General features: G+C 72.1%; 49 protein-coding genes, 7 tRNA genes and 2 pseudogenes (1 of these 58 running past the window's edge). 44 read left to right on the plus strand and 14 right to left on the minus strand.

What is annotated here, in order from left to right; all coding sequences use genetic code 11:
• Positions 1-38: 38 nt before the first annotated feature.
• Together rox and OG403_RS31045 are read left to right on the plus strand one after the other, a co-directional pair.
• Positions 39-1,466 carry a rifampin monooxygenase gene (gene rox / locus OG403_RS31040; protein WP_329570257.1) on the plus strand — a complete coding sequence of 476 codons (1,428 nt, stop codon included), beginning with the start codon at positions 39-41 and terminating at the stop codon, positions 1,464-1,466.
• A gap of 220 nt (positions 1,467-1,686) precedes the next feature.
• Positions 1,687-2,382 carry a DUF4232 domain-containing protein gene (locus OG403_RS31045; RefSeq protein ID WP_329570258.1) on the plus strand — a complete coding sequence of 232 codons (696 nt, stop codon included), beginning with the start codon at positions 1,687-1,689 and terminating at the stop codon, positions 2,380-2,382.
• Between the two features lie 19 nt (positions 2,383-2,401).
• Here OG403_RS31045 and OG403_RS31050 read toward each other — a convergent pair whose 3' ends face one another.
• Positions 2,402-2,701, minus strand: a complete 300-nt coding sequence (locus OG403_RS31050) for a hypothetical protein (RefSeq protein WP_329570259.1) — start codon at positions 2,699-2,701, stop codon at positions 2,402-2,404.
• Between the two features lie 376 nt (positions 2,702-3,077).
• Between OG403_RS31050 and OG403_RS31055 the strand changes: the two genes are divergently transcribed.
• The gene (locus OG403_RS31055; protein ID WP_329570261.1) at positions 3,078-3,797 is read left to right on the plus strand and encodes a G1 family glutamic endopeptidase; all 720 of its coding nucleotides are present in this window, start codon (positions 3,078-3,080) and stop codon (positions 3,795-3,797) included.
• 1,003 nt (positions 3,798-4,800) lie between these two features.
• Here the strand turns inward: OG403_RS31055 and OG403_RS31060 are convergent.
• Complete coding sequence (locus OG403_RS31060; RefSeq protein WP_329570263.1) at positions 4,801-5,373, minus strand: TetR/AcrR family transcriptional regulator; 573 nt, start codon at positions 5,371-5,373, stop codon at positions 4,801-4,803.
• A gap of 120 nt (positions 5,374-5,493) precedes the next feature.
• Between OG403_RS31060 and OG403_RS31065 the strand changes: the two genes are divergently transcribed.
• The 20 genes from OG403_RS31065 (at position 5,494) to OG403_RS31160 (ending at position 29,940) form a co-directional block, all read left to right on the plus strand.
• Entirely contained in the window at positions 5,494-5,934 is a 441-nt protein-coding gene (locus OG403_RS31065; protein WP_329570265.1) for a nuclear transport factor 2 family protein, read from the plus strand.
• A gap of 458 nt (positions 5,935-6,392) precedes the next feature.
• Complete coding sequence (locus OG403_RS31070; RefSeq protein ID WP_329570267.1) at positions 6,393-7,493, plus strand: hypothetical protein; 1,101 nt, start codon at positions 6,393-6,395, stop codon at positions 7,491-7,493.
• 234 nt (positions 7,494-7,727) lie between these two features.
• Complete coding sequence (gene argC / locus OG403_RS31075; RefSeq protein WP_329570270.1) at positions 7,728-8,756, plus strand: N-acetyl-gamma-glutamyl-phosphate reductase; 1,029 nt, start codon at positions 7,728-7,730, stop codon at positions 8,754-8,756.
• Positions 8,753-9,934 carry a bifunctional glutamate N-acetyltransferase/amino-acid acetyltransferase ArgJ gene (argJ, locus tag OG403_RS31080; RefSeq protein ID WP_329570272.1) on the plus strand — a complete coding sequence of 394 codons (1,182 nt, stop codon included), beginning with the start codon at positions 8,753-8,755 and terminating at the stop codon, positions 9,932-9,934. Before argC ends, argJ begins: the two co-directional genes overlap by 4 nt.
• A gap of 116 nt (positions 9,935-10,050) precedes the next feature.
• Positions 10,051-10,926 (plus strand): acetylglutamate kinase, encoded by an 876-nt coding sequence (gene argB, locus OG403_RS31085; RefSeq protein WP_329572659.1) that lies wholly within the window; start codon positions 10,051-10,053, stop codon positions 10,924-10,926.
• On the plus strand, positions 10,923-12,227 hold the full coding sequence (locus tag OG403_RS31090) for an acetylornithine transaminase (RefSeq protein WP_329570273.1): 1,305 nt from the start codon (positions 10,923-10,925) through the stop codon (positions 12,225-12,227). Before argB ends, OG403_RS31090 begins: the two co-directional genes overlap by 4 nt.
• A gap of 18 nt (positions 12,228-12,245) precedes the next feature.
• The gene (locus OG403_RS31095; protein ID WP_329570275.1) at positions 12,246-12,872 is read left to right on the plus strand and encodes an arginine repressor; all 627 of its coding nucleotides are present in this window, start codon (positions 12,246-12,248) and stop codon (positions 12,870-12,872) included.
• Between the two features lie 219 nt (positions 12,873-13,091).
• Positions 13,092-13,310, plus strand: coding sequence for a ferredoxin (locus OG403_RS31100; RefSeq protein ID WP_329570276.1), 219 nt, complete (start codon positions 13,092-13,094; stop codon positions 13,308-13,310).
• Complete coding sequence (locus OG403_RS31105) at positions 13,307-14,485, plus strand: cytochrome P450 (protein ID WP_329570277.1); 1,179 nt, start codon at positions 13,307-13,309, stop codon at positions 14,483-14,485. The genes OG403_RS31100 and OG403_RS31105 overlap by 4 nt, the downstream gene beginning before the upstream one ends.
• A gap of 182 nt (positions 14,486-14,667) precedes the next feature.
• Positions 14,668-15,861 (plus strand): argininosuccinate synthase, encoded by a 1,194-nt coding sequence (locus OG403_RS31110; protein WP_329570279.1) that lies wholly within the window; start codon positions 14,668-14,670, stop codon positions 15,859-15,861.
• A 143-nt stretch (positions 15,862-16,004) separates the two neighbouring features.
• Positions 16,005-17,429 (plus strand): argininosuccinate lyase, encoded by a 1,425-nt coding sequence (argH, locus tag OG403_RS31115; protein WP_329570281.1) that lies wholly within the window; start codon positions 16,005-16,007, stop codon positions 17,427-17,429.
• 425 nt (positions 17,430-17,854) lie between these two features.
• Positions 17,855-18,358, plus strand: coding sequence for a GNAT family N-acetyltransferase (locus OG403_RS31120; protein WP_329570283.1), 504 nt, complete (start codon positions 17,855-17,857; stop codon positions 18,356-18,358).
• A 512-nt stretch (positions 18,359-18,870) separates the two neighbouring features.
• On the plus strand, positions 18,871-19,908 hold the full coding sequence (locus OG403_RS31125; RefSeq protein ID WP_329570286.1) for a methionine ABC transporter ATP-binding protein: 1,038 nt from the start codon (positions 18,871-18,873) through the stop codon (positions 19,906-19,908).
• Entirely contained in the window at positions 19,905-20,558 is a 654-nt protein-coding gene (locus tag OG403_RS31130) for a methionine ABC transporter permease (RefSeq protein WP_329570288.1), read from the plus strand. The genes OG403_RS31125 and OG403_RS31130 overlap by 4 nt, the downstream gene beginning before the upstream one ends.
• Before the next feature lie 90 nt (positions 20,559-20,648).
• Positions 20,649-21,476, plus strand: coding sequence for a MetQ/NlpA family ABC transporter substrate-binding protein (locus OG403_RS31135; protein WP_329570290.1), 828 nt, complete (start codon positions 20,649-20,651; stop codon positions 21,474-21,476).
• A 173-nt stretch (positions 21,477-21,649) separates the two neighbouring features.
• Entirely contained in the window at positions 21,650-22,276 is a 627-nt protein-coding gene (locus OG403_RS31140; RefSeq protein WP_329570291.1) for a GNAT family N-acetyltransferase, read from the plus strand.
• Between the two features lie 186 nt (positions 22,277-22,462).
• Positions 22,463-23,683, plus strand: coding sequence for a precorrin-6y C5,15-methyltransferase (decarboxylating) subunit CbiE (gene cbiE / locus OG403_RS31145; RefSeq protein WP_329570293.1), 1,221 nt, complete (start codon positions 22,463-22,465; stop codon positions 23,681-23,683).
• A 507-nt stretch (positions 23,684-24,190) separates the two neighbouring features.
• Positions 24,191-27,760 (plus strand): nicotinate-nucleotide--dimethylbenzimidazole phosphoribosyltransferase, encoded by a 3,570-nt coding sequence (cobT, locus tag OG403_RS31150; RefSeq protein WP_329570295.1) that lies wholly within the window; start codon positions 24,191-24,193, stop codon positions 27,758-27,760.
• Positions 27,761-27,850: 90 nt separating this feature from the next.
• Positions 27,851-29,095 (plus strand): uroporphyrinogen-III C-methyltransferase, encoded by a 1,245-nt coding sequence (gene cobA, locus OG403_RS31155; RefSeq protein WP_329570297.1) that lies wholly within the window; start codon positions 27,851-27,853, stop codon positions 29,093-29,095.
• A 29-nt stretch (positions 29,096-29,124) separates the two neighbouring features.
• Positions 29,125-29,940, plus strand: a complete 816-nt coding sequence (locus tag OG403_RS31160) for a TrmH family RNA methyltransferase (RefSeq protein WP_329570299.1) — start codon at positions 29,125-29,127, stop codon at positions 29,938-29,940.
• A 24-nt stretch (positions 29,941-29,964) separates the two neighbouring features.
• On the opposite strand, the gene OG403_RS31165 is transcribed toward OG403_RS31160, so the two are convergent.
• Entirely contained in the window at positions 29,965-30,936 is a 972-nt protein-coding gene (locus OG403_RS31165; protein WP_329570301.1) for a hypothetical protein, read from the minus strand.
• Between the two features lie 869 nt (positions 30,937-31,805).
• A pseudogene (locus OG403_RS31170) lies at positions 31,806-33,062 on the minus strand (serine/threonine-protein kinase); the annotation flags it as partial.
• Between the two features lie 445 nt (positions 33,063-33,507).
• Here OG403_RS31170 and OG403_RS31175 point away from each other — a divergent pair.
• A complete protein-coding gene (locus tag OG403_RS31175; protein ID WP_329570303.1) occupies positions 33,508-33,726 on the plus strand; it encodes a hypothetical protein in 219 nt (72 codons plus the stop codon).
• Positions 33,727-33,968: 242 nt separating this feature from the next.
• Here OG403_RS31175 and OG403_RS31180 read toward each other — a convergent pair.
• From OG403_RS31180 to OG403_RS31200, 5 genes are all read right to left on the minus strand, one after another.
• A tRNA-Val gene (locus tag OG403_RS31180) sits at positions 33,969-34,040 on the minus strand.
• Positions 34,041-34,103: 63 nt separating this feature from the next.
• A tRNA-Val gene (locus tag OG403_RS31185) sits at positions 34,104-34,175 on the minus strand.
• Positions 34,176-34,235: 60 nt separating this feature from the next.
• A tRNA-Val gene (locus OG403_RS31190) sits at positions 34,236-34,310 on the minus strand.
• A 28-nt stretch (positions 34,311-34,338) separates the two neighbouring features.
• Positions 34,339-34,412: transfer RNA gene (locus OG403_RS31195), tRNA-Cys, on the minus strand.
• 53 nt (positions 34,413-34,465) lie between these two features.
• Positions 34,466-34,538 (minus strand) — tRNA-Gly (locus OG403_RS31200).
• A 285-nt stretch (positions 34,539-34,823) separates the two neighbouring features.
• On the opposite strand from OG403_RS31200, the gene OG403_RS31205 reads away from it, so the two are divergent.
• The 3 genes from OG403_RS31205 to OG403_RS31215 all read left to right on the plus strand — a co-directional run bounded on the left by OG403_RS31205 (position 34,824) and on the right by OG403_RS31215 (position 37,668).
• A complete protein-coding gene (locus tag OG403_RS31205; protein WP_329570305.1) occupies positions 34,824-35,891 on the plus strand; it encodes a chorismate-binding protein in 1,068 nt (355 codons plus the stop codon).
• 47 nt (positions 35,892-35,938) lie between these two features.
• Complete coding sequence (locus OG403_RS31210) at positions 35,939-36,754, plus strand: aminotransferase class IV (RefSeq protein WP_329570307.1); 816 nt, start codon at positions 35,939-35,941, stop codon at positions 36,752-36,754.
• A gap of 77 nt (positions 36,755-36,831) precedes the next feature.
• The gene (locus OG403_RS31215) at positions 36,832-37,668 is read left to right on the plus strand and encodes a GNAT family N-acetyltransferase (protein WP_329570309.1); all 837 of its coding nucleotides are present in this window, start codon (positions 36,832-36,834) and stop codon (positions 37,666-37,668) included.
• A gap of 47 nt (positions 37,669-37,715) precedes the next feature.
• Here OG403_RS31215 and OG403_RS31220 read toward each other — a convergent pair whose 3' ends face one another.
• Positions 37,716-38,204: a DsbA family protein gene (locus tag OG403_RS31220; protein WP_329570311.1), complete on the minus strand. Its 489-nt coding sequence runs from the start codon at positions 38,202-38,204 to the stop codon at positions 37,716-37,718.
• Between the two features lie 60 nt (positions 38,205-38,264).
• Between OG403_RS31220 and OG403_RS31225 the strand changes: the two genes are divergently transcribed.
• On the plus strand, positions 38,265-38,759 hold the full coding sequence (locus OG403_RS31225) for a hypothetical protein (RefSeq protein WP_329570313.1): 495 nt from the start codon (positions 38,265-38,267) through the stop codon (positions 38,757-38,759).
• A gap of 62 nt (positions 38,760-38,821) precedes the next feature.
• Here OG403_RS31225 and OG403_RS31230 read toward each other — a convergent pair whose 3' ends face one another.
• A complete protein-coding gene (locus OG403_RS31230) occupies positions 38,822-39,406 on the minus strand; it encodes a CGNR zinc finger domain-containing protein (protein ID WP_329570315.1) in 585 nt (194 codons plus the stop codon).
• A gap of 339 nt (positions 39,407-39,745) precedes the next feature.
• On the minus strand, positions 39,746-40,159 hold the full coding sequence (locus OG403_RS31235) for an SsgA family sporulation/cell division regulator (protein ID WP_030056266.1): 414 nt from the start codon (positions 40,157-40,159) through the stop codon (positions 39,746-39,748).
• 331 nt (positions 40,160-40,490) lie between these two features.
• Here OG403_RS31235 and OG403_RS31240 point away from each other — a divergent pair.
• Positions 40,491-40,562 (plus strand) — tRNA-Val (locus OG403_RS31240).
• Positions 40,563-40,809: 247 nt separating this feature from the next.
• Positions 40,810-40,881 (plus strand) — tRNA-Val (locus OG403_RS31245).
• Positions 40,882-40,962: 81 nt separating this feature from the next.
• Here the strand turns inward: OG403_RS31245 and OG403_RS31250 are convergent.
• Entirely contained in the window at positions 40,963-41,736 is a 774-nt protein-coding gene (locus OG403_RS31250) for an exonuclease domain-containing protein (protein WP_329572661.1), read from the minus strand.
• Between the two features lie 290 nt (positions 41,737-42,026).
• On the opposite strand from OG403_RS31250, the gene thrS reads away from it, so the two are divergent.
• Both thrS and OG403_RS31260 read left to right on the plus strand, forming a co-directional pair.
• A complete protein-coding gene (gene thrS, locus OG403_RS31255) occupies positions 42,027-44,006 on the plus strand; it encodes a threonine--tRNA ligase (protein WP_329570317.1) in 1,980 nt (659 codons plus the stop codon).
• 76 nt (positions 44,007-44,082) lie between these two features.
• On the plus strand, positions 44,083-44,643 hold the full coding sequence (locus tag OG403_RS31260; protein WP_329570319.1) for an HIT family protein: 561 nt from the start codon (positions 44,083-44,085) through the stop codon (positions 44,641-44,643).
• A 60-nt stretch (positions 44,644-44,703) separates the two neighbouring features.
• On the opposite strand, the gene OG403_RS31265 is transcribed toward OG403_RS31260, so the two are convergent.
• Positions 44,704-46,353: a hypothetical protein gene (locus OG403_RS31265; RefSeq protein ID WP_329570322.1), complete on the minus strand. Its 1,650-nt coding sequence runs from the start codon at positions 46,351-46,353 to the stop codon at positions 44,704-44,706.
• 171 nt (positions 46,354-46,524) lie between these two features.
• On the opposite strand from OG403_RS31265, the gene OG403_RS31270 reads away from it, so the two are divergent.
• The 12 genes and pseudogenes from OG403_RS31270 to yajC all read left to right on the plus strand — a co-directional run.
• Positions 46,525-46,941, plus strand: a complete 417-nt coding sequence (locus OG403_RS31270; RefSeq protein ID WP_329570323.1) for a thiol-disulfide oxidoreductase DCC family protein — start codon at positions 46,525-46,527, stop codon at positions 46,939-46,941.
• Positions 46,942-47,095: 154 nt separating this feature from the next.
• Entirely contained in the window at positions 47,096-47,764 is a 669-nt protein-coding gene (pgsA, locus tag OG403_RS31275; protein ID WP_329570325.1) for a phosphatidylinositol phosphate synthase, read from the plus strand.
• A 9-nt stretch (positions 47,765-47,773) separates the two neighbouring features.
• Positions 47,774-48,739 (plus strand): phosphatidylinositol mannoside acyltransferase, encoded by a 966-nt coding sequence (locus OG403_RS31280; protein ID WP_329570327.1) that lies wholly within the window; start codon positions 47,774-47,776, stop codon positions 48,737-48,739.
• Entirely contained in the window at positions 48,736-49,908 is a 1,173-nt protein-coding gene (locus OG403_RS31285; RefSeq protein ID WP_329570329.1) for a glycosyltransferase family 4 protein, read from the plus strand. The genes OG403_RS31280 and OG403_RS31285 overlap by 4 nt, the downstream gene beginning before the upstream one ends.
• A gap of 11 nt (positions 49,909-49,919) precedes the next feature.
• On the plus strand, positions 49,920-50,465 hold the full coding sequence (locus OG403_RS31290) for a hypothetical protein (protein WP_329570331.1): 546 nt from the start codon (positions 49,920-49,922) through the stop codon (positions 50,463-50,465).
• A 211-nt stretch (positions 50,466-50,676) separates the two neighbouring features.
• Positions 50,677-51,591: a pyridoxal 5'-phosphate synthase lyase subunit PdxS gene (gene pdxS, locus OG403_RS31295; RefSeq protein WP_329570333.1), complete on the plus strand. Its 915-nt coding sequence runs from the start codon at positions 50,677-50,679 to the stop codon at positions 51,589-51,591.
• 131 nt (positions 51,592-51,722) lie between these two features.
• Entirely contained in the window at positions 51,723-52,367 is a 645-nt protein-coding gene (gene pdxT, locus OG403_RS31300; RefSeq protein WP_329570335.1) for a pyridoxal 5'-phosphate synthase glutaminase subunit PdxT, read from the plus strand.
• Between the two features lie 79 nt (positions 52,368-52,446).
• On the plus strand, positions 52,447-53,211 hold the full coding sequence (locus OG403_RS31305; protein ID WP_329570336.1) for a YebC/PmpR family DNA-binding transcriptional regulator: 765 nt from the start codon (positions 52,447-52,449) through the stop codon (positions 53,209-53,211).
• 121 nt (positions 53,212-53,332) lie between these two features.
• Positions 53,333-53,908, plus strand: coding sequence for a crossover junction endodeoxyribonuclease RuvC (gene ruvC, locus OG403_RS31310; protein WP_329570338.1), 576 nt, complete (start codon positions 53,333-53,335; stop codon positions 53,906-53,908).
• Positions 53,905-54,516, plus strand: a complete 612-nt coding sequence (gene ruvA, locus OG403_RS31315) for a Holliday junction branch migration protein RuvA (RefSeq protein ID WP_329570340.1) — start codon at positions 53,905-53,907, stop codon at positions 54,514-54,516. Before ruvC ends, ruvA begins: the two co-directional genes overlap by 4 nt.
• 88 nt (positions 54,517-54,604) lie before the next feature.
• Positions 54,605-55,669 (plus strand): annotated as a pseudogene (gene ruvB / locus OG403_RS31320) (Holliday junction branch migration DNA helicase RuvB); the annotation flags it as partial.
• A gap of 351 nt (positions 55,670-56,020) precedes the next feature.
• On the plus strand, positions 56,021-56,315 hold the 5' portion of the coding sequence (gene yajC / locus OG403_RS31325) for a preprotein translocase subunit YajC (protein ID WP_442911016.1). Its footprint extends 59 nt past the window's final position; 295 of the gene's 354 nt are visible here — the first part of the coding sequence; it begins with the start codon at positions 56,021-56,023; the stop codon falls past the right edge of the window.

Genomic DNA, 56,315 nt, shown 5'->3' on the forward strand with positions numbered 1-56,315 from the left:
GGTCGGCCGAAATCCCATCTCGTGGAACGGGCGTTCTGATGATTGACGTGATCGTGGTCGGCGGCGGACCGACCGGACTGATGCTGGCCGGTGAATTGCGGCTGCACGGCGTGCACGTGGTGGTACTGGAGAAGTTGACCGAGCCGACCGAGCAGTCGCGCGGGCGCGGCCTGCACGCGCGCAGCGTCGAGCTGATGGACCAGCGCGGCCTGCTGGACCGGTTCCTCGCGGTCAGCGAGAAATTCCAGGTCGGCGGTTTCTTCGGCGGTATCCACAAGCCCTGGCCGGACCGGCTGGACACCGCTCACCCGTACGGTCTGAGCATCCCGCAGGCGCTCACCGAGCGGCTGCTCAGCGAGCGCGCTCTCGAACTCGGTGCCGAGATCCGGCGTGGCTGCGACGTGGTCGGGCTGGACCAGGACGAGGACGGGGTGACCGTCGAGCTGGCGGACGGCACCCGACTGCGCTCGCGCTTCCTCGTCGGGTGCGACGGCGGTCGCAGCACGGTGCGCAAGCGGCTCGGCGTCGGGTTTCCCGGCGAGCCCGCCAAGGTCGACACCCTGCTGGGCGACCTGGAGGTGACCGAGCCCCCGGAGACGGTTGCCGCCGTCGTCGCGGAGGTTCGCAGGACCCAACTCCGGTTCGGCGCCATCCCGCTCGGGGACGGGCTGTACCGCATCATCGTGCCCGCCGAAGGGGTCTCCGAGGATCGCGCGACCGCGCCGACCTTGGAGGAGTTCCAGCAGCAGCTACGGGCCATCGCCGGCACCGACTTCGGCGTGCACTCACCGCGCTGGCTGTCCCGGTTCGGCGACGCCACCCGGCAGGCCGAGCGCTACCGGGTGGGCCGGGCGCTGCTGGCCGGCGACGCGGCGCACATCCACCCGCCGACCGGTGGGCAGGGGCTCAACCTCGGCGTCCAGGACGCGTTCAACCTCGGCTGGAAGCTGGCCGCCGAGGTCAACGGCTGGGCGCCGGAGGGCCTGCTGGACAGCTACCACGCCGAACGGCACCCGGTGGGCGCCGCCGTGCTGGACAACACGCGCGCGCAGACCACGCTGCTGGGGACCGATCCGGGGGCGACCGCGCTGCGCGAACTGTTCTCGAAGCTGATGGACTTCGAGGAGGTGAACCGGTACATGACCGGGATCGTCACCGCCGTCGGGGTCCGCTACGACTTCGGCGAGGGGCACGACCTGCTCGGCCGGCGGCTCCGGGACGTCGTGCTGAAGCAGGGCCGCCTCTACGAGCTGATGCACGGCGGTCGCGGGCTGCTGCTCGACCAGACCGGCCGCCTGTCGGTGGCGGGTTGGGCGGACCGGGTCGACCAGGTCGTCGACGTCAGCGAGGAACTGGACGTGCCCGCCGTGCTGCTGCGGCCGGACGGCCACGTGGCGTGGGTCGGCGGGGACCAGCGGGAGTTGCTCGGCCTGCTGCCCAAGTGGTTCGGCGCTGCCGCCAGTTGAGCTCGCCGGCGCGCATGTCGAGTTCGTCGAGGTGACGTGCCGGCTGCCGGCCGGCGTGGCTCGGCACCTCGCGGCGGGGACCTCGCGCTTCAGCATTCTCTCAGGAAATTCTCAGACAGAGGCAACCGACCGGGCCTTCGTGGTGTCTTCACCTCTGCACAACGCACAGCCCGGCCGGCCAGAGGGGCCCGTCGGCTGTCCTGACGATCCGGGGGGATCCATGCGCTCGCGCTTTCTGTTGACGGTCTCCGCTACCGCGCTGCTGGCCGGGCTCGGCCTGACGGCCTGCGGTCCCAGCTCCACGGCCAACCCGTCGAAGGCCGCCGGTGCCGCGCCGGTGTCCGGTGCGCCGGCGCCCGCTGCGCCGGCGTCGGCCGCGCCGGTGCCCGCCGCGCCGATCGCGGGCCGGTCCAGTGCTCCGGTCGCCGCCTCGTCCGCCACCGGAATCCCGACGGCGCCGGGCTCCGGCAGCTCGTCGGCGCCCAAGTGCTCTGCGCAGAGCCTGAGGTGGACACTCACCCGACTCACCGATGCGGGCACCGATGCGAAGGACCCGGCGAACGCCGAACTCGTCGCCGTCAACTCCGGCTCGCAGAGCTGCACTCTGGCCGGGTACCCGAAGCTCGAGTTCCACCTGGGCAAGGGGCCGCAGGCCCTCGGGGCCGGGACGGGCAGCCCCGCGCCGCTGACGCTGGGCGCGGGCAAGAAGGCGGTGATCGCCCTGAGCTACTCCGAGTTCAACGGCAAGGGGCCGGACAGCGGCAATTGCGTGTTCGTCACCGCCGGTGCCGCCGACGTGACCGCGCCGGGTGACAGCACCGCGGTCCGGGTCCCGGTGGTGGACCACAGCGGCAAGCCGGCGGAGGTCACCATCTGCGGCGACACGGTCCGGATGAGCCCGCCCGTCGCCCGGTAGGGGCTACCCGGCGGTCAGTTCACCTCCCCGCCTCCTCCCGCCAGTAGGCGAGGCTGTGCCAGGTGGCGAGGGTGTCGGGGTGGTCCGGGCCGAGGCCGCGCTGGAACGCGGGGTCCAGGCTCACCACCGGGCCGTCCCAGCCGACCGCGAACGGGTAGCCGCAGCGGATCCCCACGTTCCCGCCGCCGGCCGCACCGTCGTCTCCCGCCGACTCTCCGCCGGTGGTGCGGGACCGGGCCCGCAGCTCCTCCACCGCGCGGTCCAAGGCCTCGGCGAAGCCGGGATCCTGCGCCGCGGCGTCCTCCAGCGCCTCCCGCACCCGCCACCGGGTGGGGCCGCTCGGTCGCCCCGCGCGTCGGCCGGGCCGGCCCCCCGCTTCGCCTCGCGGACCGCCCATCCGAACACGTACCCGACCGCGATCTCCATGCCCGCCACCGAACCCCCCAGCCCACCACCGACGTTGCAGCAGACCGTACCGGCTGCCCGTCCGGAGAAGAAGAAGCCGATCATGAGAAGGCCCGCACCTGCACGGCGCTGTACGCCTGGTGCGGCATTCAGCCAACACCCAGTAATGCCAAGGATGTTGACCGACCCATGCCAGTCGGCGATCCTGTACTGCCGCCCGTCATAGCCGCCCACACGGCTCGGGCTGGTGTATGAGCAGCTTCCTGATCGTCCCCCACATAGGAGCCAGCATGCGCCGATTCCTGATACGCGTCGCCACCCTCGCGGCAGTGGCGACCACCCTCGCCGTCCCCGCCGCGCCGACCACCGCGGCGGCCGCACAGGGACTGTCCTTCCGCCCCCTGCACTACAACACCAACGGCTACAACTGGGGTGGCTACGCCGCCACGGGTAGCGGCTTCACCTCGGTCTCGGCGTCCTGGGCCGAGGCGAGCGCGACCTGCAACTCCAGCAACGACCTCTACGCCCCCTGGGTCGGCATCGACGGTTACGGCACGTCCACCGTCGAGCAGACCGGGGTGGCGACCGACTGCTCCAGCGGCAGCCCCGTGGACCAGGCCTGGTACGAGATGTACCCGGCGAACCCGGTCTACCTGAGCCTCAGCTCGTACCCGGTGTCGGCCGGCGACGCGATCACCGCCTCGGTGACCTACGCCGGGAGCAGCAAGTACACCCTGAAGCTGACCGACTCCTCGCGAGGCTGGACCTACACCACCAGCAAGTCCCTCTCCGCGCAACGGGCCAGCGCAGAGGTCATCATCGAGTCGCCGACCGGGTCCTACCCCAACTTCGGCACCCTGAAGTTCAGCTCGGCCACCGTCAACGGCGCCTCCCTCGGCTCCACCAGCCCGGTCGCGCTCGACCCCAGCTCGAACGGCACCTACGAGGCCCGCACCGGCGCACTCGGCTCCAGCGGCACCAGCTTCACCGAAACGTTCCTGCACGAGTAACCGCACCGGCGCTGGGGCGGACGCCCGCCCCAGCGCACGGCAGGCCCAGCTCAGCCGGCGCGGTCCTCCGGGGGAGCGACAGAGGCCCTGGATAGCTTCACCGAGGTCAGAGCCGTAGGAGGCCCAGCAGATCACGGATCCCTCGGCATCAACCTGCCCCATGTACCAGTCGTCGTCATCCTCGGCTCTGAGCAAGCACAGGTCGTGGAACCCGAGGATGATCACGGGTCGAAGCGGCGCGTAGTCGACCTGGCCTGGTAGCTCTGTCACCACCAGCCGCTCCAGGGAGAGCATGGTCGCGGCTTCATCTCCCGACACGGCGCGGACGCGTTCGACGGTCCCTCCAGCAGGCAGCGTTGCAGTCACGGTTCCAGGCTCGCAGTTGCAAGTGACGGGCCGCCACCAGATTGCCGCTTGCCCTCGACGCCGCTCCGAGTTGTACTGCCACCCGCCGGGTCCCGACGGGGGACCACCACCAAGATCCTCGAAGCGATATTCGGCCTGACCCGGCTCTGAGCATCTGGCCAACTAGCGCGTCTCATTTGGCCAACAAGGCTGTCCCGTTGGCCGTCTATCGAGTCCCGGCACACTGTGCCGAGACACGCTAGTTGTCACCGGGGGAGAGTGTGGCCTGCGTGTTCGGTCGAGGTGAGACAGGATTGTTGGCACCGATTGGCCATCTCTGTTGTCACCTGCGGTGCATGGTCGGCCTTGTTGTCACCGCCCGGCTCCGTCCGGCCGCGTTGCCGAACGGAGGTTCGGGCGTGGCAGGTGTGGGGAGGTTCGCATGGCGTGCGTCGAGGCCTTCGACCACTCGCTGGAGGCCGGCTCCCGAGCTGACGACCTGTCTCCGGGAAGCGACTGAAGGTGGCGCGGGCGTCGCGGCACGGGCGGGTACTCGGGCATGGGCGCGGTGGGAACGCGACCCGCGAAGCGAGACCGACTCGTTCGGTCAGGCCAAGGTTCACCACGGCTCAGGATCCGAGGACGCAAGACGGGCCGGTCAGCGTGGCCGCAGCCCGTCGAAGACCACCGCGAAGATCCGCTCCCGGGCCGACACGTCGTTCCCGAGGTGCTCCATCGTCGTGGTCGTACCGACCAGCAGGGCGATGAGCTCTGGCAGGCCCAGCTCCGGGCGGACCGCCCCGGCCCGCTGCGCCCCGGCCAGCAACTCGGCGAGCCGCGCCCGGATCGCCGCGCTGGACTCCTGCAGGGCCGCGTGCGCGTCCACACCGGCGGCGGCGAGCGCTTGGGCGAACTCGCTCTTGCCCGCGGACTGCTCGACCACCAGGCGGAAGCAGTCGAAGAACGTCTCGCCGGGAGCGGACTCGGCGGGCAGCTGTGCCGCCCGGGCGGCGATCGTCTCCAGCCTGCGCACCATCACGGCTTCCAACAGCGCTTCCTTGGTCGGGAAGTGCCGGAAGAGCGTGCCCACCCCGACCCCGGCAGCCCGGGCGATCTCCTCGGTTGGCACGCCGACGCCGCGGGTGGCGAACACCTGCGTGGCGACGTCCAGCAGCCTGGCCCGGTTGCGGGCCGCGTCCGCCCGCAGCGGGCGTTCCTGAGCGCCGCTCATCTCTTCCACCCTTTCCTGTCGGCGGCGAAGCCGCACTGGACAAACGGAGTTGCTAGTCCGTATCGTTGAAACCGGAGTCGCTAGTCCGATTCTAGCGACAGATCACGCTGGGGGTTGATCATGTCCGAAACGCTGTCGCCTCGTGAGGTCTTCACGAAGCTGCTCGAGGGTATCGGCGCGGGGCGGTTCGCGGAGCTCGCGGACCTCTACGCCGAGGACGCCGTGGTGGAGATCGCGTTCGCGCCCGTCGGACCGCACCGGTTCGAGGGGCGGGCTGTGATCGAGGAGCGGTTCATGGAACTCGCCACGAGCGTCCCCGTGGAGCTCACCCCGGTGAACGTGGTGATCCGGGAAACCGACGACCCGGAGGTGATCGTCAACGAATGGGACTACCAGGTGCATCACCGGGCGACCGAGCGGAACTTCAGGGCCGCCAACATCCAGGTGCTGCGTGTCCGCGACGGCCTGATCGTCAGCAGCCGGGACTTCCACGACCACTTGGCCCTCGCCGTGGCCGGCGGCAACCTACCGCAGCTGGTGGAGGCGTTGGAAGGCAAGTGACGCGGGTCGTCCGCGGCCGCACTGGCACAGGCGTCGCCGGATCGCCGAGTTCACTCAATGCGCGAAACGGTGAGAAGCCGACAGCACGGATGAGACCGGGTAAGAATCCGCCAAGCGCACTGCGACAGGACACCTCGGGGAGGTCGTGTGACTCAGCAGGCTACTTGTCGCTAACAGTGGTACTCGACGTGCGGTTCTCCGGTCAGGTCAGCACGACAACTGTCGCTGAATCGGCGAGGTATGACGGCTGACGATCGTTCGGCAGGCAAGTTGTCGTCAACTCCGAAGAAGTCCACCGCCGGCGCGAGTCAGCCGCTTCGCTTGGCGAGCTGAGCGTTCGTCGGGCAGGTACCGGCACAGTCGGTCGCACTGTCGGTGCCGCAGATCAGCGAGAGGCTCTCGCCGGTTGACCGCTCACTGGGCGGAAATGCGCTGGTCCTCTTGAGGTGTCCTCGGCCATGGTGGGCCCGATGAAGGTAACCAACGAGCCCGCTGACAGGCACGATTCCGAGCCGAACTGGCACGACGACTTCGACGCCACCGAGTCAGGCTGGCGCTACGCGGACCCCGATCAGCTGCTGGGCGCGCTGCAGGCCGGGCACGGAGTCGGGGCCCTGCGAGCGCTGAAGGACCCTGGTGCCGCTTGCCTTGTGCACGCTTGCATCCGCACCGACCACCGCTGGTGGCAGCTGATCGACGAGCGCGAGGTCTATCTGGCCCGGTTGGTGCGCGACCTGCGCATGGACATCGCCCCCATCGTCCGCTGGCTGTGGACCCGGGACCGGGCCGTGTCGTGGACCGAACAGGGGGCCGGCTTCGAACTGGCCGCCGGTGTGCTGGAAGCACTCGCCCGCGCTGGAAACGCCGAGGCACAGGCCCAGTTGCTGCGTTACGTCCACACCGGGCGGCGCTGGCCGCACGTTCTCCAGCTGATCGCAACCAGGTGGCCGATCGAGCGGTGGGCCGGCCTGCGGGACCGGGTGTCGGAGCGGTTGTCCGAGGACGTCTACGATCCGCTCTGGTTCGGCGACGAGCCCTGGCGGACCTGGGCTCCAGGCAACCAGTACAGCGACCGGACCGCTGACCGGTTCCACCCCTCCTGTGCCGCGCGAACAGCCGCAGGGGGCGTACTGCCGACCGGTCCCGACGGTGTGAGCCTTTCCGACCTGCTGGTGATGTGGAAGCGCAAGATGCATACCTGCGATTGGTGTGGCTTCGTTCCGCTGGCCGATGCGATCGCCCAGCGCGGGCCCGCAGCACGTGAAGCTCTGCCTGCTCTTCGTGCCCTGTGGAAGTTGACCCCGCACTCGGCCGAACGCGCTGCCGTCCTGCGGGCCATGCTCACCATCGACCCTGCGGGCAGTCGACGGACGCTGGCACAGGGTCTGTGGGACTGCGAGTCCGGTGTCCGCCTGCTGTCCGCCAAACATGTGCCGCTCGGTCGGCGGACAGAGGCTCGGCTCTCGGCGCTGTGCCGCGACCCACTGGAGAACGCCGAGGTCCGCCGAGTGGCGGCCGACCGGCTAGCCGGAGCGCGCAGTCGCCAGCTGGACGGGTAGCAGGCGGCCGTCTGCGGGGAGCGACGGCAGGCCGCTGCACGCTGCGGACGCGCCTCGGTCCAACCTGCGGTCCGCAGTCACGCGAGCGGATCTGCGCTCAGCTCGCCGCTTCATCCACTCACCCGCCAACTGAAGCGCTCAGTCACAACAGCAGAGCCCCGTCCTCCACCGAGCTCCTTGCATGAATGTTCCGAGATGCGTATATTCATGCCAAGTCCTGAGGAGGAAGCAGTCATGGCCTTGCGAGTCGCCGTAGCCGGAGCGAGCGGGTATGCGGGTGGTGAGGTGCTGCGCCTGCTGCTCTCGCATCCTGAGGTGGAGATCGGAGCGCTGACCGGTGGATCGAATGCCGGGGTGGCGCTGGGGGAGTTGCAGCCGCACCTGGTGCCGCTGGCGGGGCGGGTGCTGGAGCCGACCACGCCGGAGGTGCTCGCGGGGCATGACGTGGTCTTCCTCGGGCTGCCGCACGGGCAGTCGGCCGCGGTGGCGGCGGCGCTCGGCGAGGACGTGCTGGTGATCGACTGCGGCGCGGACTTCCGGCTCAAGGACGCGGCGGACTGGGAGCGCTTCTACGGCTCCGCGCACGCCGGGACCTGGCCGTACGGGCTGCCCGAGCTGCCGGGGCACCGGGCCGCGCTGAAGGGGAGCCGGCGGATCGCGGTGCCGGGGTGCTACCCGACCGCCGTGTCGCTCGCGCTCTTCCCGATGTACGCGGCGCGGTTGGCCGAGCCGGAGGCCGTGGTGGTGGCGGCCAGCGGGACCTCGGGGGCCGGCAAGGCGCCCAAGGTGAACCTGCTGGGCAGCGAGGTGATGGGGTCGGTCACGCCGTACGGAGTCGGCGGGGTGCACCGGCACACGCCGGAGATGGCGCAGAACCTGAGCCCGGTGGCGGGGGAGCCGGTCAACGTCTCCTTCACCCCGACCCTGGTGCCGATGTCCCGGGGCATCCTGGCCACCTGCAGCGCCAAGGCCAAGCCGGGCGTCACCGCCGGGGACGTCCGGGCCGCGTACCAGGACGCCTACGCCGACGAGCCGTTCGTCCACCTGCTGCCCGAACTGCAGTGGCCGCAGACCAAGTCGGTGTACGGCGCCAACACCGCGCTGGTCCAGGTGGTGCTGGACGAGCAGGCCGGCCGGATCATCGCGATCAGCGCGATCGACAACCTGGTCAAGGGCACCGCCGGTGGCGCGGTGCAGAGCATGAACATCGCCCTCGGCCTGCCCGAGGAGCTGGGCCTTCCGCTGAACGGAGTCGCACCGTGACAAGCCCCATCGACCAGCAGCAGAACGTCGGTGTCACCGCCGCCGAGGGCTTCCGGGCCGCCGGCGTCACGGCCGGGATCAAGGCCTCCGGCACCCCGGACCTCGCCCTCGTGGTCAACGACGGTCCCGCCTTCGCCGCGGCCGGCGTCTTCACCTCCAACCGGGTCAAGGCCGCGCCGGTGCTCTGGTCCCAGCAGGTGCTGAAGGGCGGCCAGTTGGCCGCGGTCATCCTCAACTCCGGTGGTGCCAATGCCTGTACCGGCCCCGCCGGGTTCCAGGACACGCACGCCACCGCCGAGCGGGTCGGCACCGAACTGGGCGTCAGCGCGGGCGAGGTGGCGGTCTGCTCGACCGGCCTGATCGGCGAGCGGCTGCCGATGGACCTGCTGCTGCCGGGCGTCGGGCTCGCGGTCAAGGAGCTCAGCGCCGCCGGGGGCAGCGCCGCCGCGATCGCCATCAAGACCACCGACACCGTGCACAAGACCGCCCAGGCCACCGTGAACGGCTGGACGGTGGGCGGGATGGCCAAGGGCGCGGGCATGCTCGCCCCGGGGCTGGCCACCATGCTGGTGGTGCTCACCACCGATGCCGCCGTGGACGCGGGTCAGTTGGACGACGCGCTGCGCGCCGCCACCCGCACCACCTTCGACCGGGTGGACTCCGACGGCTGCATGTCGACCAATGACACGGTCCTGCTGCTCGCCTCCGGCGCGTCCCAAGTGACGCCTGACGCAGCCGAGTTCGCGGCGGCGGTCGAGCAGGTCTGTGCCGACCTGGCCCGCCAGCTGGTCGGTGACGCCGAAGGGGCGAGCAAGGACATCCGGATCGACGTCACCGGCGCCGCCACCGAGGACGAGGCGGTCACGGTCGCCCGCACCATCGCCCGCAACAACCTGCTCAAGTGCGCCATCCATGGCGAGGACCCCAACTGGGGCCGGGTGCTGGCCGCGATCGGCACCACCGACGCCGCCTTCGACCCGGACAAGCTGGACGTGGCGATCAACGGCGTCTGGGTCTGCCGGAACGGCTCGGTCGGTGAGGACCGCGCCCTGGTCAGCATGACGGACCGGCAGGTCGTGATCGCCGCCAACCTGAACGCGGGTCCGGCGCAGGCCACGGTGTGGACCAACGACCTCACCGCCGACTACGTCCACGAGAACAGCGCCTACTCCACCTGATCCAGAGCTCCACCTGATCCCGAGCGCCACCTGATCCCGAGGGACGAGGGACCGAGACCGTGCAGATCGCACCCAAGGGCGAACAGGCCCGCAACAACACCGCGTTGCCCAAGGCGATGACCCTCATCGAGGCGCTGCCCTGGCTGGAGCGGTTCCACGGCAAGACCGTGGTGGTCAAGTTCGGCGGCAACGCCATGATCGACGAGTCGCTCAAGGCGGCCTTCGCCCAGGACGTGGTCTTCCTGCGGTACGCGGGCCTGCATCCGGTGGTGGTGCACGGCGGCGGCCCGCAGATCAGCGCGCAGTTGGAGAAGCTGGGCCTGGAGTCCACCTTCACCAACGGACTTCGGGTCACCACCCCCGAGACCATGGACGTGGTCCGGATGGTGCTGGCCGGCCAGGTCCAGCGCGAGCTGGTCGGACTGCTCAACGAGCACGGGCCGTTCGCGGTCGGCATGACCGGCGAGGACGCGCACACCATGACCGCCGTCAAGCGGTACGCGGTGGTGGACGGCGAGCAGGTGGACATCGGCCTGGTCGGCGACATCGTCAACATCGAGGCGGGCGCGGTGAAGGCGCTGATCGCCGACGGCCGGATCCCGGTGATCTCGTCCATCGCGCGCGGCGCCGACGGCCACGTCTACAACATCAACGCCGACACCGCGGCCGCCGCGCTGGCCGCCGCGCTCGGCGCGGAGATGCTGGTGGTGCTCACCGACGTCGAGGGCCTCTACGCCGACTGGCCGAACTCCGACGACGTGATCAGCCAGCTCTCGGTCAGCGAGCTGGAGGCCATACTGCCCGGCCTGGCCAGCGGCATGCTGCCCAAGATGGAGGGCTGCCTGCGCGCGGTCCGCTCCGGCGTCGGCACCGCGCGGGTGCTGGACGGGCGGGTGCAGCACAGCCTGCTGCTGGAGATCTTCACCGACGAGGGGATCGGCACCATGGTGGTGCCGGACGACGAGAGCACCGTTCTGGGGGGCCTGGCATGACCGAGCACGCGCACCAAGAGGCCTCGCACAACACCGAACTGACGAAGCGTTACCAGCACTCCTTCGCCCACAACTACGGCACCCCCCGGCTGCCGCTGGTGCGCGGCGCCGGCGCGCTGCTCTGGGACGCGGACGGCAACGAGTACCTCGACCTGGTCGGCGGCATCGCCGTCAACGCGCTCGGCACCGCGCACCCGGCCGTGGTCGCCGCGGTCACCGAGCAGATCGGGCGGCTCGGCCACGTCTCCAACCTGTTCATCGCCGAGCCGACCGTCGCACTGGCCGAGCGGCTGCTCGCGCTGGACGAGCGTCCGGGCCGGGTCTTCTTCTGCAACTCGGGCACCGAGGCCAACGAGGCCGCCTTCAAGATCAGCCGGCTCACCGGCCGGACCCACGTGGTGGCGCTGGAAGGCGCGTTCCACGGCCGGACCATGGGCGCGCTCGCGCTCACCGGCCAGCCGTCCAAGCAGGCTCCGTTCCTGCCGCTGCCCGGCGAGGTGACGCACGTCCCGTTCGGTGACGTCGAGGCACTGCGGGCCGCGGTCGGCACGCGGACGGCAGCCGTGCTGCTGGAGCCGATCCAGGGTGAGAACGGTGCGATCCCGCTGCCGCCCGGGTACCTGCGGGCGGCCCGCGAGATCACCCGGGCGACCGGCACGCTGCTGATCCTGGACGAGATCCAGACCGGCATCGGCCGCACCGGCCACTGGTTCGCCCACCAGGCCGAGCCGGGCATCGAGCCGGACGTCGTCACGCTGGCGAAGGGCCTGGGCGGCGGGCTGCCGATCGGTGCGGTGATCGCCTACGGAGCGGCCGGCGAGCTGCTCCAGCCAGGCCAGCACGGCACCACCTTCGGCGGAAACCCGGTGGTCGCGGCGGCGGCCCTCGCGGTGCTCGACACCATCGAGTCGCAGGGCCTGCTGGCCCAGGTGCGGGCGGTCGGCGAGCGGCTGCGCACCGGCGTCGAGGCGATCGGCGATCCGCTCGTCGCGCAGGTGCGCGGCGCCGGCCTGCTGCTCGGGATCGTGCTCACCGAGCCGTGTGCCGCCGAGGTCCAGGCCGCCGCGCAGCGGGCCGGCTTCCTGGTGAACGCGGCCGTGCCGGACGCGGTGCGCCTGGTCCCGCCGCTGGTCCTCACCGAGGCGCAGGCGGATTCCTTCCTCGCCGCGCTGCCGGCGATCCTGCGCGAGGTCCGGGCGGCGCGGGCCGCCGGGGGCGAGGCGTCGCAGGTGTCCCAGGGTGGACCGGAGCGGGCCGCCCAGGCCCGGCAGGACGACCCGGCCGCGCAGGCGCGAGGGTAGTCCGGGAGAATCATCATCATGACCGCGTCCCCCTCCGACCAGCCGTCCGACCAGCCTTCCGAGCTGCTCCCCGCGCAGCCGTCCGACCAGTCCACCGGCCCGTCGGCCGGCCAGTCCGCCGCCGGCCCGACGTCGCAGGTCCCGCAGACCCGAACCGCGCGCCACCGGCGGATCGTGGACCTGCTGACCCGTCAGCCCGTGCGCTCGCAGAGCCAGCTGGCCAAGCTGCTGGCCGATGACGGTCTGGTGGTCACCCAGGCCACGCTCTCCCGAGACCTGGACGAGCTGGGCGCGGTCAAGATCCGCAACCGGGACGGCGCGCTGATCTACGCCGTCCCGGCCGAGGGCGGCGATCGCACCCCGCGTGCGCCGATGGGGGAGTCGGCCAGTGAGGGGCGGATGGCCCGGCTGGCCGGCGAGCTGATGGTCTCGGCCACCGCCTCCGGCAACCTGGTGGTGCTGCGCACCCCGCCGGGTGCCGCGCAGTTCCTCGCCTCGGCGATCGACACGGCCGAGGTGCACGAGATCATCGGCACCATCGCGGGCGACGACACGGTCCTGCTGATCAGCCGGGACCCGTTCGGCGGCCAGGCGCTGGCAGACCACCTGATGCAGCTGGCCCAGGCCCGCACGGAGCGCCCGTAGCTCCCCGAGCGCCCCGGCAGCGCCGCGCGACTCCTCGGCAGCGCCGCACAACTCCCGGGCGGCCGCCCGATGTCGGTGCGGCAGGGGCGGGATCCGGCCATTCTCCGTCGACCTTGGTTCGCTCGGGCGTGAGCATCTCAACAGCGCGTTAGGTTGGCCTCACGGAACGTTGGTTGCCCCAGGCAACCGGCCCACCTTCACGCCCAACGAGGTCCCGCCATGCACGTGACTGTCGATCAGGATCGCTGTTGCAGCTCCGGCCAGTGTGTGCTGACCGCCCCCGACGTCTTCGACCAGAGCGAGGAGGACGGCCTGGTGCTGCTGCTCCAGGACCGACCCGACCCCGCCCTCCTGCCCAAGCTGCGCACCGCCGCCGCGCTCTGCCCGGGCGGTGCCATCACGGTGGCCGCCGAACAGGTGGAGGAGGTCGAGGCATGAGCGTCGTCGACGACATCAGCTTCCCCGCGCCGCGCGAGAGCGGCTGCCCCTTCGACCCGCCGCCCGCCTTCCGCCGCGCCGCCACCCGGATCTCCCTCTGGGACGGCAAGCCCTGCTGGATGCTGACCGACTACCGGGACGTGCGGGCGGTGCTGAGCGACCGCCGGTTCAGCGCCGACACCCGCAACCCCGCCTTCCCGTTCCTGCTCCCCGGCCAGCAGCAACTGCGCCGCGAGAAGCCGAACTTCCTGCGCCTGGACGACCCCGAGCACGCTCGGCTGCGCAAGATGCTCACCACCGACTTCCTGATCAAGCGGGTCGAGGCGATGCGCCCCGACATCCAGCGGATCGTCGACGAGACGCTCGACGCCATGGTCGGGCACGGCTCGCCCGCCGACCTGGTGGCCGAATTCGCCCTGCCGGTCCCCTCCCTGGTGATCTGCGACCTGCTCGGTGTGCCGTACGAGGACCACGAGTTCTTCCAGCGCCAGAGCGTGCGGCTGCTGGACAGCACCATCCCGCCGCAGGACGTGCGGGCCGCCTTCGACCTGCTGATCGAGTACCTGACCGACCTGGCCGCGACCAAGCACGCCGGGTCCACGGGCATCCTCGCCAAGCTCGCCGCCCGGGACGACCTGTCGGCCGAGGAGGTCGCCAACAACGGTCTGCTGCTGCTGCTCGCGGGCCACGAGACGACCGCGAACATGACCTCGCTCTCCACCCTCGTCCTGCTGCGCAACCCGGCCCAGGCCGATCGGCTGCGGGCCGAGCCCGAGCTGATCGGCGGCGCGGTCGAGGAACTGCTGCGCTACCTCACCATCGTGGACACCGGCCTGCCCCGCGTGGCCATGGAGGACGTCGAGTTGAGCGACGGCCTGGTGGTCAAGGCCGGCGAGGCGGTGCTGCTGATCCTCTCCATGGCCAACCGTGACGAGGAACTCTTCCCGGGCGCCACGGACTTGGACGTCACCCGGGACGCCCGCCGGCACCTCGCCTTCGGCTTCGGGGTGCACCAGTGCCTGGGGCAGCCGCTGGCCCGGGCCGAGCTGCAGATCGCGCTGTCGACGCTGCTGCGCCGTCTGCCGCGGCTGCGCCTGGCAGTGCCGTTCGAAGAGGTCGCGTTCCGCAACGAGACGCTGATCTACGGGCTGAAGCAGTTGCCGGTCGCCTGGTAGCGGTCGCGCGTCAGGACGGTGGCGCAGTGGGCGGTCCACCCGCCACCGTCCCGTGACCGGCGGCGGAGAGCGCCGCCGACCCGCCTCGGTGTATCGGCTTTGAGTTTCATACGGCATGGTGCATACTTATGCCTATCACCGCATGAGCCACCAAGCTTGAGCCACCGAAGAAGGAGAAAGCCGTGACCGAGCGCGTCGTACTCGCCTACTCGGGCGGTCTGGACACGTCCGTCTGCATCGGCTGGATCGCCGAGGAGACCGGCGCGGAGGTCATCGCCGTCGCCGTCGACGTCGGCCAGGGCGGCGAGGACCTGGATGTGATCCGCCAGCGCGCGCTGGACTGCGGCGCGGTCGAGGCCGAGGTCGCCGACGCCCGCGAGGAGTTCGCCGACGAGTACTGCCTGCCGGCCCTCAAGGCCAACGCGCTCTACCAGGGCGAGTACCCGCTGGTCTCCGCGCTGTCCCGGCCGGTGATCGTCAAGCACCTGGTCGCCGCCGCCCAGAAGCACGGCGCCACCACCGTCGCGCACGGCTGCACCGGCAAGGGCAACGACCAGGTCCGCTTCGAGGTGGGCATCAACTCCCTGGCGCCGAGCCTGAAGTGCATCGCCCCGGTGCGCGACTACGCGATGACCCGGGACAAGGCGATCGCCTTCGCCGAGGCGAAGAACCTCCCGATCGTCACCACCAAGAAGAACCCGTACTCGATCGACCAGAACGTCTTCGGACGGGCCGTCGAGACCGGCTTCCTGGAGGACATCTGGAACGCCCCGATCGAGGACGTCTACGAGTACACCCAGAACCCGGCCACCCCGCGTGCGGCCGACGAGGTCGTCATCACCTTCGAGGCCGGCGTCCCGGTCGCGATCGACGGCCGCAAGGTGAGCGTGCTCCAGGCCATCGAGGAGCTGAACAAGCGGGCCGGCGCCCAGGGCATCGGCCGCCTCGACATGGTCGAGGACCGGCTGGTCGGCATCAAGTCCCGGGAGATCTACGAGGCGCCCGGCGCGATCGCGCTGATCACCGCCCACCAGGCGCTGGAGAACGTCACGGTCGAGCGCGAACTGGCCCGCTACAAGCGGCAGGTCGAGCAGCGCTGGGCCGAGCTGGTCTACGACGGTCTCTGGTTCTCCCCGCTGAAGCGCGCGCTGGACGGCTTCGTCAACGAGGCCAACCAGTCCGTGTCCGGCGAGATCCGGATGGTGCTGCACGGCGGTCGCGCGGTGGTCAACGGCCGCAAGTCGGACCAGTCGCTGTACGACTTCAACCTCGCCACCTACGACACCGGCGACACCTTCGACCAGTCGATGTCCAAGGGCTTCATCGAGATCTTCGGGATGTCCTCGAAGATCGCCGCCCGCCGCGACCTGGCCTGACGGTCAGGCAGGGTCCGAACCACCCTTCCCCGAGCCCCGGCCGTCTCCCCCCACGGCCGGGGCTCACCCCCATCCCGGCACTCCCGCACCCCAGCAGCCCCGAGCAGTCCAGTTCCCGAGAAGATCCAGCAAGGAGCCACGCGATGCCGTCCGACCTGACCGCTGACGTCCGCCTCTGGGGCGCCCGCTTCGCCGACGGCCCCTCCGAGGCGCTGGCCAAGCTCTCCGCCTCGGTCCACTTCGACTGGCGGCTCGCCCCTTACGACATCGCCGGCTCCAGGGCGCACGCCCGCGCCCTGCACGTCGCGGGCCTCCTGACGGACGATGAACTCGCCGCCATGCTCGCGGGGTTGGACCAACTGCTGGTCGACGTCCAGTCGGGCGCGTTCACCGGCACGATCGCCGACGAGGACGTGCACACCGCCCTGGAGCGCGGCCTGCTGGAGCGGCTCGGCGCCGAGCTGGGCGGCAAGCTGCGGGCCGGGCGCTCGCGCAACGACCAGATCGCCACGCTCTTCCGGATGTACCTGCGCGACCACGCCAAGGTCATCGGCGGCCTGATCCTGGACCTCCAGGAGGTGCTGGTCGGCCTGGCCGAGGCGCACCCGGACACCGCGATGCCCGGCCGCACCCACCTGCAGCACGCCCAGCCGGTGCTCTTCGCCCACCACGTGCTGGCCCACGTGCAGGCGCTGGGCCGGGACGCCGAGCGGCTGCGCCAGTGGGACACCCGCACCGCCGTCTCCCCGTACGGTTCCGGCGCGCTGGCCGGCTCCTCGCTCGGCCTGGACCCGCGCGCGGTCGCCGCCGAACTGGGCTTCGAGGGCGGCTCGGTGGGCAACTCGATCGACGGCACCGCCTCGCGCGACTTCGTCGCCGAGTTCGCCTTCGTGACCGCGATGATCGGCATCAACCTCTCCCGGATCGCGGAGGAGGTGATCATCTGGAACACCAAGGAGTTCGGCTTCATCACGCTGCACGACGCCTTCTCCACCGGATCCTCGATCATGCCGCAGAAGAAGAACCCGGACATCGCCGAGCTGGCCCGGGGCAAGTCGGGCCGCCTGATCGGCAACCTGACCGGTCTGCTGGCCACCCTCAAGGCGCTCCCGCTGGCCTACAACCGGGACCTGCAGGAGGACAAGGAGCCGGTCTTCGACTCCTGCGACACCCTCGAGGTCCTGCTGCCGGCCTTCACCGGCATGATGGCCACCCTGACGGTCCATCGCGAGCGGCTGGAGGAGCTGGCCCCGGCCGGTTTCTCGCTGGCCACCGACATCGCCGAGTGGCTGGTCAAGCGCGGGGTGCCGTTCCGGGTGGCGCACGAGGTCGCGGGCGCCTGCGTGCGGGTCTGCGAGGGGCAGGGCATCGAGCTCTGGGACCTGACCGACCAGCAGTTCGCCGAGATCTCCGAGCACCTGACGCCCGAGGTGCGCGAGGTGCTCAGCGTGCACGGCGCGATCGGCGCGCGGGACGGCCGTGGCGGCACCGCGCCGAGCGCGGTGGCGGCCCAGCTGGCCGAGGTCAAGGCGGACCTGGCCGTGCAGCAGGCCTGGAGCAGCCGCTGACCCCCGTCCGCTGACCTTCCGTCTGCTGCCCCTCCGCCAGTAGACCTTCCGGTAGCCGGCCCCCGGCCCCGGGCCTTCGGGCCCGGGGCCGTTCGGCGTTCGGCGTTCGTCAGGTCCCTCCCAGCCCTTCGTCAGGTCTTTCCCAGCCCTCCGTCAGGTCCCGCCGGCCCCGCGTCAGACCCCTTCATCGGGTGATATTTCCGCGTGATTTGCGCCACCCGGAACCTCCAGCGGGTTGAGAACAGCTAAAGGCTGGGTAGAGCGCTGGCGAACGTATCTCCGGTTCGGCTGATCAGATCCGGCTGGTACGGTCTTGCGCTACCCCCGGTCAGGGACGATCTCCGGCCGGGCAGACCTCCGGCAGGCCACCCGGTGCGAAACCCTCACCCTGCGCCCCGGGTATTGACGATGGGAGGCCCCCGCACATGGGCATGAGCGTGATCATCTCGCCGGCGACCGAGCAGGACACCGAGCAGATCCTCAAACTCCAGTACCTCGGCTACCAGAGCGAGGCCGAACTCTACGGCGACTGGTCGATCGAGCCGCTGACCCAGACCCTGGAGAGCCTGCGCGAGGAGCTGGCCGACCGCCACGTGCTGGTCGCGCGCCTGGGTGACGAGGTGGTCGGCGCGGTGCGCGGCTGGGTGGACGAGGACGGCGTCGGTCGGATAACCCGCCTGGTGGTGCACCCCCGGATGCAGCGCCACGGCCTCGGCGGCCGGCTGGTGCAGGCGGTCGAGGAGCGGCTGCGGCAGGACGACCGCCCGCTGCGCGCCTTCCAGCTCCTCACCGGCCACCGCAGCCTGGGCAACCTGCGCCTGTACGCGCAGCAGGGCTACCGGCAGACCGGGGTCCGCCAGGTCAGCCGCGAGCTGAGCCTGGTGACCCTGGAGAAGCCCGTCGAGGTCCCGCTGGCCATCGCCGTCTGACCCCGGCAAGCACCGAGTGGTCTGAACCACCAGCAGGACCCAACGCCGAACGGCCCCACCATCCGTGGTGGGGCCGTTCGGCGTTTCCCTTGCGGCAGCTGGGCCGTGTCCGCATTACGGACATCACATCCTGATTTCTGGGACCGGGCTTTGGGATCTGCTTTACTTACTTTCATGACTGCGACGACGAAGACCACCGCCACCGGCACCATGCCGGCAGGTGTGCGTGGCATGTGTTGTCGAATGTGTCACTGCTGATCGGGCCTGACGCCCTGCGGGCCGCTGCCCGCCCAGCCACTCGATCCGCCGCCTCCCGCTGACCCCCGGGCCCACCGCCCACGGGAGCGGCAGTCCAGGTCGGGTCCGGCTCACCCCGCAACACCGCTGTCACCTCAGCGACAGCATCGCCACACCTCCCGCATGCCCCGCCCACCGGCGCGACGCCCGCACGCCCGCGCCCGGCGCAGGGCCGTTCGCACCGCCCCACCCGACCCCGACCGACGGAAGCAGCTGTGATCACCACCAAGGACCTCACCAAGGTCTACACCTCCCGTGGCCGCGAGGTCAGCGCCCTGCGCGGCGTCGACCTGCACGTCCGCGCAGGCGAGGTGTACGGCGTCGTCGGCACCTCCGGCGCGGGCAAGAGCACCCTGATCCGCTGCGTCAACCTGCTGGAGCGCCCGAGCTCCGGCACCGTCACGGTGGACGGCGTCGAACTGACCGCGCTGCCGGGCGGCCGCCCCGGATCCGCCCAGCGCGGGGCCGGCCGCGAACTGCGCGCCGCGCGCAGCCGGATCGGCATGGTCTTCCAGCACTTCAACCTGCTCTCCTCGCGCACCGTGCGGGAGAACGTCGAACTGCCGCTGGAACTCACCGGCCTGGGCCGCCTCGAGCGCCGCCGCAAGGCCGGCGAACTGCTGGAGCTGGTCGGCCTCGGTGACAAGGCCGGCGCCTACCCGAGCCAGCTCTCCGGCGGCCAGAAGCAGCGGGTCGGCATCGCCCGGGCGCTGGCCGGCGACCCCAAGGTGCTGCTCTCCGACGAGGCCACCTCGGCCCTCGACCCGGAGACCACCCGCTCGATCCTGGCGCTGCTGCGCGAGCTCAACCAGCAGCTGGGCCTGACCGTGCTGCTGATCACCCATGAGATGGAGGTGATCAAGTCGGTCTGCGACTCCGCCGCGCTGATGCGCGACGGGCGGATCACCGAGTCCGGCACGCTCACCGACCTGCTCGCCACCGAGGGCTCCCAGCTGGCCCGCGAGCTCTTCCCGCTCGGCGAGTCCGGCACCGGGCGCCCCGGCGCCACCGTGCTGGAGATCACCTTCCAGGGCGACACCTCCAGCCAGCCGTTCGTCTCCCAGCTGGCCCGGACCTATCAGATCGACATCAACATCCTGGGCGCCGCCGTGGAGACCATCGCGGGCCGCCAGGTCGGCCGGATGCGGGTCGAACTGCCCGGCGACCACCAGGACAACGTGGTGCCGATCGGCTACCTGCGTGAGCAGGGCCTGCAGGTGGATCTGATCAGCCCGAACGGAGTTGTGGCATGAACTGGGACGACATGCAGCCGCTGCTGCACGACGCGACGATCGAGACGTTCCAGATGGTCGGCATCGCCACCCTGGTCACGCTGCTGGTCGGCCTGCCGCTCGGGGTGCTGCTGGTGCTCACCGACAAGGGCGGACCGCTGCGCAACGCGGTGGTGAACAAGGTGGTCGGCGCGATCGTCAACGTCGGCCGCTCGCTGCCCTTCGTGATCCTGCTGGTCGCGCTGATCCCGTTCACCCGCTGGGTGGTCGGCACCTCGATCGGCTGGCAGGCGGCCACCGTGCCGCTGGCCGTGGGCGCCATCCCGTTCTACGCCCGGCTGGTGGAGAGCGCGGTGCGCGGCGTGGACGGCGGTCTGGTCGAGGCCGTGCACGCGATGGGCGGCGGCACCTGGGCCGTGGTCCGCAAGGCCCTGCTGCCCGAGGCGCTGCCCGCCCTGCTCTCCGCGCTGACCACCACCGTGATCGCGCTGATCGGCTACTCGGCGATGGCCGGCACGGTCGGCGGCGGCGGTCTGGGCAACCTGGCGATCACCTACGGCTACATGCGGTTCGAGACCAACTTCATGATCGTCATCGTGATCGAGCTGGTCCTGCTGGTCACCCTGGTCCAGCTGCTCGGCGACCTCGCCGTCCGCCGCCTGAAGCGCTGACGACCCTCAGGTCCCACCCCCCCACACACACAGACTTCCGCCGCCCGAACCCGGGCGCGCGGCCCCACCCAACGGAGAAAGGCACTTTTCGTGCGTACTGTCCTGAAGTCCACCGCCCTCCTGGCCACCGCAGGCCTCGCCCTCTCGGTCGCGGCCTGCTCCTCCTCCGGCAGCGGCTCCTCGAACAACGCGGACAAGCCGCTCGTCGTGGTCGCCAGCCCCACCCCGCACGCCCAGATCCTCGACTACATCAAGGACAACCTGGCGGCGAAGGCGGGTCTGAAGCTGACGGTCAAGGAGGTCTCGGACTACACCCTGCAGAACCCCGCCGTTCAGGACGGCTCCGCTGACGCCAACTTCTTCCAGCACGTCCCCTACCTGACCGACTTCAACAAGACCCACGGCACCGACATCGTGCCGGTCGAGGCCGTCCACCTGGAGCCGCTGGGCGTCTACTCGAAGAAGGTCAAGAAGGTCGGCGACCTGGCCGACGGTGCCTCGGTCGCGGTCCCCAACGACGCCACCAACGAGGGCCGCGCGCTCAAGCTGCTCGCCGACAACCAGGTGATCACCCTCAAGAGCGGGGCCGGCATCACCGCCACCATCCAGGACATCGCGAGCAACCCGAAGCACCTGAAGTTCAAGGAGCTGGACGCCGCCCAGCTGCCGCGCGCGCTGGACGACGTGGACGCCGCCGTGATCAACGGCAACAACGCGCTGGGCGCCGGCCTCAAGCCCGCCACCGACGCGATCCTGCTCGAGAAGGCCCAGGACAACCCGTACGCGAACGTGCTCGCGGTCAAGAAGGGCCACGAGAACGACCCGCGGGTGCAGAAGCTCGCCCAGCTGCTGCACTCTCCCGAGGTGAAGAAGTACATCGAGGACACCTTCCAGGGCTCGGTCATCCCGGCCTTCTGACCGGCCTTCTGACCGGCCTTCCGACCGGCATCCGGTCCATCGGCACCCGGGCCCCGTCGCAGCCGCGGCGGGGCCCGGCGTGCGCGCACGCAGCTGACGGTCCGTCGACCCCCGGCGACGCCCGGCGTGCGCGGGGCGTACCGTGGGTCCACGACCCGGCGAGGAGAGACGGTATGCCAGCGAGTTTCCCCGAGACCGCGATCAGCACCGAACGGCTGCTGCTGCGCCCTCTGGAGGAGGGCGACACGCCCGAGCTGGTCGCCATGATGGCCGACGACCTGGTGCTCAGCTGGACCGATGTACCGCAGCCGTTCACCCACGCCCACGCGCGGCGCTGGGTCCGCGACTGGGCCCCCGCACTGCGCGCCGAGGGGCGCGGGATCGCCTTCGCCGTCACCGAGCACCTGACCCAGCGGCTGGTCGGGCTGGTCGAACTTCGGCACACCGACTGGCGGCTGCTCAGCACCGAGGCCGCCTACGTCACCGCGCCCTGGGCCCGCGGCGAGGGCTACGCCGTCGAGTCGCTGCTCGGCGTGGCCCAGTGGCTCTTCGAGGACCGGGGCTTCCACCGTCTCGAACTGCGCACCGCGGCCGGCAACACCGCCGCCCAGCAGGTCGCCCAGAAGATCGGCTGCATCAGCGAGGGCGTGCTGCGCAGCGCCTGGATAGTGCGCACCGGCGAGGTCGGCTCGGCCGGCGAGGAGAGCCGCAGTGACCTGATCCTCTGGAGCCTGCTGCCGGAGGACCTCGAACCGGTACGGGAGTCGCCCGCCCCGTTCGCCGCGCTGCACCGTCCCTGAGGCCGGATCCGCCCGCAGCCGCCCGCCGCCTCACCAGGTAACCTCCTCTCCTGGACGGGATGGTCGCAGTGGCGGGGTGGGTGCACCTGACGCCCGCGCACCCCCGGCCGACCCAGGGGCCAGCCGCGCGCACCGCCGCGCGCCGTGGCCGAGTCGTGAGGCGGGAATCGAGGGAGAGCAGCCGCGATGGCTGACCGGATCACGGTCATCGGGTGGGACGGCACGCCGCTGACCGAGGCGGCCGCCGCCGCGCTCGCCGCGGCCACCCTGGTGGCGGGGGCGCCCTACCAGCTCAACGCACTGCCGGTACCGGCCGCCGCCGAGCGGATCGCGCTCGGCAACGTCGGGTCGGCAGCCCGCCGGATCGCCGAACACCGCGGTGCGGTGGTGGTGGTCGCCGAGGGCGACCCCGGCTTCTTCGGCGTGGTGCGCACCCTGCGTCGCCCGGAGTACGGCCTGGAGTTGGAGGTGCTGCCGGCCGTCTCCTCGGTCGCCGCCGCCTTCGCCCGGGCCGGGATGCCCTGGGAGGACGCGCAGGTGGTGAGCACGCACGGCGGACGGTTGCGCAAGGCGGCCAACGTCTGCCGGGCGCACCCCAAGGTGGCCGTGCTGACCACGCCCGACGCCGGCCCCAGCGAGCTGGCCCTGATGCTGCGCGGGGTGCACCGCACCTTCGTGGTCTGCGAGGCGCTCGGCACCGAGGACGAGGACGTCACCGTGCTCACCTCCGACCGGGTGCCCGACCACGACTGGCGCGAGCCCAACGTGGTGCTGGTGATCGGCGGCAACGCGCACTCCCAGGCCGTGGACGCGCCCTCCGGCTGGCTGGCCGGCCGCCCGGTCGGGTACCCGACCACCGAGCGCGGCTGGGCACTGCCCGGGGACGCCTACGACGGTGCGAGCGCGCGGACCCTCTCCGCGCAGGCCCGGGCGGTGATCCTGGCCCGGCTCGGTCCGGGGCCGGGGGACCTGGTCTGGTGCGTGGGCGCCGGCAGCGGCGCGCTCGCGGTGGAGACCGCGCGGTTCGGCGCGGCCGTGGTCGCGGTCGAGGCGGACGCGGCCGGCTGCGCGCGGATCGCGGTCAACGCGCGCCGGTACGGGGTCGAGGTGGAGACCGCCGCCGGCAGTGCGCCCGAGGTGCTCGGCGGGCTGCCCGAACCGGACGCCGTGGTGGTCGAGCGCGGCGGCGCCGAGGTGGTGGCAGCGGTGCTGACCCGCCGTCCGGGCCGGCTGGTGGCGCCGGCCCGCACCCTGGCCGAGGCGGAGGAGATCCGCGTCGTGGTCGCCGCCGCCGGCTACCAGGTGGAGGGCGCGATCCTGCAGTCCGCGCCGCTCACCGCCGATGGCGGTCTGACGATCGGTGCGGGCGAGAGCAGCCTGGTGCTCTGGGCCGAGCCCCGGGGCTGAGACCGGTCGGTCCGACCGTCCGGCAGCTGAGAAGTCGCCAACCGCCGCCCTGGCAAAAGCGGATGAAACGGACACCTGGCCGTTGGGCTGTCAGTTCGTGCCGGTAGTCTGACGATCCGACCGCCGTCAGGGATCTTCGGAACGATTCTCGAACGGCGGACTGCCGACGTGGTGCAACCCACACAGAGATCAGCGTGTGGGCATTCGACTGACGCTCGCGTGATCGGGAGAATGTCCCGGGGCCCGGGCCGGTCGTGCCGGTTGCCCCGGGCTGTCGTTAGTTCAGGTGACGGTGCACGGTGACCGGCTGCCCCTGCGGGGTCGGACGAACGGCACCGGACGCCGTGACCGCCGGGGCGGCCCAGGGCCGCCGCGCGGAGCGCGCGACGGTCGGCAGGTTGGACTGTGGGGTGGGCCGGCACGCGGCTTGGACCCGGAGCGGGCGGTGCGCCTCGGTCGGCGACCGGGCCGCCAAGGACGCGGAAGCGGCCTGGAAGGAGTGTTGACATGACCGACGGCGGTCACATCCCCAATGAGGGACTGCCGGAGCACCTGCTCCCCGAGACCGGAACCGACCCGGTGCAGGGAGGTGGCGGGTGGGGCGGCGACCTCGTCGGCCAGGCCGTACCGGTGGGCGTGCCGGGTCCTGGCTACACCTTCATCGACGAGCCGGACCGGGTGGACCCGCTCGAGGACGAGGACGATGTGCTGCTGATGCCGGGGCCGCAGGGCTCCTGGAGCGACGTGGCCACCTCGCCGGTGGTCCCGCTCGGCGAGGCGCTCGCGCCGCAGGGCACGCCCGGGTACCCGGTGTACGCGACGGTGGACGGCTCGATGGCCTTCCCCGCGGCGCACATTCCGGCCCCGCCGCTCGCGCCGCCCGCCCAGCCCGCCGCGGTGGTCCCGCAGTCGGAGCCGCAGGCCGTGCCGGCCTCGGTGGTGTCCGCGCCCGTGGCGCCGACCGCCGTCGCGCCGCAGCCCGCCGTCCCCGGCGTGGCGCCGGTCGAGCCGGTCTTCACGCAGCCCGCGGCCGTGCCGGCCGCCGCTGCGGTCGAGGGCGGTGAGCAGGGGTCGGCCGGCGTGCCGGTGGAGCCCTCCTGGCCGCCGCTCGACCCGCCGCTGCCGACCGCTGCCGAGGTGCCGGCCCCGGTCGTCGCCCAGCCGGAGCAGGCGGCTGCCGCGTCGGCCGCCGCCGCGCAGCCCCAGGTGTCGCAGCCGGTCGGCGGCCCGGCGCGCCGGCCGCTGCACGCCGGGCCGCCGATCCCGGACCCCTCGGTGATGACCGGTCAGGTGCCGGTCCGCTCGCTGGCCGACCGCGGTCCCTCCGAGCCGGGCGGCACCCCGCCGCACGGCATCCCGGTCGCCGCCCCGGTGCAGGTCGCCCCTCTCATGGCAGCCGTGCCCGCGCCGGTCGAGCCGGTCACCGAGACCGTGGTGATCCCGGCTCAGGCCGTCGCGAGCGAGCCGCAGTCCGTGGTGCCCGCGCCGGTCGAGTCCGCCGTCCCGGTCGAGGCCGCCCCGCTGCCCGAGGCCGCACCGGTCGCCGAGGCGGTCCCGGTCGAGGCCGCTGAGCCGGTCGCGCCCGTCGAAGCCCCGGCTGCCGAGGCTCCGGTTGCTGAAGCTCCGGTTGGCGAGCCCGCCGCCGAAGCCCCGGTCGCCGAGGCGCCCGCCGCTGACGCGCCGTCGGTCGAGGCCGTCGCGGACCAGGCGGCCGAGCCGGTGGCCGACCCGGCCCCCGCGATCCCGACCTCCACGATCCCGGTCGCCGAGCCCACCGTCGAGGCAGCACAGCAGCCAGAGGCCGTCGAGGCCGCCGCGCCGGTCGCCCCGCCCCGTCGGATCGCCGCCTTCCTGGCCGACCCCGCCCCGCTCGGCCTCTCGGTCCCCGAGGCGCCGACCGCCGAGCCGCCGGCCGCTGCTGCGCAGACCCCTGACCAGCAGGTCTCCGACGCGCCGCCCGCTGAGCAGCCCCAGGCTCCGGCCGCCGAAGCCCCCGCCGCCGAGGCCGCCACGACCGACGCCGCGCCGGCGATAGCGCCCGCCGCCGAGTCCGAGGCGCCCGTCGAAGCCGCTGCCGCGGCCACCCCCGAGGCCGAAGCGGTCGCTGACGCCCCGTCAGCGGAAGCCGCCGAAGCCCCCGCCGACGCCGTCGGCTCGACCGAAGCGTCCGAGCCCGCCGCCGAAGCACCCGCCGCACCCGCCGCACCCGAGGCCGCAGTCCCCGCCACCGCCGAGCCGGCCGAGCCCGAGCCGGCCGAGCCCGAGCCGGCCGAGCCCGAGTCCGCCGAGACCCAGGAGCCGGCCGAGCCCGCCGCTCCCCGCCCCCCGGCGGCCCCCGGCTACGACGACCCGATGCGCGAGGCGGTCCACCAGGTGATGCGTGAGCGCCGCGACATCCGCAACGGCTTCCGCCCCGACCCCGTCCCGCACGAGGTCCTGCTGCGCGTCCTGGAGGCGGCCCACACCGCGCCCAGCGTCGGCTACTCGCAGCCCTGGGACTTCGTGGTGATCCGCTCCGCCGAGACCCGCCGCAAGATGCACGCCCTGGCCGAGCGCCAGCGCGAGGTCTTCGCCGACTCGCTGCCCAAGGCGCGGGCCAAGCAGTTCAAGGAAATCAAGATCGAGGCCATCCTCGACACCCCGGTCAACATCGTGGTCACCGCCGACCGCACCCGCGGCGGCCGGCACACCCTGGGCCGGCACACCCAGCCCCAGATGGCCCCGTACTCCGCCGCCCTCGCGGTCGAGAACCTCTGGCTGGCGGCCCGCGCCGAGGGCCTGGGCGTCGGCTGGGTGAGCTTCTTCGACGAGGAGGAGATGGTCCGCGAGCTCGGCCTGCCCGAGCACCTGGAGGTGGTCGCCTACCTCTGCGTCGGCTTCGTCGACTCCTTCCCGGACGAGCCCGAGCTGCAGCAGCAGGGCTGGGCCAAGAAGCGCCCGCTCTCCTGGGTGGTGCACGAGGAGCAGTACGGCAACCGCGCGCTGCCCGGCGAGGAGCCGCACAGCGTGCTCGCCGAGACGCTGCGCACCATCCGCCCGCTGGACGCCAAGGCGCTCGGCCTGGCCTGGGACCGGCAGAAGCGGATGACCAAGCCGGCCGGCTCGCTGGGCATGCTGGAGATCATCTCCGCCCAGCTCAGCGGCCTGTCCCGGAAGTGCCCGCCGCCGATCCCGGAGCCCGCCTGCGTGGCGATCTTCGCCGGCGACCACGGCGTGCACGCCCAGGGCGTCACCCCCTGGCCGCAGGAGGTCACCGCCCAGATGGTGGCCAACTTCCTGGCCGGGGGAGCGGTGGTCAACGCCTTCGCCGGCCAGGTCGGCGCCGAGGTCTGCGTGGTCGACGTCGGCGTCAAGGCCGAGCTGCCGGAGGCGATCCAGCAGGGCCGCACCACCGGTCTGCTGCCGCGCAAGGTCAAGCCGGGCACCGACGACATGACCCAGGGCCCGGCGATGACCCGGGAGGAGGCGCTCAAGGCGCTGGAGGTCGGCATCGAGACCGCCCGCGACCTGGTCGCGGCCGGCAACAAGATCCTGATCACCGGTGACATGGGCATCGCCAACACCACCGCGTCGGCCGCCCTGATCTCCGTCTTCACCGGCGCCGACCCGACCGAGGTCACCGGGCGCGGCACCGGCATCGACGACGAGACGCACGCCCGCAAGGTGGACGTGATCCGCCGTGCCCTGGAGCTGCACCGGCCCGACCCGGCCGACCCGATCGGCGTGCTGGCGGCCGTCGGCGGCCTGGAGCACGCGGCGATCGCCGGTTTCCTGCTCGGCGCGGCCTCGCTGCGCACGCCGGTCATCCTGGACGGCGTGATCGCCGGCTCGGCGGCGCTGGTCGCCAAGGCCATCGCCCCCGAGGTGCTGGCCGCCTGCATCGCGGGCCACCGCTCGGCGGAGCCCGGCCACCAGGCGGCGCTCGCCAAGATCGGCCTGCGGCCGCTGATCGACCTGGACCTGCGGCTCGGCGAGGGGACCGGCGCCCTGCTGGCCCTCCCGCTGGTGCAGAGTGCCGCCCGGGCGATGCACGATGTAGCCACCTTCGACTCCGCCGGAGTCACCGAGAAGGGCTGACGTCCTCTCCCCACCCCGTACCGGCGCAGGCCCTGCCCGCGCCGGTACGGGGTGCTGCCGAACAGTCCGCCCAGCCTCCAGGAGCACCTGATGACCGCGCCCAACCCGCACCCGAGCACCGAGGGCCGCACGCCGTACCCCGTCGGCCTGCTGCTGAGCGGACGCCGGGTCGTGGTGATCGGTGGTGGCCAGGTCGCCCAGCGCCGCCTGCCCGCCCTGATAGCCGCTGGTGCGTACGTCGAGCTGGTCTCCCCGGTCACCACCCCGGCCGTCCAGGCGATGGCCGACGCCGGCGAGATCGTCTGGCAGCGGCGCGGCTACCTGGACGGCGACCTCGCCGAGGCCTGGTACGTGCTGGTCGCCACAGACGACCGCGCGGTCAACGAGGCGGTCAGCGCCGAGGCCGAGCGCCGCCGGATCTTCTGCGCCCGCAGCGACGACGCGGCCCTCGCCACCGCCTGGACCCCCGCCACCGGGCACGACGAGGGCACCACGGTCGCCGTGCTGACCGGCGACCCGCGCCACTCGGCCGCACTGCGCACCACGATCGTCGAGGGCCTGCGTGACGGCAGCCTGAGCGCCCGCCAGTTCCGGCAGCGCTCGGCCGGCGTGGCGCTGGTCGGCGGCGGCCCCGGCGACCCGGACCTGATCACCGTGCGCGGGCGCCGCCTGCTGGCCGACGCGGACGTGGTGGTCGCCGACCGCCTGGCGCCGCGCGAACTGCTCGCCGAGCTGCCGCCGCACGTCGAGGTGATCGACGCGTCCAAGATCCCCTACGGCCGGGCGATGGCCCAGGAGGCGATCAACCAGGCGCTGATCGACCACGCCAAGGCCGGCAGGTTCGTGGTCCGGCTCAAGGGCGGCGACCCCTACGTCTACGGGCGCGGCGGCGAGGAGCTGCTCGCCTGCGCCGAGGCCGGCATCCCGGTCACCGTGGTCCCCGGCATCTCCAGCTCGATCAGCGTGCCGGCCGCCGTCGGCATCCCGGTCACCCACCGCGGCATGACCCACGAGTTCACCGTGATCTCCGGCCATGTCGCCCCCGAGGACCCGCGCTCCCTGGTCAACTGGGAAGCCGCCGCCCGGATGAGCGGCACCCTGGTGCTGCTGATGGCGGTCGAGCGGATCGGCGCGATCGCCGCCCGGCTGATCGAGGCCGGCCGCCCGGCCGACACCCCGGTCGCCGTGGTCCAGGAGGGCACCACCGCCGCCCAGCGCCGGATCGACGCCACCCTCGCCACGGTGGCCGCCACCGTCACCGCCGAGGGCGTCCGCCCGCCGGCCGTCATCGTGATCGGCGACGTCGTGCACGTCCTCGACCCCGCCACCCGCTGACCCCCGCCAGCCGACGCCCCGAGAGCAGCATGTCCGAGCCCAGCACCATCACCGACGCCGCCGACCCGCGACTGGCCGACTACACCGACCTGACCGACGTCGAACTGCGCCGCCGCCGCGAACCCGCCGAAGGCCTGTTCATCGCCGAGGGCGAGAAGGTGATCCGCCGCGCGCTCGCCGCCGGGTACGGGATGCGCTCGATGCTGCTCACCGCCAAGTGGCTGGACGTCATGGCGGACGTGATCGCCGAGGTCGACGCGCCTGTGCACGTGGTCGAGCCCCGGCTGGCCGAGCAGGTGACCGGCTACCACGTGCACCGCGGCGCGCTGGCCTCGATGGCCCGCAAGCCGCTGCCGACGGCCGCCGAGGTGCTGATCGGCGCCGGGCGGGTCGCGGTGCTCGAAGGCCTGGTCGACCACACCAACCTCGGCGCGATCTTCCGCAGCGCGGCCGCGCTGGGCATGGACGCCGTGCTGCTCTCCCCGGACTGCGCGGATCCGCTCTACCGGCGGGCCGTCAAAACGTCGATGGGCGCCGTCTTCTCCGTCCCCTACGCGCGCCTGGACCCCTGGCCCGGCTCGCTCAGCACGCTGCGCGACGCCGGCTTCCAGCTGCTCGCGCTCACCCCGGCCGAAGGCTCGGTCGACCTGGCCCAGGCCGCCCCGCACCGCCTGCCCAAGGCCGCGCTGATGCTCGGCGCGGAGGGCGACGGTCTCACCGCGCGGGCGCTGGCCGCCGCCGACCAGCGGGTGCGGATCCCGATGGCGCACGGCATCGACTCGCTCAACGTCGGCGCCGCGGCCGCCGTCGCGTTCTACGCCGTCAACGCCTACAGCGCCGGCTGACGTTCCGTCGGTTCTGCTGTCCCGTCAGCCCTCCCGCTGTGCTGCCCAGTGCTGTGCCGCCCAGTCCAGCCAGGCCGCCACCCAGTCGGCCAGCAGCCGCTCGGTGACCTCGTCGCCCACCTGGTTCAGCGCCGCCCAGTAGCGGTCCCAGCGGATCAGCGCCGGCTCGCCGCGGACCGGCTGGCCCAGCCCGTAGTGGCGCAGCATCTCCTCCAGCGCGGCGCCGCGCGGCCCGTCCTCCTCGGTGAACCAGGGCAGGTGGATCCGCAGGTGGGAGAGCTGGTTGGCCATCGAGTAGACCAGCTCCTCGGCCTGCTGGGGGCCGCAGCCCAGCACCTTGCCCAGCTCGGTGGCCGCCCGGCGCCCCAGTGCCCGGTAGGCCGCCCCGGCATCGGGTCCGCCGGGCACGAAGGTCTCCAGGAAGGCCCGCACCGCCGCCACCCCCGTGGCCGGGGCCAGCACCGGCTCGGGCAGCGCCCGCAGCTCGGCGGTGATCCGCGCGAACAGCTCCTGGCGCGCCGTCACATACGGCAGCAGATCGCCGACCGGACCGACCTCGACATCCTCCGGCGCCGGGCCGTGCCCGAGGATGGTCACCGCCTGGTCGCCGACCGCCGTGCGCAGCGCCCAGGCCTTGCCCAGCCGGCAGAGCTCGCCGCGCTCCAGCTGCCGCCGCACCGGAGCCCCGTCGGCCCGCGGCAGCTTGCCGTTCCTGACCAGCCGCCGCAGCGCCCGCAGCGGGTCGCCCGCTCGCCCGGCGCTGCCGGGCGGCTCGGTGGTCACGGTGACGAACGGGCCGTCGGTCTCCCGCCAGTCGCCGTAGGCCAGGGTGGCGGAGACCACCACCTCGTTCTCCCGCTGCCACTCAGCGAGGAACGCGGGCACCACCACCGGCCGCCGCAGTCCGTACACGGGAAACGGCGGGCTCGCGGCGAACGCGCGCAGCTGCTGTCGGGACTGCTCCAGACGTTCGGGCTCGGGCGGGTTCCGTCTCATGCCGGAGAGTCTCGCACTCCTCACTGACGGTCAGAACCCCGCTGCTCGAAACGATCCGCCGCCCGCGCCGCCTGCGCTCCAACGCGCCCCCGGCCGACCGGGGCGCCGACCGGGGCGCCGCGTGGGCGTCAGCTCGCGCTCGCGCCGCCGACCGCACCGGCCGCAGAGCCCGGCGCCGTCCCGGTGCCGCCGGAGACGCCCGCACCCGGCCAGGACTCGTCCAGGCTGCCGTCCGCCCGCGCTGTGTAGCGCGTGGTGGCGGTGGCACCGGTCTGGGTCACCCGCTCCTCGCGGACCAGGGCGCCCTCCTCCAGCCGCCAGCCGGCGGTGGACTGCGGATCGGCGGCCGAACTGCGCGCGGTGAGCGCGACGGGGGAGTCGGCCGCGAAGCCGAACAGCTCGATCAGGTCCACCGGCACCGAACCCTCGGTGCGGCGCAGCACCACCACGGTGGCCGGTGCGCCGCGATAGCGGGCGGGCAGCACGCTGGTCAGCGTGACCACCGGCGCGCCCGGGGCCGGGTCGGTGGCGGAGCGGCCACCGCGCAGCGCGATCGGCGGGCCGCCGGCGGGGTCGTTGTAGCTGCGGTCGGGCCAGTCCACCGGGGGCACCGGGCCGCCCGCCGGGCCGAGCCCGGACAATGTGCCGGGCGAGGCCGGCAGGGTCGCCGAGGCCGCGGCGCTGCCCGTCCCGCCGCCGGTACGGGCCGCCGGGGCCGCCACCGAGGGCTGGGCGCCGTCCGCCGACAGGCCGATCGCGGGCCCGGCGCCCTCGAGCCCGCCCGCCTCGCCCGGGGTGTTCGGGCCCGCCGCGGCGACCCGGGCCACCGTGCGCGGCAGCGGCAGCAGCCCCTGCGCGTGACGGTTCTCACAGCCCTGCGCCGCCGCGATGGCCAGTGCCACCCCGATGGTCACCGTGATGAAGACCACCAGCCGCTGGCGCCGCAACCGTCGACGCGCGTCGAGTGCCCGTCCGGGCGGCGGGGTGTGCTGCCGATCGCGCGGCTGCGGTCGGCCGCCGGCCTCCTGGCGCGGTCGGGCGGGTGGCACCGGCGCGGCGGGCGGGTGCCCGAGCGGCGCACCGCCGTGCGGCGGCGGGTAGGGCTGCGAGCGGGCGAACCGGGGGCGCCCGAGTGCCCGCGCCTCGTCCGCCTCGCGCGCCGCCCGTTCGGCCCGCTCCGCCTCGCGGGCGGCCGACTCCCGCAGGCCGCTGTCGCGCGCCGCCACGGCGCGCTCCTGCTCCCGCTCGCGGACCCCGGCGGCCGGTGGCGGCACCGAGGCCGCCGCGGCCCGCCCGCGGGCGGCGCCGGCTCGCGCCGCCAGCTCGCTCAGCCGCTCGTGCAGGTGCGCGGCCCCGGGGCGCTCCATCGGCTCCTTGGCCAGGCAGGCCCCGATCAGCGGCGCGAGCGGCGCCGGCACCTCGGACAGGTCCGGCTCCTCGTGCACCACCCGGTACAGCATCACTTCCGACGAGGCGCCGGAACCGAACGGGGTGTCACCGGTCAGCGCGTACGCCAGGGTGGCCCCGAACGCGAACACGTCGGTGGCCGGCGTCACGGCCGCGCCGCGCACCTGCTCGGGCGCCAGGAAGCCGGGGGAGCCGACCGCCGTCCCGACGTGGGTCAGCGTGCTCGCCCCGCGCGACCAGGCGATGCCGAAGTCGATGATCCGCGGGCCCTTGGGGGAGAGCAGGATGTTGGAGGGCTTCAAGTCCCGGTGCACCACACCGGCCTCATGGACCTTCACCAGCCCGTCCGCCAGCGCGGCGCCGATCCGGGCCACCTCCGGCCAGGGCAGCGGTCCCTCGTCCCCGACCCGCTTGTACAGCGAGGGGCCAGGCACGTAGGCGGTGGCCAGCCAGGGCCGGTCCGCCTCCAGGTCCGAGCCGACCACCCGGGCCGTGCAGCCGGCCCGGATCCGGGAGGCGGCCGCGACCTCGCGGGCGAACCGGGTGCGGAACTCCACGTCCTCGGCCAGCTCGGCGCGGATCAGCTTCAGCGCCACCCGCTGGCCCTTGCGGTCGGAGCCGAGGTAGACCACGCCCATCCCGCCGGCGCCGAGCCGCCGGTGCAACCGGTACGGGCCGACGATGCGGGGGTCCTCACGCCTCAGCCGCATCATCGCCATGTCGTCCCCGTCAGCCCGTCAGGTGGGCAAGCCGTGAGGTGGGCCCCGCAGACTGGGGCGTCGTCAGTTTCTGTCGGGCACAGCTTACGGACTGTCGGCTGCGGTGTGCTGATACGCAACACGCGAACCGCCGGTGGGATTGTCCGATCTCCGCTCCAGGGCGTGCTCCGGACCACGTCTCGGGGTCTCCTCTCAGGGTTCCCTCGGGGGTTGACAACCCCGCCCGTCCATCTGCGGTAGTACGCCGAGGCGCAGAGCATCATCCTCCCGGCCAGCCTTCGAACGATACGCAGGCATGACGTCACCAGCCTTGCCGCCGCCTACCGTTGAGGTCAGCGGTGGACGAGGCACTCGTCCCCCGAGGCTCCTCGTCCACCGCTGCGCAGCCACCCCCGGACCCGGGACCGACCCGAGCAGCGGACCGCAGAGCGGCAGGAGCAGGATCATGGCCACCCAGCTCACCGGAGCCACCGAGCACCGGCGATCGCTCGCCGATCGCGTCCCTCGGTTGCAGCGTGCTCAGCGCCCGGTCCGCGAGGAGCGCCACCCGGCTGTCGCGCTGGCGATCGCACTGCCCTTCGCCATCGCGCTGATGCTGCTCTTCGGCGGCTGGGACCAGATGGTCACCCAGACCAAGGCGGTGGCCGACCTGATCGGGCGCTGATCCCAGGGGACAGGGATCGGACGCCGGCCGGAGACGGGCGCCCCCGCGGGCACACGCGGACGGGCGAGGGAGCGGGTGCGCCCAGCTCCGGCCACCCACGAGTGCCGTGCTCGGACGTCGGTGAGGACGCCCGCGCACGGCACTCGTGCTGCCGCTGCTCCGCGTCTCGCCGGCACCGCGGGCGACCACAACGCCGAAGGGCCGGACCCTCGGTGAGGATCCGGCCCTTCGGTCTTGCACTGTGCGCGATACTGGGATTGAACCAGTGACCCCTACCGTGTCAAGGTAGTGCTCTCCCGCTGAGCTAATCGCGCGGATCGACCGCACTGTTACGCGCAGTCCGTGATCCCGAGGGATCGGTGATCCCTGAGGATCAGTGCGCGATACTGGGATTGAACCAGTGACCCCTACCGTGTCAAGGTAGTGCTCTCCCGCTGAGCTAATCGCGCGGGTCAACCGCACCACGAGGGTGCCGCCGCCAGACCTTGCCAGGCCGAGCCACGTAGGGCTGGTGCGCGATACTGGGATTGAACCAGTGACCCCTACCGTGTCAAGGTAGTGCTCTCCCGCTGAGCTAATCGCGCGGGAAGACCCCGGCAAGCCGGGGACCTCTGGAGGTGGAGACGGGATTTGAACCCGTGTACACGGCTTTGCAGGCCGTTGCCTCGCCTCTCGGCCACTCCACCAGGCAACTTCGGTTGAACCATATCAGTTAGGACGATCATGCTGTCCTTCACCGAGCGGACGACGAGATTCGAACTCGCGACCCTCACCTTGGCAAGGTGATGCTCTACCAACTGAGCCACGTCCGCCTGTCTTCGGGGCTCTTCACCGCTCTCTGGCGGCTCCGTTTCCCGGCGACGTGTTGAACTTTAGCGGAAACCTGGGCCAGCTCAAATTCCGTATCCGCAGGCCGTCGCCGGGCACCCGTCGAACCCGGCTGCTCAGCGCCCGTTCCGGCCCCGTCGGCGTCCGCGCAGGTCAGCCGCCGCACCGCCGTCGCGACCAGGAGGCGACCTAGACTTTCGACCCACCGCACCCCACCCGCCGGGCCCACCCCTGCCCGGCGCGGACCGTGAACCACCAGCAGGAGAACCGTGCCCCCCGTCAGACCAGCCCCGCGCCCCGACCAGCCGATCGCCCGCTTCGGCGGCCGACTCGCCACCGGGCTGTGCGAGGTGACCCACGACCCCGCCGCGCTGGAGAGCGAGGGCTGGTGGGCCGTCGCCTACGACTTCGAAGGCCGCCTGACCTGCGCCCGGTTCGCCGAGGTCCACCCAGACCCGGTGCCCGCCCCGGCCGCCGACCGCTGGCGCGGGCCGAGCCCCGACAGCTGGCGCAGCTCGCTGGACCGGGCCGGCTACCTCGCGGGCGTGCGCCGGATCCGCGAACACATCGCGGCCGGCGAGGTCTACCAGGCCAACCTCTGCCGGGTGATGACCGCGCCGCTGCCCGACCCCGACCCGGCCCACAGCGACATCGACGCGCTCACCGGCCTGCTCGCGCTCGGCAACCCCGCCCCCTACGCCGGCACCATCCGCCTGCCCGAGCACGGCGTGGAGATCGCCACCGCCTCCCCGGAGCTCTACCTCAGCCGGGCCGAGCGCACCATCGCCTCCGGCCCGATCAAGGGCACCGGACGCACCGAGCACGACCTGCTGGAGAAGGACCACGCCGAGAACGTGATGATCGTCGACCTGGTCCGCAACGACCTCGGCCAGGCCTGCGCCACCGGCAGCGTCACCGTGCCCGACCTCTGCGTGGTCGAGAAGCACCCCGGGCTGGTGCACCTGGTCTCCACCGTCGAGGGCACCCTGCGCACCGGCGCCGGCTGGCCCGAACTCCTCGCCGCCACCTTCCCGCCCGGCTCGGTCACCGGCGCGCCCAAGTCCAGCGCGCTCCGCATCATCGAGGAGTTGGAGACCGCCCCGCGCGGACCCTACTGCGGCGCTGTCGGCTGGGTCGACGCCGACCGCCACCGGGCCGAACTCGCCGTCGGCATCCGCACGTTCTGGATCGACCGGAGCCGACCGGCGACCCCCGTCCTGCACTTCGGCACCGGCGCCGGCATCACCTGGGGCTCCGACCCCGAGGCCGAGTGGGCCGAAACCGAACTCAAGGCCGCCCGCCTGGTCGCGATAGCGTCGGGTGAGCAGCCGGAGTAGAAACCCTCGCTCCGGCTCCCCGCCCTCCTGCCTGAGGAGTGATCCCGATGATCTGGCTCAACGGAGCGCTGGTCGACGAGGCCGGCGCCGAGGTCTCCGTCTTCGACCACGGACTCACCGTCGGCGACGGCGTCTTCGAGACCGTCAAGGCGGTCGACGCAAGACCCTTCGCCCTCACCCGCCACCTCGATCGGCTGACCCGTTCGGCCATCGGCCTCGGCCTGCCCGCCCCCGACCTCGAAGCGGTCCGCAAGGGCTGCGAGGCCGTGCTGGCCGCCAATCCGATGCCGCTGGGCCGGCTGCGGATCACCTACACCGGCGGGGTCGCCCCGCTCGGCTCCGACCGCGGCGACGCCCCGCCGACCCTGGTGATCGCCCTGGGCAGCTGCCCCGCGCGCCCCGAGACCACCGCCGTCGCCACCGTCCCGTGGACCCGCAACGAGCACAGCGCCGTGGCCGGCCTCAAGACCACCTCCTACGCCGAGAACGTGGTCGCCCTCGCCCACGCGCACCGCCAGGACGCCTCCGAGTCGCTGCTGGCCAACACCGCGGGACAGCTCTGCGAAGGCACCGGCTCCAACGTCTTCGTCGTGCTCGGCGGCAGGCTGCTCACCCCGCCGCTCGCCTCCGGCTGCCTGGCCGGCATCACCCGCGCGCTGGTCGCCGACTGGTGCGGGGCCGAAGAGGCCGACCTGCCCTACTCGGTGCTGGGCGAGGCCGAGGAGGTCTTCCTCACCTCCAGCCTGCGCGACGTCCAGGCCGTCGGCCGGATCGACGACCGCGTGCTGCCCGCACCCGGCCCGGTCACCGCTCGCGCGATGGCCCTCTTCGCGGCCCGCTCGGCCGACGACATCGACCCGTGACGAGCCGGCGGCCCCAGTCGCCGCCGGTCGGTCCGGTAGGTCGTTAGGCAGTGGCCCAGCCGGGGAAGAGACGAGCCATGACCACCACGTTGCGGCCCGCCGGCCCTGAAGAGGCCTACCCGGACGGCCGGCGCGACCGCCGTTGGCTGGTCTGCGCCAACGGTCGCCCGGTGGGCTCGGTGCACACCAGCGCGCACCCGCACGGCAGTCGGCTGACCGGTCGGATCGAGGACCTGGAGATCACCGAGGGCCGTCGGCGCGGGCGCGGCACCATCGCGGTGCTCGCCGCCGAGGAGGTGCTGCGCGCCTGGGGCTGCCATCGCGCCGAGGCCGCCGTCCCGGTCGACGCCGGCCCGGCGCACGCCTTGGCGCTGGCCCTCGGCTACACCGAGACCAACCGGAAGCTGCTCAAGCGGCTCGGCCAACCGCCAGGTCTGCGACCGGGCTTGACGGTCCGTCCGATCGACCGGGCGGCCTACCCGCAGTGGCTCGAAGGCACCAAGGCCGAGTACCGGTCCCACCTGCGGATGGCCGGCCTCACCGAAGCCCAGGCCCTCGAGCGCTGCGAGGCCGACCACACCCACCTGCTGGCCGAGGGCCATGCCAGCCAGGGTGTGGTGCTGCGCCAACTGGTCGCCGGGGGAAGCCCGGTGGGCAGTCTCTGGGTCGCGCTGCACGACGGCCGGCTGCCGGACGGCACCGCCTTCGCCTGGGTGATGACCGTCGAGGTGGCCGCCGACCAGCGCGGAAAAGGCTACGGCCGCGAGCTGATGCTCACGGCCGAACGCGAATGCCTCGCCGCCGGGGTCCACGCCCTGGGCCTCAACGTCTACACGGCCAACCAGGTCGCGATCCGCCTCTACGAGTCCCTGGGTTACCGCACCACCCGGCGGGTGCTCGCCAAATCGCTCTGAGCGGCCGCGCGCCCGGCAGGATCCGCCGGACCGGCGCCAACCCAGCCCTAACCCTCCAGCAGCGCGGTGATCCGCTCCAGCAGGCCCTGCTGGCTCTTGCCGCCGTCCAGCCGCTGCCCGGCCACCAGGTAGGTCGGCGTGCCGGTCACCCCGATCGCCTTGCCCTCGGCCTGGTCGGCGTCCACCGCCAGCATGTGGCGCCCGTCGATCAGCGCCAGCTCGACCTCCTCGGCGTCCAGGCCGAGCTCCGCCGCCACCTCGATCAGCAACTCCTGGCCGCGCTGCTCCAGCTCCGGCACCCGGGCCAGCACCGCCTCCACGAACGGCCACCCCCGGCCCTGCGCGAACGCCTCCTCGGCCGCCTCCGCGGCCGGGTAGGCGTACTTGTGCTTCTCCAGTGGGAAATGGCGCAGCGAGATGGTGAGCGCGTCGCCGAAGCGCGCACGCAGCGCGCGGATGTCGTCCAGCGCGGTGCCGCAGTCGGGGCACTGCAGCTCGCACCAGAATTCGAGATGGGGCAGGGAACCTTCGGTCATGCGCCCAGTGTTCCACTACCAGGGACCCTGAACGGAAAATCAGCAGGACGGAGCCAGACCATGCTCACCGGTGCGATCTGCTACGCCCTGACGCTCGGCGGGCTGGTGCTGGCCGGCCTGCACGGCTGGCGCCGCCGCTGGCGCACGGCCGCCCGCTGGGCCGGGCTGGCGCTGCTGCCCGCCGGCGTCTATCTGACCGGGCTGGTCCCGGTGGGCACCGCGATCGGCCGCGCTGTCGGGCACTGGGCGACCCGGCTCGTCTTCGACCCCCGGGTCTGGACCGGCATCGGGCTGCTCGGCATCGCCGTCCTGCTGCTCGCGCTGAGCCGGCTGGGCGCCAGCGGCGGCGGCAGCGGTGATCAGGGCCGCCGGGTCGAGCCGAAGAGCCGCGAGCCGCGCCAGGCGGCCGCTCAGGCCGGTGCTGCCCAGGCCGGTGCCGCCCAGAGCGGGCCGGCCCCGTCGCCCGCGGTCGCGCCGAAGAAGGGCAAGAGCGCCGCCGAGGAGCTCGGCGACTTCTCCGACATCGAGGAGATCCTCCGCAAGCGCGGCATCTGAGCTGCCGCCCGCCGCCCGCCGCCCGCCGCCCGCCGCCCGCCGGTTACCGGGCGCGGTGCCGCTCAGCTCACGCCGAGCGCCACCCCTGCCTCGTCCGCCGCCGAGCGCTGCCGCGCCCGGTAGGCGGCCACGTGCATCCGGTTCCCGCAGGTGCGGCTGTCGCAGTAGCGGCGCGAGCGGTTGCGGGAGAGGTCCACGAAGACCCGTGCGCAGTCCGGCGCCTCGCAGCGCCGCAGCCGCTCCCGCTCGCCGGCCATCACGATCAGGCCCAGCGCCATCCCCAGCTCGGCCGCCAGGTGGTCGGCCAGCGCGGCGTGCGGGGCGAAGTAGTGCATGTGCCAGCCGTGGCCGTCGTGGTCGGTCAGCCGGGGTGTCGCGTTCACCGAGGCGACCAGCACGTTCACCAGCTCGGCCGCCAGCTCGGTGGAGCCGGCGGTGAAGATCTCCCGCAGCCGGCCGCGCAGCCCGTGTACCGCGACCAGGTCGGCTGACGTGACCGCGTCGATCTCGCTGAGGTCCTGCCGGACCACGAAGGCGTCCAGCGCGACCAGGTCGGACAGCTGCTCGAAGCCGCTCACCTCTGGAGCGGTGTTCAGCAGGTCGACCAGGATGCCCAGGGCACACTCGGTGTCGTGGGTGATCAGCACGTGGGAACTCCTCGCGTGCGCCGGGGGCGGCGGTACCGCCCGCATCGGGTCATCACCGGCGCACTCTACCGGGCCAAGGCGTACGCACGCCGAAGGCGCCCGGCATCAGGGCCCTCGCCCGCGACGGCGGGCGAGGCACCATGACACCGGGCGCCTTCGGCGGGTGCTCGCGCCACTCACCGCGAACACCTTGGACGACCGGCCCCGAGACCGCGAAGCGCGGTGGTATCGGTGGCCGTGCCCCCGAGTAGGACAGCCACCTTGAAGGTCGACCTGACCGTCGACCCGTGAGTCGACCCCGCAGGTCGACCGGCCACCGGGGGGAGTACCCCCGGCGCTTCAGCTCTCGGCGAGGATGTGCGACAGCTCCCGATCCAGATCGAAGTGGCGATGCTCGGTGCCGGGCGGGACAGCGGCGTCGGTCCGCTTGAGGAAGGACTCAAGCGCCCGGGCCGGGGCCTCCAGCAGGGCTTCCCCCTCCGGGGAAGACAGCGCGATGCAGACGACTCCCTGTCCGTGGCTGCGTGACGGCCACACCCGGACGTCGCCGGTCCCGGTGGGTCGGTGCAGCCCCTCCGCGAGGAGGTCGCGGGCGAACACCCACTCCACGGTCTCGTCGGCACCGGTGTGGAAGGTGGCGTGCACGGCATAGGGGTCGGCAGTGTCGTAGCGCAGGCCCGCGGGGACGGGCAGTGACGACTCGCTGGACACGATGAGGCGCAGGTGCAGCTCGCAGCTGACCGTGGTGTTCATAAGCGCCAGGGCCTTTCGCTCAGTGTGCGCTCGGGGAATCGCACGTCGGCGAACGGACCATCCCACCCCCAGCGGCGATGTAAACCCCTCTGTCCCGATTCGGGCCGTCCTGGTAACCCTTCCGGCGCATTGCGCATTGGCTCGGAACCGGGGCGGAACCGGGGCGGAAGCGGAAATCGGTACCGGCTGTGCGGCGGTCGGGGAGGAGTCGGGAATGGTTACGGATCGTGACGGATGGCGACAGGCGGGCTGGTGGGGGCCGGTGCCGGATGGTCGGGGCGGGGGTGGCGCGGAGCACCCCTCGGGATGCGGTAATGTTTTCCCTGCAGCCGGGCGATTAGCTCAGCGGGAGAGCACTTCGTTCACACCGAAGGGGTCACTGGTTCGATCCCAGTATCGCCCACCGGATTGCAAGTAAGGCGTAGGACCCCGGTTATTTATTGACCGGGGTCCTACGCCTTTTTGCCGTTCTCCGAGTCGCCGGCAAGTCACCGATCGCGGTGCGGCGGGAGTTCCGCGGAACTGAGGACTCGTCACCGAGCCTTTCCCGCCCGGTCGCTGTCGCGGTGTCGGGCGGCCGTCGGGGTGCGGTGGCCGGAACCGCGTTGCAAGGCACCCCCGGGACGGTGCTATTGTTCTTCTCGTTGCCCGGGCGATTAGCTCAGCGGGAGAGCACTTCGTTCACACCGAAGGGGTCACTGGTTCGATCCCAGTATCGCCCACCGGACAACATCGGGCCCCAACTGCCAAGGCAGTTGGGGCCCGATGCAGTTTCCGGGTCCGGCCGGTCGGCCGAGGCGGGCTCAGGCCGCGCTCTCGCAGCGGTGCTCGGCCGCGAGCGGCACTCCGCAGCCCGCGCAGCGGGCGGGGCGCAGCGGCCAGGAGCGGTCGACCCGTTCCGGAGTGCCGGACCGGTCGAACCAGTTCTGCAGCCCGCGCGCCTGGGCCGCGTGCCAGACGGCCTGACGCAGATGCAGCTCGGCCGCCGAGAAGTCGCCCAGCGCGGTGCGGTGGCGCAGACCGATCGCGCGGACCAACTGCAGTGCGGCCCACGCGTCGGCGCCCGCGTCGTGCGCGTCGGCGAGTTCGACGCCGTAGTGCGCGCAGAGGTCGGTCAGCGTGCGACGGCCCTTGCGGTAGCGGTCCACGTGCTTGTCCAGCACCCGCGGATCGACCACCAGCAACTCGGCGTCGGCCAGCACGGACGCCAGCGAGCTCTGCCGGTGCCGGCGCAATTCCCGGTCCAGCAGCGTCAGATCGTAGGGCGCGTTCATCACCACCAGCGGTATCCCGGCCCGCGCCTGCTCGGCCAGCGCGCGGGCGATCTCCGCCGTCACCACGGCCGGCGAGCGGCCGTCCGCCCGCACCCGCTCGTCGGTGATCCCGTGCACCGCCCGGGCCCCCTCGGGGATCGGGATCCCCGGATCGGCCAGCCAAGTCAGCCGCTCCACCGGGGCATCCGGCGCGGCCTGCAGGACCAGGGCGGCCGAGACCACCCGGTCCTGTTCCACGTCCACCCCGGTGGTCTCGGTGTCGAAGGAGGCCAGTCGGCCTTCGTACCAGTGCGGGCTCTCCATCGTGACCACCCCTCAGCTCCCCTGGGCGCTCCCCGTCGACCGGCCCGGTGCACCGTCGAGGACTGACGGTGCACCAGGTTCGCGGTGCGGTGCTGACCAGGTGATACCCCGGGGCCGTACCGCTTCAATCCCGCTCGAACCAGCTCGAACCGGCTCCGGTCCCGCCGGTGCGCCGCTGGGTGCCCGGCCGGGGGTACAGCTAGGTGCACGGTGAGCATGGCGGGCTCGGTACCATCGGGGAACGCAGCACCTGCTGCGCCCCATCAAAGCCAGCACGTCAGGAGAGACCGGTGACGGACGTCCGGGTAATCATCAACCGCGAACCCGATCGGGAAGAGCGCGTGGTGACCACGGGCACTACCGCCGCCGAGCTGTTCGCCGAGGACCGCGCGGTGGTCGCGGCGCGGGTCGCGGGTGCGCTGAAGGACCTGGCCTACCAGGTGCAGGACGGCGACGAGGTCGAGCCCGTCGAGATCACCAGCCAGGACGGCCTCAACATCCTGCGCCACTCCACCGCGCACGTGATGGCCCAGGCCGTGCAGGAGATCTTCCCCGAGGCCAAGCTGGGCATCGGCCCGCCGATCAAGGACGGCTTCTACTACGACTTCGACGTCGAGAAGCCGTTCCACCCCGATGACCTCAAGGCCATCGAGAAGAAGATGCAGGAGATCATCAAGAAGGGCCAGAAGTTCGCCCGCCGGGTGGTTACCGACGAGGCGGCCCGCGAGGAACTGGCGAACGAGCCGTACAAGCTGGAGCTGATCGGCCTCAAGGGGTCGGCCGCCACGGCCGGCGAGGGCGCGGACGTCGAGGTGGGCGGCGGCGAGCTGACCATCTACGACAACCTCGACCCGAAGAGCGGCGAGCTCTGCTGGGGCGACCTGTGCCGCGGCCCGCACCTGCCGAGCACCCGGATGATCCCGGCGTTCAAGATCATGCGCTCGGCCGCCGCCTACTGGCGCGGCAGCGAGAAGAACAAGCAGCTGCAGCGCCTCTACGGAACCGCCTGGCCGACGAAGGACGAGCTGAAGGCGCACCTGGACTTCCTCACCGAAGCCGCCAAGCGCGACCATCGCAAGCTCGGCAGCGAGCTGGACCTCTTCTCCATCCCCGAGGAGATCGGCTCCGGCCTCGCGGTCTTCCACCCCAAGGGCGGCGTGATGCGCCGGGCCATGGAGGACTACTCGCGCAAGCGGCACGAGGAGGCGGGCTACGAGTTCGTCTACACCCCGCACGCCACCAAGGGCACCCTGTTCGAGGTCTCCGGTCACCTGGACTGGTACGCCGACGGCATGTACCCCCCCATGCAGCTCGACGGCGAGAACGACTACTACCTCAAGCCGATGAACTGCCCGATGCACAACCTGATCTACCGCTCGCGCGGTCGGTCCTACCGTGAACTGCCGCTGCGGCTCTTCGAGTTCGGCACCGTCTACCGGTACGAGAAGTCGGGTGTGGTGCACGGTCTGACCCGGGCCCGCGGCTTCACCCAGGACGACGCGCACATCTACTGCACCAAGGAGCAGATGGCCGGCGAGCTCGACTCGCTGCTCACCTTCGTGCTGGAGCTGCTGCGCGACTACGGGCTGACCGACTTCTACCTGGAGCTCTCCACCCGGGACCCGGAGAAGTCGATCGGCTCGGACGAGGACTGGGAGGAGGCCACCGAGACGCTGCGCGCGGCGGCCGAGAAGCAGAACCTCGAACTCGTCCTCGACCCCGAGGGTGCGGCCTTCTACGGCCCGAAGATCTCGGTGCAGGCGCGGGACGCGATCGGGCGCACCTGGCAGATGTCGACCATCCAGGTCGACTTCCAGCTGCCGAACCGCTTCGAGCTGGAGTTCCAGGGCGCGGACGGCAACCGGCAGCGGCCGGTGATGATCCACCGCGCGCTGTTCGGCTCGATCGAGCGCTTCTTCGCGGTGCTGCTGGAGCACTACGCCGGTGCGATGCCGCCGTGGCTGGCCCCGGTCACCGTGGTCGGCATCCCGATCACCGAGGAGCACGTGCCGTACCTCCAGGAGGTGGCGGCCGAGCTGAAGAAGCACGGGATCCGGGTCGAGGTGGACGCCTCGGACGAGCGGATGCAGAAGAAGATCAGGAACGCCCAGAAGGCCAAGGTGCCGTTCATGCTGATCGCGGGCAACGACGACGTCGAGGCCGGGGCGGTGAGCTTCCGCTACCGCAGTGGTGAGCAGAAGAACGGCGTGCCCGTCGCCGAGGCCGTGGCCGAGATCGTTGACGCCGTGCAGCGTCGCATCCAGGTCTGACCGCTGACCTTGGTGCGGGGCGGACTCCTGAACAGGAGTCCGCCCCGCACTGGTTCGGTGGCCACTCGGGCCGAATATGCTGATCGGCATGACGAGTGAGCCGGAACTGCAGCGGGGTGTCGGGGAGCCGGACGGCTTCCAGCGCCTGTGGACGCCCCATCGGATGGCCTATATCCAGGGCGAGAACAAGCCCACCGGTCCGGCTCCCGACGACGGGTGTCCGTTCTGCTCGATCCCCTCGCTCAGCGACGAGGACGGGCTGATCATCACCCGGGGCACCCATGTCTTCGCGGTGCTCAACCTCTACCCGTACAACGGCGGGCACCTGATGCTGGTCCCGTACCGGCACGTGGCCGACTACACCGAGCTGACCGACGAGGAGACCGTCGAACTGGCGCTGCTGACCAAGCAGGCGATGACGGCGCTGCGGGCGGCCTCCGGGGCGCACGGGTTCAACATCGGGATGAACCAGGGAATGGCGGCCGGCGCGGGGATCGCGGCGCACCTGCACCAGCACGTGGTGCCGCGCTGGGGCGGGGACGCCAACTTCATGCCGGTGGTGGGGCACACCAAGGTGCTGCCGCAACTGCTGGCGGACACCCGCAAGATGCTGGCCGAGGCCTGGCCGCAGGGCTGAGTGAGAAGCGATGGGCGGCTCCCACGCGCGCCGCGCGTCGGAGCCGCCCACCGCTTGCGGTCACCCGGCGTCGTAGACGTCCGCCCGGAACGGCCGCACGCCCTGTAGCTCGGACTTGAGGATCAGACCGCGGTTGGCGAACCGGTCGGTGTTGATGTCGTGGTCGGCCAGGAACTCCACCGTCGCCGCGAGCACCGCGCTGACCACGGGGGAGGTGATCCGCATCGAGTCGTCGGCCATGAAGCGGCTGTTCCAGGGGGCGGTGGCCCAGGCGGTGCGCAGGCCGAAGGGCTCGGGCAGCTTCATCGTGCCGCCGAGGTAGGCGAGCAGGCCGGGGGAGCGCAGGAAGGGTGCCCGCAGGGCCTGGCGGACCACCTCGTCGTTGCTGATCAGCGGCAGCTGGATGGTCTCCTCCTCCCAGAACTTGCCGGTCTTGGCGCGGCTGATCTGCTTGGGCTTGGGCTTGTCGTGGAAGGCGCCGGCCACCGGGCCGAGCGTGTGGCCGTTGACCGAGACCCGCAGGGTGTTGCTCAGCACGGTGACGGTGATCAGCACGCTGACGATCAGCCGGCCCTGGTTGAGGACGAACTGGGTGCCCAGGTAGTGGCGGGGGCCGTCGAGGCCGAAGCCCTGGCGGTTGGCGACGCTGGCCACGGCGTGGTCGCGCATCCGGGGGCCGTCCATGTCGGGGCCGCCGGGCCGGCCGATCTCGTCGGCGCCGGCCCCGACCTCCATGATCACCCACTGCTCGACCGAGGAGTTGGGCACGGCACCGTTGCCGACGTGGCTGCGGCCGAGACCGTTGAGCCGGTCGGTGATCTTCTTGACCAGGTCCCAGGTGTTGAAGCTGCGGAACTCCTCGTGACCCTCGGCGGGCTTGAGGTCCTCCACCATCTCCCAGGAGCCCCAGCGCTTGCCGAGGCCGAGTATCCCGTTGACTCCGGCGTAGTGCAGGACGTTGGTGTCCTGCTCCAGCGAGAGCTGGGTGAGCTGGGTCTTCAGCTGGGCGGCGCGCTTGTCCTGGTCGTTGCGCGGGACGGCCTGCGGGACCACGGCGACGGCGCCGCCGTCGATCGTCTCGGTCCAGCGGGCGCGCAGCTCCCGTACGGTCAGCAGGCAGATCCGCTTGGCGATGAACCAGCCGACGACCGGCATCAGCATGACCACCCGGGTGTAGACGCCGAGCAGGCCGGTGAACGGGGGGTGCCAGGCCAGCGCGGCGGCCACCAGGAGCAGCAGCACCAGCACCAGCGGGCCGTAGAGGCCTTCGCGCCGCTTGCCGTCGGCGGCCAGCCAGTAGCGCAGGCGGAAGGCGCCGAGCCAGAGCAGCATGCCGGGCAGGAAGAGGACGCCGGTGAGCAGGGTCACCAGCATCAGCCGGCGGTCCCGGGTGTCGCGCACCGCCTCGGCGGCCAGGCAGTGTTCGACCACCATCCGCGGCTCGGTGCCGAACGAGGGCACGATCGGCTTGCGGCCGACGCCCAGGGTGCGGGCGATGACCGCTTTGCTGTACGCCTCGCCGAGGTTGGGCTCCAGCAGTTTGAAGCGGGCCTTCTTACCCGTGACACCGTCCTGGACCTTCGCGACGAAATCCGCCAGCTCGCCGTCGCGGTAGGCGACCGACGCGAGCGCCTGGGTGACCGCGGTCTGCGGTCCACCGCCGTCCGTGCGGGGTATCTGCGCCCCGGGGGTCATGTCCAGTTTCGCCATGGCTGCGGCCTCCCCTCCTCCCCTGTCAGCGGCAGGGTATCGCGCCGCTGGCCTGTCGCGTTGATGATCGTCTGAAGAGCCGTCATGTGGACGGTGTGGGGCGAGTCTTCCCCGAATGCGGGTGGTTCGATCCGGATGGTGCAGGATCGCCTTCATGACGAGTGAGGAAGCATGGTGAGTGAGGAAGCCTTGATCCAGGCCCCCGATCCGGTGCTGGTCTTCGACGGGGACTGCGCGTTCTGCACCTCGTGCGTGCGGATCGCCGAGCGGTACCTGCGGCAGACGCTGGCCTCGGGAGGGTGGACGGCGGTGCCGTTCCAGTTCGCCGATCTCGCCGAGCTGGGGGTCACCCGGGAGCGGGCGGAGCGGGAGGTGCTCTGGGTGACGCCGACGGGGGAGGTGTTCGGCGGGGCGCAGGCGGTGGCGAAGCTGCTGCTGCGCTCGGGGAACGTCTGGGCGTATCTGGGCGGGGTGCTGAGGCTGGCGCCGGTGCGGCCGGTGGCGGCGGCGGTGTACCGGTTGGTGGCGCGCTACCGGCACCGGATGCCGGGCGGCACGGCGGCCTGCGCGCTGCCGCGCGGCGGGTGACAGAGCCGATCGGGTGTGGGGCGGTCGAGCGGTCTGGCGGCCTGGATACCATGGGTCACGCCGGGTGGGCTGATCCACCCGGCCGCCCGGTGCTGCCGCAGCTGATGGCCGCCGGTGTACTCCCCGCAGTGAGATCGGAGCGGTCGGGAAGGCCATGCTCAACAAATACGCGCGTGCCTTCTTCACACGTGTCCTGACGCCGTTCGCCGCGCTGCTGCTGCGCTGGGGGGTCAGCCCTGACGCGGTGACCCTGATCGGTACCGCCGGTTCGGTGGCGGGCGCGCTGGTCTTCTTCCCGCGCGGTCAGTTCTTCTGGGGAACGATCACGATCACCCTGTTCATCTTCTCGGACCTGGTGGACGGGAACATGGCCCGACAGGCGGGCACCTCCAACAAGTGGGGCGCGTTCCTGGACTCCACGCTGGACCGGGTGGCGGACGCGGCGATCTTCGGCGGCCTGGCGCTCTGGTACGCGGGCAAGGGGGACAACGACCTGCTCTGCGCGGTGTCGGTGCTCTGCCTGGCGAGCGGCCAGGTGGTGTCGTACACCAAGGCGCGGGCCGAGAGCCTGGGGCTGCCCTGTGACGTGTCGGGGCTGGTGGAGCGGGCCGAGCGGCTGGTGATCAGCCTGGTCGCGGCCGGGGTGGCGGGTCTGCACACCTTCGGGGTGCCGTATGTCGAGTGGCTGCTGCCGGTGGCGCTCTGGCTGGTCGGTGCGGGCAGTCTGGTCACGGTGCTGCAGCGGATGCTGACCGTGCGCCGGGAGGCCTTCGAGGCGGCGGCACTCGCCGCACAGGGAAACACCACCGCACGGGAGAGTTGAGGCAGCCGGATGCGCGAGAAGCTGGTCGAGTCCGGGTACGCCGCCGGCTGGGCGGTCCTGAAGCTGCTGCCGGAGCCGGTGGTGGGGGTGCTCGGCGACCGGATCGCGGATGTCACCTGGCGTCGGCGGGGGCGTGGTGTGCTCCAGTTGGAGAAGAACCTGGCCCGGGTGCGCCCCGAGGCCTCGCCGGCCGAGCTGGGCGAGCTGTCGCGCGCCGGGATGCGCTCCTACCTGCGGTACTGGATGGAGTCCTTCCGGCTGCCGGTCTGGAACGACCGCAAGATCGCCGACCGGATGCGGGTGGACGGCATCGAGCACCTGGTGGCGGCGATGGAGTCCGGGCGGGGCGCGATCATAGCGCTGCCGCACATGGGCAACTGGGACCTGGCCGGTGCCTGGGTGGTGCGGCACCTGGGGTTCAACTTCACCACGGTCGCCGAGCGGCTGAAGCCGGAGTCGCTCTTCGACCGCTTCGTCGCCTACCGCGAGGGCCTGGGGATGGAGGTGCTGGCGCTGACCGGCAGCGACATCTCGGTGATCGGGACGCTGGCCCGGCGGCTGCGCCAGGGCAAGCTGATCTGCCTGGTGGGGGACCGGGACCTGTCGGCGGCCGGACTGCCGGTGGAGTTCTTCGGCGAGACCACCCGGATGCCGGCCGGCCCGGCGGCGCTGGCCCAGCGGACCGGGGCGGCGCTGATGCCGGTGACGCTCTGGTACGAAGGTCCGGTGCTGCGCGGCCGGATCAACCCCCCGATCGAGGTGCCGACCGGGCTGGACCGGTCGGCGGTCAACGTCGCGATGACGCAGCGGATGGCGGACATCTGGGCGGCGGGCATCGCCGAGCACCCGCAGGACTGGCACATGCTGCAGCGCTTCTGGGTGGCCGATCTCCCGTCAACTCCGGTGGCGCAGGCCGCTGCTGACGAGAAGTCGGCCGATTCGACGTCCGATGCGCGGCAGGGGGAGCCGCGATGAAGATCGGCATCGTCTGCCCGTACGACTGGGACGTGCCCGGTGGCGTGCAGTTCCACATCCGCGACCTGGCCGAGCATCTGATCGGACTGGGGCACAAGGTCTCGGTGCTGGCGCCGGCCGACGACGAGTCGGCGCTGCCCTCGTTCGTGGTCTCGGCGGGCCGGGCGGTGGCGGTGCCCTACAACGGGTCGGTGGCCCGGCTGAGTTTCGGGATCATCTCGGCGACCCGGGTGCGGCGCTGGCTGCGGGACGGCGAGTTCGACATCCTGCACGTGCACGAGCCGGCCTCGCCGAGCCTGTCGATGCTGGCGGCCTGGGCGGCGACCGGGCCGATGGTGGCCACCTTCCACACCTCCAACCCGCGTTCGCGGGTGATGATCGCGGCCTCGCCGATCCTGCAGCCGACGCTGGAGAAGCTCAGCGCCCGGATCGCGGTGAGCGAGTACGCCCGCCGCACCCTGGTGGAGCACCTGGGCGGGGACGCGGTGGTGATCCCGAACGGCGTGGACGTCTCGTTCTTCGCCCGCGCCGAGCCGGATCCGCGCTGGACCGGCGGCACGATCGGCTTCATCGGCCGGATCAACGAGCCGCGCAAGGGCCTGCCGACGCTGCTGGCCGCGCTGCCGGCGATCATCGCGGCGCGCCCGGAGGTGCGGCTGCTGGTGGCCGGCAAGGGGGACGAGGAGGAGGCCGTCGCGGGGCTGGCGCCCGAGGTGCGGGCCCATGTGGAGTTCCTCGGCATGGTCAGCGACGAGGAGAAGGCGCGGCTGCTGCGCAGCGTCGACCTGTACGTGGCGCCCAACACCGGCGGCGAGAGCTTCGGGATCATCCTGGTGGAGGCGATGTCGGCCGCGGCCCCGGTGCTGGCCAGCGATCTGGACGCGTTCGCCCAGGTGCTGGACGGCGGGCAGGCGGGGGAGCTGTTCGCGGTGGAGGACCCGGCGGCGCTGGCCGAGGCGGCGGTACGGCTGCTGAGCGACCCGGTGCGGCTGGCCGAGTTGCGCACGGCGGCGGCCGCGCACGTCCGGCAGTTCGACTGGGAGACGGTCGGCGCGGACATCCTGGCGGTCTACGAGACGGTCGCCGACGGGACGGGCAGCGTGCCGAAGGTGCGCGAGGACGACCGGACCAGCTGGCGCGAGCGTCTGGGACTGCCGCAGGGCCGGTAGCGTAGCGCCTCGTGACTACCTGGATCTGGGCCGCGGTTGCCGTGGTGCTCGTCGCGGTCTACCTGAGCTGGACCGCGGGCCGACTGGACCGGCTGCACGCGCGGATCGACGCCGCGCGGGCGGCGCTGGACGCGCAGTTGCTGCGCCGCGCCTCGGTGGCGCAGGAGTTGGCCACCTCCTCGCTGCTGGACCCGGCCACCTCGATCGTGCTGTACGAGGCCTCGCACGCCGCGCGGCAGGCCGACGAAGAGCACCGGGAGGTGGCGGAGAGCGAGTTGAGCCAGGCGCTGCGGGCGGTCTTCGCCGAGCCCGAGCAACTCGCGGAACTGCGCGCGGCGCCGGGCGGCGAGGAGGCGCTGCGCGATCTGACCTCGGCGGTGCGCCGGGTGCCGATGGCCCGCCGGTTCCACAACGACGCGGTGCGTGCGGCGCGCGCGGTGCGCACCCACCGGCTGGTGCGCTACTTCCGGCTGGCCGGGCGGGCGCCGTTCCCGCTGGCCTTCGAGATGGACGACGAGCCGCCGGCGGCACTCGTCCCGCAGGGCTCGCCGGCCTAGTCCGCGCCGGTGATTTCCGGGCTCGGCAAGGCCCAGGGACGCCCCGGGGACGTGGTCGGGGCGGCACCGTACCCGGTCCCGCGCGGTGGGACCTACGGCCTGTTTGTCGTATCGATTCGGCAGGTCTGGACTAGGTGGCGCATCGATCACGTACCCGAACGGCCTACCATAGGGCGATAGCACACCGATTCGTCTTCGAGTGAGGTCTCACGTGTCCACCAGCACTCCCGCTTCCGCCGACCAGCCGCAGATCGGTACCGCCCGGGTCAAGCGCGGCATGGCCGAGCAGCTCAAGGGCGGTGTGATCATGGACGTGGTCAACGCCGAGCAGGCCAAGATCGCCGAGGACGCGGGTGCCGTCGCCGTCATGGCGCTCGAGCGGGTCCCCGCTGACATCCGCAAGGACGGCGGCGTGGCCCGGATGTCCGACCCGGACATGATCGACGGCATCATCAACGCCGTCTCCATCCCGGTCATGGCCAAGTCCCGGATCGGCCACTTCGTCGAGGCCCAGGTGCTGCAGGCGCTCGGCGTGGACTACATCGACGAGTCCGAGGTGCTCACCCCGGCCGACGAGGTCAACCACTCGGACAAGTGGGCCTTCACCACTCCCTTCGTCTGCGGTGCCACCAACCTCGGTGAGGCGCTGCGCCGGGTCGCCGAGGGCGCGGCGATGATCCGCTCCAAGGGCGAGGCCGGCACCGGCAACGTGGTCGAGGCCGTGCGCCACATGCGCCAGATCAACGCCGACATCCGCCGCCTGACCACCCTCGACGAGAACGAGCTGTACGTCGCGGCGAAGAACCTGCAGGCCCCGTACGAGCTGGTCAAGGAGGTCGCGCAGCTGGGCAAGCTCCCGGTCGTGCTGTTCTCCGCCGGTGGCGTGGCCACCCCGGCCGACGCCGCGCTGATGATGCAGCTGGGCGCCGAGGGTGTCTTCGTCGGCTCGGGCATCTTCAAGTCCGGCGACCCGGCCAAGCGCGCCGCCGCCGTGGTGAAGGCCACCACCTTCTTCGACGACCCGAAGGTGATCGCGGACGTCTCCCGCGGCCTGGGCGAGGCCATGGTCGGCATCAACTGCGACACCCTGCCCGAGACCGAGCGCTACTCGAACCGCGGCTGGTAGTCGCTCCCGTTCGTCCGGTCCGCCGCGCGCAGCTGGCGCGGCGGACCGTTGCGCATCCCCCTGCGAATCCCCGCCCGCGAACCCTGCCGGCGAAGCCTGCGAAGATCGAAGCGCGAAGAAGGTAACCCACCGTGTCCAGCAGCACCCCCGTGATCGGCGTCCTGGCCCTGCAGGGCGATGTCCGCGAGCACCTGGTCGCGCTCGCCGAGGCGGACGCCCTGGCCCGCCCGGTCCGCCGGGCCGAGGAGCTGGCCGAGGTCGACGCCCTGGTCATACCCGGCGGCGAGTCCACCACCATGTCCAACCTGGCGCTGGCCTTCGGCCTGATGGAGCCGCTGCGCGAGCGGGTGGCGGCCGGGATGCCGACCTACGGTTCATGCGCGGGCATGATCATGCTGGCCGAGAAGATCCTGGACGGCCGGGAGGACCAGCAGAGCGTCGGCGGGATCGACATGACCGTGCGCCGCAACGCCTTCGGCCGGCAGAACGAGTCCTTCGAGTCCGCGATCGACTTCCAGGGCTTCGAGGGCGAGCCGGTGCACGGTGTCTTCATCCGCGCGCCGTGGGTCGAGTCGGTGGGCGCCGGCGTCGAGGTGCTGGCCGAGCTGCCGGCCGCCGACGGTGCCGACAGCCGGATCGTGGCGGTGCGCCAGGGCAACCTGCTGGCCACCTCCTTCCACCCGGAGCTGACCGGCGACCACCGGGTGCACGCGCTCTTCGTGCGGATGGTCGAGCAGGCCCTGGCGGATCGACCCTCGCCCGGCGCGGGCGCCTGACCGGTGCCAGGTGTGCTGTCCCGACACCGGTAAGATCTCCCCTGTTTCATTTCCCTTTGGCGATGTAAAGGAGCTGGTGATGTCCGGCCACTCTAAGTGGGCTACCACCAAGCACAAGAAAGCCGTGATCGACGCCAAGCGCGGCAAGCTCTTCGCCAAGATGATCAAGAACATCGAGGTGGCGGCGAAGACCGGCGGGCCCGACCCGGCCGGCAACCCGACCCTCTACGACGCCATCCAGAAGGCCAAGAAGAGCTCGGTCCCGATCGACAACATCAACCGCGCCGTCAAGCGCGGTGGCGGTCTGGAGGCCGGCGGGGCCGACTACGCGACGATCATGTACGAGGGCTACGGCCCCAACGGTGTCGCGGTGCTGATCGAGTGCCTCACCGACAACCGCAACCGCGCCGCCTCCGACGTGCGCGTGGCGATGACCCGCAACGGCGGCTCGATGGCCGACCCGGGCTCGGTGTCGTACCTGTTCAACCGCAAGGGCGTGGTGATCGTCCCGAAGAGCGACGGCGTGGACGAGGACAAGGTCCTCGAGGTCGTGCTCGAGGCCGGCGTCGACGTCGAGGAGGTCAACGACCTGGGTGACACCCTCGAGGTGGTCTCCGAGGCGACCGACATGGTCGCGGTGCGCACCGCGCTGGTCGACGGCGGACTCGACTACGACTCGGCGGACGCCAACTTCGTGCCCAGCATGCAGGTCGAGCTGGACGTGGACGGCGCCCGCAAGATCCTGAAGCTGATCGACGCGCTGGAGGACAGCGACGACGTGCAGAACGTCTTCGCCAACTTCGACATCTCCGACGAGGTGGGCGCGCAGCTCGACTCCGAGTGAGCTGACCCTTCATCCGGCCCGGTGGTCCCCGCGGACCGCCGGGCCGGTGTCGTTGTCGGGACTGTCCGAGCCGGGTACTAGGGTCTGTCTGTCCTGGCATGACCGACGAAGGGTGGGCGCGTTGCGGGTACTGGGTGTGGACCCTGGGCTGACCAGGTGCGGAGTCGGCGTGGTCGAGGGCGCGCCGGGCCGGCCGCTGCGGATGCTCGGCGTCGGCGTGCTGCGCACCCCGGCCGAGGAGGAGGTCCCGCGCCGGCTGCTGGCGATCGAGGAGGGCCTGGAGACCTGGCTGGACGCCCACCGCCCCGACATCGTCGCCATCGAGCGGGTCTTCGCCCAGCACAACGTGCGCACCGTGATGGGGACGGCGCAGGCCAGCGCCGTCGCGATGCTCTGCGCCAGCCGGCGCGGCCTGCCGGTGGTGCTGCACACCCCCAGCGAGGTCAAGGCCGCCGTCAGCGGCTCGGGACGGGCCGACAAGGCCCAGGTCACGGCCATGGTGACCAGGCTGCTGCGACTGGACGCGCCGCCCAAGCCGGCCGATGCCGCCGATGCGCTGGCGCTGGCGATCTGTCACATCTGGCGCGGCACGGCCGGCGACAAGATCGCCGCCGCGCTGGCCACCGCCGCCTCGGCGCGCGCCGTGCCGGCCCGCACCCTCTCCGCCCGTTCGCCCCGCAAGGAGTACCGCTCGTGATCGCGTTCGTCCAGGGCCCGGTGGCGGCCCTCACCCCGGGGTGTGCCGTCGTCGAGGTCGGCGGGGTCGGCATGGCGGTGCAGTGCACGCCCAACACGCTGGCCGCGCTGCGCCTGGGCGAGCCGGCCCGGCTGGCCACCTCCCTGGTGGTGCGGGAGGACTCGCTCACCCTGTACGGCTTCGCGGACGACGACGAGCGGGCCACCTTCGAGATCCTGCAGGCCGCACCCGGGGTGGGCCCGCGGGTGGCGCAGGCGATGCTCGGCGTGCACAGTCCCGACGCGCTGCGCCTGGCGGTGGCCAACGGGGACGAGCGGGCGCTGATCCAGGTGCCCGGGATCGGCAAGGCGAAGGCGGCCAAGTTGCTGCTGGAGTACAAGAACAAGCTCGGTGCCCCGATCGGCGCCGTCCCGGCGCAGAAGCCGGTCGCCACCGGCCCCGCCCCGTGGAGCGAGCAGTTGCACGCCGCCCTGGTCGGCCTCGGCTACGCGCCGCGGGAGGCCGAGGAGGCGGTGGTCGCGGTGACCCCGGAGGCCGAGGCGCAGCGCACCACCGACGTGGGCGCGTTGCTCAAGGCGGCGCTGCGGACTCTCAACCGCACGCGATAGCGCGATTACGCGACAAGCAGCCGCTCGCTACGCTGCTGGACAAAGCCATCTGATTCTTCATCAACTTGTCGACTTGGAGCCAGCCCTGATGAGCCCGTACGACTCCGACCCCGCCGACCGCCTGGTGGCGGCCGCCGCCGACGAGGCGGACCAGGCGGTCGAGGCGGCGCTGCGCCCCAAGCTGCTGGACGAGTTCATCGGCCAGGAGCGGGTGCGCGAGCAGCTCTCGCTGGTGCTGCGGGCGGCCCGGATGCGCGGTGCCGCGCCCGACCACGTGCTGCTCAGCGGACCGCCCGGACTCGGCAAGACCACCCTGTCCATGATCATCGCGGCCGAGCTGAACGCACCGATCCGGATCACCTCGGGCCCCGCCATCCAGCACGCCGGCGACCTGGCGGCGATCCTCTCCTCGCTCACCGAGGGCGAGGTGCTCTTCCTCGACGAGATCCACCGGATGTCGCGGCCCGCCGAGGAGATGCTCTACATGGCGATGGAGGACTTCCGGGTCGACGTGATCGTCGGCAAGGGCCCCGGTGCCACCGCGATCCCGCTGGAGCTGCCGCCGTTCACCCTGGTCGGCGCGACCACCCGGGCCGGTCTGCTGCCGCCGCCGCTGCGCGACCGGTTCGGCTTCACCGGGCACATGGAGTTCTACGCCCCCGCCGAGCTGGAGCGGGTGGTGCACCGCTCGGCCGCGCTGCTCGACGTGGAGATCGACCCGGTCGGGGCCGCCGAGATCGCCGGCCGTTCCCGGGGCACCCCGCGAATCGCCAACCGGCTGCTGCGCCGGGTGCGCGACTACGCCCAGGTCGAGCACGACGGACGGATCACCCAGCAGATCGCCGCCCGGGCGCTGGCGGTCTACGAGGTGGACGCGCGCGGGCTGGACCGGTTGGACCGGGCGGTGCTGGACGCGCTGCTGCGGCTCTTCGGCGGCGGCCCGGTGGGCCTGTCCACGCTGGCCGTCGCGGTGGGGGAGGAGGCCGAGACGGTGGAGGAGGTGGCCGAGCCGTTCCTGGTCCGCGAGGGCCTGCTGGCCCGCACCCCGCGCGGCCGGGTCGCCACCGCCGCGGCCTGGCAGCACCTGGGCCTGACCCCGCCGGTGCACCAGGCGGGCGGGCGCGGCGCGCTTCCGGGACAGCAGCAGTTCTTCGCACCCGGATCAGCGCCCGGATCGGCGGCCGGATCAGCGCCCGGATCGGCGAACGGTTCGGCGAATCGATCACTCACCGAATCAGGCCCCGAATCCATGGTTGAATCAGCGGCCGAATCCTGGTCCCCGGAACCCGAAACGGACTGACCGTGTCGGAGACTCGCCACCTTTGGCGGCGGGATGCGATGCTTGGCGTTGTCCGATCAGAGCGGGTCTCCTAGACTTCGCCGGACCGCCCCGTCTCACCTGGCGGGCCGACCATCGCCTGTGGCTGTCCATCGGGTAGCCCGTAAGGACCTTTCTGCTGTGAATTTCATCATTCTTCTCCTCCCGATCGCCGCGATCTTCCTCATGTTCCGATCGCAGAAGAAGCGGCAGCAGCAGGCGCAGAGCATGCAGTCGGCCATGGAGCCGGGCTCGGCGGTGCGCACCATCGGGGGCATGTACGCCCTGGTGAAGGCGGTCAACGACAGCACCGTGGAGCTGGAGATCGCTCCCGGCGTGGTGGCCCACTTCGCGAAGAGCGCGGTCGCCGCGGTGATCGAGGCGCAGGAGTACGACGAGATCATCAACGGCCGTCCCGAGGAGGACGAGTCCGTGGAGCTCAGCGATGAGCTCATCGAGGACGAGCTCATCGAGGACGAGG

The sequence above is a fragment of the Kitasatospora sp. NBC_01266 genome (genome assembly GCF_036242395.1).
In the GTDB taxonomy this organism is placed as follows: Bacteria; Actinomycetota; Actinomycetes; order Streptomycetales; family Streptomycetaceae; genus Kitasatospora.

What these genes read in the sequence shown, in the direction of transcription:
- rox (WP_329570257.1), top strand. Translation starts at nt 39, where the DNA reads ATGATTGACGTGATCGTGGTCGGCGGCGGACCGACCGGACTGATGCTG.
- OG403_RS31045 (WP_329570258.1), top strand. Translation starts at nt 1,687, where the DNA reads ATGCGCTCGCGCTTTCTGTTGACGGTCTCCGCTACCGCGCTGCTGGCC.
- OG403_RS31055 (WP_329570261.1), top strand. Translation starts at nt 3,078, where the DNA reads ATGCGCCGATTCCTGATACGCGTCGCCACCCTCGCGGCAGTGGCGACC.
- OG403_RS31060 (WP_329570263.1), bottom strand. Translation starts at nt 5,373, where the DNA reads ATGAGCGGCGCTCAGGAACGCCCGCTGCGGGCGGACGCGGCCCGCAAC.
- OG403_RS31065 (WP_329570265.1), top strand. Translation starts at nt 5,494, where the DNA reads ATGTCCGAAACGCTGTCGCCTCGTGAGGTCTTCACGAAGCTGCTCGAG.
- OG403_RS31070 (WP_329570267.1), top strand. Translation starts at nt 6,393, where the DNA reads ATGGTGGGCCCGATGAAGGTAACCAACGAGCCCGCTGACAGGCACGAT.
- argC (WP_329570270.1), top strand. Translation starts at nt 7,728, where the DNA reads ATGGCCTTGCGAGTCGCCGTAGCCGGAGCGAGCGGGTATGCGGGTGGT.
- argB (WP_329572659.1), top strand. Translation starts at nt 10,051, where the DNA reads ATGACCCTCATCGAGGCGCTGCCCTGGCTGGAGCGGTTCCACGGCAAG.
- OG403_RS31090 (WP_329570273.1), top strand. Translation starts at nt 10,923, where the DNA reads ATGACCGAGCACGCGCACCAAGAGGCCTCGCACAACACCGAACTGACG.
- OG403_RS31095 (WP_329570275.1), top strand. Translation starts at nt 12,246, where the DNA reads ATGACCGCGTCCCCCTCCGACCAGCCGTCCGACCAGCCTTCCGAGCTG.
- OG403_RS31100 (WP_329570276.1), top strand. Translation starts at nt 13,092, where the DNA reads ATGCACGTGACTGTCGATCAGGATCGCTGTTGCAGCTCCGGCCAGTGT.
- OG403_RS31105 (WP_329570277.1), top strand. Translation starts at nt 13,307, where the DNA reads ATGAGCGTCGTCGACGACATCAGCTTCCCCGCGCCGCGCGAGAGCGGC.
- argH (WP_329570281.1), top strand. Translation starts at nt 16,005, where the DNA reads ATGCCGTCCGACCTGACCGCTGACGTCCGCCTCTGGGGCGCCCGCTTC.
- OG403_RS31120 (WP_329570283.1), top strand. Translation starts at nt 17,855, where the DNA reads ATGGGCATGAGCGTGATCATCTCGCCGGCGACCGAGCAGGACACCGAG.
- OG403_RS31130 (WP_329570288.1), top strand. Translation starts at nt 19,905, where the DNA reads ATGAACTGGGACGACATGCAGCCGCTGCTGCACGACGCGACGATCGAG.
- OG403_RS31140 (WP_329570291.1), top strand. Translation starts at nt 21,650, where the DNA reads ATGCCAGCGAGTTTCCCCGAGACCGCGATCAGCACCGAACGGCTGCTG.
- cbiE (WP_329570293.1), top strand. Translation starts at nt 22,463, where the DNA reads ATGGCTGACCGGATCACGGTCATCGGGTGGGACGGCACGCCGCTGACC.
- cobT (WP_329570295.1), top strand. Translation starts at nt 24,191, where the DNA reads ATGACCGACGGCGGTCACATCCCCAATGAGGGACTGCCGGAGCACCTG.
- cobA (WP_329570297.1), top strand. Translation starts at nt 27,851, where the DNA reads ATGACCGCGCCCAACCCGCACCCGAGCACCGAGGGCCGCACGCCGTAC.
- OG403_RS31160 (WP_329570299.1), top strand. Translation starts at nt 29,125, where the DNA reads ATGTCCGAGCCCAGCACCATCACCGACGCCGCCGACCCGCGACTGGCC.
- OG403_RS31165 (WP_329570301.1), bottom strand. Translation starts at nt 30,936, where the DNA reads ATGAGACGGAACCCGCCCGAGCCCGAACGTCTGGAGCAGTCCCGACAG.
- OG403_RS31175 (WP_329570303.1), top strand. Translation starts at nt 33,508, where the DNA reads ATGGCCACCCAGCTCACCGGAGCCACCGAGCACCGGCGATCGCTCGCC.
- OG403_RS31210 (WP_329570307.1), top strand. Translation starts at nt 35,939, where the DNA reads ATGATCTGGCTCAACGGAGCGCTGGTCGACGAGGCCGGCGCCGAGGTC.
- OG403_RS31215 (WP_329570309.1), top strand. Translation starts at nt 36,832, where the DNA reads ATGACCACCACGTTGCGGCCCGCCGGCCCTGAAGAGGCCTACCCGGAC.
- OG403_RS31220 (WP_329570311.1), bottom strand. Translation starts at nt 38,204, where the DNA reads ATGACCGAAGGTTCCCTGCCCCATCTCGAATTCTGGTGCGAGCTGCAG.
- OG403_RS31225 (WP_329570313.1), top strand. Translation starts at nt 38,265, where the DNA reads ATGCTCACCGGTGCGATCTGCTACGCCCTGACGCTCGGCGGGCTGGTG.
- OG403_RS31235 (WP_030056266.1), bottom strand. Translation starts at nt 40,159, where the DNA reads ATGAACACCACGGTCAGCTGCGAGCTGCACCTGCGCCTCATCGTGTCC.
- OG403_RS31250 (WP_329572661.1), bottom strand. Translation starts at nt 41,736, where the DNA reads ATGGAGAGCCCGCACTGGTACGAAGGCCGACTGGCCTCCTTCGACACC.
- OG403_RS31260 (WP_329570319.1), top strand. Translation starts at nt 44,083, where the DNA reads ATGCTGATCGGCATGACGAGTGAGCCGGAACTGCAGCGGGGTGTCGGG.
- OG403_RS31265 (WP_329570322.1), bottom strand. Translation starts at nt 46,353, where the DNA reads ATGGCGAAACTGGACATGACCCCCGGGGCGCAGATACCCCGCACGGAC.
- OG403_RS31270 (WP_329570323.1), top strand. Translation starts at nt 46,525, where the DNA reads ATGGTGAGTGAGGAAGCCTTGATCCAGGCCCCCGATCCGGTGCTGGTC.
- pgsA (WP_329570325.1), top strand. Translation starts at nt 47,096, where the DNA reads ATGCTCAACAAATACGCGCGTGCCTTCTTCACACGTGTCCTGACGCCG.
- OG403_RS31280 (WP_329570327.1), top strand. Translation starts at nt 47,774, where the DNA reads ATGCGCGAGAAGCTGGTCGAGTCCGGGTACGCCGCCGGCTGGGCGGTC.
- OG403_RS31285 (WP_329570329.1), top strand. Translation starts at nt 48,736, where the DNA reads ATGAAGATCGGCATCGTCTGCCCGTACGACTGGGACGTGCCCGGTGGC.
- OG403_RS31305 (WP_329570336.1), top strand. Translation starts at nt 52,447, where the DNA reads ATGTCCGGCCACTCTAAGTGGGCTACCACCAAGCACAAGAAAGCCGTG.